Source organism: Mesorhizobium sp. M0045 (genome assembly GCF_040323385.1).
Lineage (GTDB): Bacteria > Pseudomonadota > Alphaproteobacteria > Rhizobiales > Rhizobiaceae > Mesorhizobium.
The window spans coordinates 218,232-273,129 of record NZ_JAMYUY010000003.1; the positions used below are offsets into that span (position 1 = coordinate 218,232).

General features: G+C 63.2%; 56 protein-coding genes and 1 tRNA gene (1 of these 57 running past the window's edge). 23 read left to right on the forward strand and 34 right to left on the reverse strand.

Annotated features, from left to right (window positions below; all coding sequences use genetic code 11):
* A protein-coding gene (locus tag NKJ72_RS06075; protein ID WP_352476264.1) for a gamma-glutamylcyclotransferase crosses the window boundary here: on the forward strand, window positions 1-443 show its 3' portion. The gene continues 91 nt to the left of window position 1, outside the view; the window shows 443 of its 534 coding nt (coding positions 92-534); the start codon falls outside the window, past its left edge; it ends in the stop codon at window positions 441-443.
* Window positions 444-489: 46 nt separating this feature from the next.
* Here the strand turns inward: NKJ72_RS06075 and NKJ72_RS06080 are convergent, their stop codons facing one another.
* Window positions 490-864 (reverse strand): MDR/zinc-dependent alcohol dehydrogenase-like family protein, encoded by a 375-nt coding sequence (locus NKJ72_RS06080; RefSeq protein ID WP_352476265.1) that lies wholly within the window; start codon window positions 862-864, stop codon window positions 490-492.
* Between the two features lie 23 nt (window positions 865-887).
* Window positions 888-1,418: a quinone oxidoreductase family protein gene (locus tag NKJ72_RS06085; RefSeq protein WP_352476266.1), complete on the reverse strand. Its 531-nt coding sequence runs from the start codon at window positions 1,416-1,418 to the stop codon at window positions 888-890.
* A gap of 383 nt (window positions 1,419-1,801) precedes the next feature.
* On the opposite strand from NKJ72_RS06085, the gene NKJ72_RS06090 reads away from it, so the two are divergent.
* A complete protein-coding gene (locus NKJ72_RS06090) occupies window positions 1,802-2,749 on the forward strand; it encodes an aldo/keto reductase (RefSeq protein ID WP_352476267.1) in 948 nt (315 codons plus the stop codon).
* A 78-nt stretch (window positions 2,750-2,827) separates the two neighbouring features.
* Window positions 2,828-3,448, forward strand: a complete 621-nt coding sequence (locus tag NKJ72_RS06095; RefSeq protein WP_352476268.1) for a LysE family translocator — start codon at window positions 2,828-2,830, stop codon at window positions 3,446-3,448.
* 28 nt (window positions 3,449-3,476) lie between these two features.
* On the opposite strand, the gene NKJ72_RS06100 is transcribed toward NKJ72_RS06095, so the two are convergent.
* Both NKJ72_RS06100 and NKJ72_RS06105 read right to left on the reverse strand, forming a co-directional pair.
* Complete coding sequence (locus tag NKJ72_RS06100; protein WP_254816648.1) at window positions 3,477-4,277, reverse strand: lysophospholipid acyltransferase family protein; 801 nt, start codon at window positions 4,275-4,277, stop codon at window positions 3,477-3,479.
* A 108-nt stretch (window positions 4,278-4,385) separates the two neighbouring features.
* The gene (locus NKJ72_RS06105) at window positions 4,386-5,288 is read right to left on the reverse strand and encodes a LysR family transcriptional regulator (RefSeq protein ID WP_352476269.1); all 903 of its coding nucleotides are present in this window, start codon (window positions 5,286-5,288) and stop codon (window positions 4,386-4,388) included.
* Between the two features lie 132 nt (window positions 5,289-5,420).
* On the opposite strand from NKJ72_RS06105, the gene NKJ72_RS06110 reads away from it, so the two are divergent.
* A complete protein-coding gene (locus NKJ72_RS06110) occupies window positions 5,421-6,041 on the forward strand; it encodes a pyridoxamine 5'-phosphate oxidase family protein (RefSeq protein WP_352476270.1) in 621 nt (206 codons plus the stop codon).
* Between the two features lie 30 nt (window positions 6,042-6,071).
* Here the strand turns inward: NKJ72_RS06110 and NKJ72_RS06115 are convergent, their stop codons facing one another.
* From NKJ72_RS06115 to ftsE, 3 genes are all read right to left on the reverse strand, one after another.
* Window positions 6,072-6,833 carry a YdcF family protein gene (locus tag NKJ72_RS06115; RefSeq protein WP_352476271.1) on the reverse strand — a complete coding sequence of 254 codons (762 nt, stop codon included), beginning with the start codon at window positions 6,831-6,833 and terminating at the stop codon, window positions 6,072-6,074.
* Between the two features lie 88 nt (window positions 6,834-6,921).
* On the reverse strand, window positions 6,922-7,905 hold the full coding sequence (locus NKJ72_RS06120) for a cell division protein FtsX (RefSeq protein ID WP_254816652.1): 984 nt from the start codon (window positions 7,903-7,905) through the stop codon (window positions 6,922-6,924).
* Window positions 7,898-8,557 carry a cell division ATP-binding protein FtsE gene (ftsE, locus tag NKJ72_RS06125; RefSeq protein ID WP_023677923.1) on the reverse strand — a complete coding sequence of 220 codons (660 nt, stop codon included), beginning with the start codon at window positions 8,555-8,557 and terminating at the stop codon, window positions 7,898-7,900. Before ftsE ends, NKJ72_RS06120 begins: the two co-directional genes overlap by 8 nt.
* A gap of 236 nt (window positions 8,558-8,793) precedes the next feature.
* Between ftsE and NKJ72_RS06130 the strand changes: the two genes are divergently transcribed.
* From NKJ72_RS06130 to NKJ72_RS06140, 3 genes are all read left to right on the forward strand, one after another.
* Window positions 8,794-9,084 (forward strand): hypothetical protein, encoded by a 291-nt coding sequence (locus NKJ72_RS06130; protein WP_352476272.1) that lies wholly within the window; start codon window positions 8,794-8,796, stop codon window positions 9,082-9,084.
* 187 nt (window positions 9,085-9,271) lie between these two features.
* The gene (gene hpt, locus NKJ72_RS06135) at window positions 9,272-9,814 is read left to right on the forward strand and encodes a hypoxanthine phosphoribosyltransferase (protein ID WP_254816654.1); all 543 of its coding nucleotides are present in this window, start codon (window positions 9,272-9,274) and stop codon (window positions 9,812-9,814) included.
* 61 nt (window positions 9,815-9,875) lie between these two features.
* Window positions 9,876-10,247, forward strand: coding sequence for a response regulator (locus NKJ72_RS06140; protein WP_352476273.1), 372 nt, complete (start codon window positions 9,876-9,878; stop codon window positions 10,245-10,247).
* 19 nt (window positions 10,248-10,266) lie between these two features.
* On the opposite strand, the gene NKJ72_RS06145 is transcribed toward NKJ72_RS06140, so the two are convergent.
* Window positions 10,267-11,217, reverse strand: a complete 951-nt coding sequence (locus NKJ72_RS06145; protein WP_352476274.1) for a DMT family transporter — start codon at window positions 11,215-11,217, stop codon at window positions 10,267-10,269.
* Window positions 11,218-11,440: 223 nt separating this feature from the next.
* Here NKJ72_RS06145 and NKJ72_RS06150 point away from each other — a divergent pair, with 223 nt between their 5' ends.
* Complete coding sequence (locus NKJ72_RS06150) at window positions 11,441-12,298, forward strand: LysR family transcriptional regulator (protein ID WP_352476275.1); 858 nt, start codon at window positions 11,441-11,443, stop codon at window positions 12,296-12,298.
* Window positions 12,299-12,369: 71 nt separating this feature from the next.
* On the opposite strand, the gene NKJ72_RS06155 is transcribed toward NKJ72_RS06150, so the two are convergent.
* Both NKJ72_RS06155 and NKJ72_RS06160 read right to left on the reverse strand, forming a co-directional pair.
* A complete protein-coding gene (locus NKJ72_RS06155) occupies window positions 12,370-14,985 on the reverse strand; it encodes a TIGR02302 family protein (RefSeq protein ID WP_352476276.1) in 2,616 nt (871 codons plus the stop codon).
* 212 nt (window positions 14,986-15,197) lie between these two features.
* Window positions 15,198-16,139 (reverse strand): threonine/serine dehydratase, encoded by a 942-nt coding sequence (locus NKJ72_RS06160; protein WP_352476277.1) that lies wholly within the window; start codon window positions 16,137-16,139, stop codon window positions 15,198-15,200.
* Between the two features lie 63 nt (window positions 16,140-16,202).
* On the opposite strand from NKJ72_RS06160, the gene NKJ72_RS06165 reads away from it, so the two are divergent.
* On the forward strand, window positions 16,203-16,505 hold the full coding sequence (locus NKJ72_RS06165; protein ID WP_254816660.1) for an ArsR/SmtB family transcription factor: 303 nt from the start codon (window positions 16,203-16,205) through the stop codon (window positions 16,503-16,505).
* Window positions 16,506-16,515: 10 nt separating this feature from the next.
* On the opposite strand, the gene lysA is transcribed toward NKJ72_RS06165, so the two are convergent.
* The 3 genes from lysA to argH all read right to left on the reverse strand — a co-directional run bounded on the left by lysA (window position 16,516) and on the right by argH (window position 19,480).
* Window positions 16,516-17,784 carry a diaminopimelate decarboxylase gene (gene lysA, locus NKJ72_RS06170; protein ID WP_352476278.1) on the reverse strand — a complete coding sequence of 423 codons (1,269 nt, stop codon included), beginning with the start codon at window positions 17,782-17,784 and terminating at the stop codon, window positions 16,516-16,518.
* A gap of 17 nt (window positions 17,785-17,801) precedes the next feature.
* Complete coding sequence (locus NKJ72_RS06175; RefSeq protein WP_352476279.1) at window positions 17,802-18,008, reverse strand: hypothetical protein; 207 nt, start codon at window positions 18,006-18,008, stop codon at window positions 17,802-17,804.
* 71 nt (window positions 18,009-18,079) lie between these two features.
* On the reverse strand, window positions 18,080-19,480 hold the full coding sequence (gene argH, locus NKJ72_RS06180; RefSeq protein WP_254816662.1) for an argininosuccinate lyase: 1,401 nt from the start codon (window positions 19,478-19,480) through the stop codon (window positions 18,080-18,082).
* 35 nt (window positions 19,481-19,515) lie between these two features.
* On the opposite strand from argH, the gene tlpA reads away from it, so the two are divergent.
* Window positions 19,516-20,199: a thiol:disulfide interchange protein TlpA gene (gene tlpA, locus NKJ72_RS06185; protein ID WP_352476280.1), complete on the forward strand. Its 684-nt coding sequence runs from the start codon at window positions 19,516-19,518 to the stop codon at window positions 20,197-20,199.
* A gap of 2 nt (window positions 20,200-20,201) precedes the next feature.
* Here the strand turns inward: tlpA and NKJ72_RS06190 are convergent, their stop codons facing one another.
* A complete protein-coding gene (locus NKJ72_RS06190; RefSeq protein WP_352476281.1) occupies window positions 20,202-22,634 on the reverse strand; it encodes a bifunctional diguanylate cyclase/phosphodiesterase in 2,433 nt (810 codons plus the stop codon).
* Between the two features lie 287 nt (window positions 22,635-22,921).
* Between NKJ72_RS06190 and ugpB the strand changes: the two genes are divergently transcribed.
* The 4 genes from ugpB (at window position 22,922) to ugpC (ending at window position 27,130) form a co-directional block, all read left to right on the forward strand.
* Window positions 22,922-24,232, forward strand: a complete 1,311-nt coding sequence (gene ugpB / locus NKJ72_RS06195; RefSeq protein WP_352476282.1) for a sn-glycerol-3-phosphate ABC transporter substrate-binding protein UgpB — start codon at window positions 22,922-22,924, stop codon at window positions 24,230-24,232.
* Window positions 24,233-24,313: 81 nt separating this feature from the next.
* A complete protein-coding gene (gene ugpA / locus NKJ72_RS06200; RefSeq protein ID WP_352476439.1) occupies window positions 24,314-25,198 on the forward strand; it encodes a sn-glycerol-3-phosphate ABC transporter permease UgpA in 885 nt (294 codons plus the stop codon).
* 8 nt (window positions 25,199-25,206) lie between these two features.
* The gene (ugpE, locus tag NKJ72_RS06205) at window positions 25,207-26,055 is read left to right on the forward strand and encodes a sn-glycerol-3-phosphate ABC transporter permease UgpE (RefSeq protein ID WP_352476283.1); all 849 of its coding nucleotides are present in this window, start codon (window positions 25,207-25,209) and stop codon (window positions 26,053-26,055) included.
* Between the two features lie 7 nt (window positions 26,056-26,062).
* Window positions 26,063-27,130 carry a sn-glycerol-3-phosphate ABC transporter ATP-binding protein UgpC gene (gene ugpC / locus NKJ72_RS06210; RefSeq protein ID WP_352476284.1) on the forward strand — a complete coding sequence of 356 codons (1,068 nt, stop codon included), beginning with the start codon at window positions 26,063-26,065 and terminating at the stop codon, window positions 27,128-27,130.
* A 22-nt stretch (window positions 27,131-27,152) separates the two neighbouring features.
* On the opposite strand, the gene NKJ72_RS06215 is transcribed toward ugpC, so the two are convergent.
* From NKJ72_RS06215 to NKJ72_RS06225, 3 genes are all read right to left on the reverse strand, one after another.
* Window positions 27,153-28,235: an ABC transporter ATP-binding protein gene (locus NKJ72_RS06215; protein WP_352476285.1), complete on the reverse strand. Its 1,083-nt coding sequence runs from the start codon at window positions 28,233-28,235 to the stop codon at window positions 27,153-27,155.
* Window positions 28,232-29,815 (reverse strand): ABC transporter permease, encoded by a 1,584-nt coding sequence (locus NKJ72_RS06220; RefSeq protein ID WP_352476286.1) that lies wholly within the window; start codon window positions 29,813-29,815, stop codon window positions 28,232-28,234. Before NKJ72_RS06220 ends, NKJ72_RS06215 begins: the two co-directional genes overlap by 4 nt.
* A gap of 166 nt (window positions 29,816-29,981) precedes the next feature.
* Window positions 29,982-30,989: an iron ABC transporter substrate-binding protein gene (locus tag NKJ72_RS06225; RefSeq protein ID WP_352476288.1), complete on the reverse strand. Its 1,008-nt coding sequence runs from the start codon at window positions 30,987-30,989 to the stop codon at window positions 29,982-29,984.
* Window positions 30,990-31,190: 201 nt separating this feature from the next.
* On the opposite strand from NKJ72_RS06225, the gene NKJ72_RS06230 reads away from it, so the two are divergent.
* Entirely contained in the window at window positions 31,191-31,733 is a 543-nt protein-coding gene (locus NKJ72_RS06230) for a sigma-70 family RNA polymerase sigma factor (RefSeq protein WP_352476289.1), read from the forward strand.
* 1 nt (window position 31,734) lies between these two features.
* A complete protein-coding gene (locus NKJ72_RS06235) occupies window positions 31,735-32,373 on the forward strand; it encodes an NrsF family protein (protein ID WP_352476290.1) in 639 nt (212 codons plus the stop codon).
* A 9-nt stretch (window positions 32,374-32,382) separates the two neighbouring features.
* On the opposite strand, the gene NKJ72_RS06240 is transcribed toward NKJ72_RS06235, so the two are convergent.
* From NKJ72_RS06240 to NKJ72_RS06270, 7 genes are all read right to left on the reverse strand, one after another.
* Entirely contained in the window at window positions 32,383-33,261 is an 879-nt protein-coding gene (locus tag NKJ72_RS06240; RefSeq protein WP_352476291.1) for a 3-hydroxybutyryl-CoA dehydrogenase, read from the reverse strand.
* Window positions 33,262-33,375: 114 nt separating this feature from the next.
* Window positions 33,376-34,305 carry an electron transfer flavoprotein subunit alpha/FixB family protein gene (locus tag NKJ72_RS06245; protein ID WP_352476293.1) on the reverse strand — a complete coding sequence of 310 codons (930 nt, stop codon included), beginning with the start codon at window positions 34,303-34,305 and terminating at the stop codon, window positions 33,376-33,378.
* Between the two features lie 155 nt (window positions 34,306-34,460).
* Entirely contained in the window at window positions 34,461-35,210 is a 750-nt protein-coding gene (locus NKJ72_RS06250) for an electron transfer flavoprotein subunit beta/FixA family protein (RefSeq protein WP_352476294.1), read from the reverse strand.
* A gap of 206 nt (window positions 35,211-35,416) precedes the next feature.
* The gene (locus tag NKJ72_RS06255; protein WP_254816674.1) at window positions 35,417-36,220 is read right to left on the reverse strand and encodes a rhomboid family intramembrane serine protease; all 804 of its coding nucleotides are present in this window, start codon (window positions 36,218-36,220) and stop codon (window positions 35,417-35,419) included.
* Window positions 36,221-36,242: 22 nt separating this feature from the next.
* Window positions 36,243-36,824 (reverse strand): cob(I)yrinic acid a,c-diamide adenosyltransferase, encoded by a 582-nt coding sequence (locus tag NKJ72_RS06260; RefSeq protein ID WP_254816675.1) that lies wholly within the window; start codon window positions 36,822-36,824, stop codon window positions 36,243-36,245.
* A 25-nt stretch (window positions 36,825-36,849) separates the two neighbouring features.
* Window positions 36,850-37,041, reverse strand: coding sequence for a twin transmembrane helix small protein (locus NKJ72_RS06265; protein ID WP_023677950.1), 192 nt, complete (start codon window positions 37,039-37,041; stop codon window positions 36,850-36,852).
* Window positions 37,042-37,064: 23 nt separating this feature from the next.
* Window positions 37,065-37,931: an SDR family oxidoreductase gene (locus NKJ72_RS06270; protein WP_352476295.1), complete on the reverse strand. Its 867-nt coding sequence runs from the start codon at window positions 37,929-37,931 to the stop codon at window positions 37,065-37,067.
* A 57-nt stretch (window positions 37,932-37,988) separates the two neighbouring features.
* On the opposite strand from NKJ72_RS06270, the gene NKJ72_RS06275 reads away from it, so the two are divergent.
* Entirely contained in the window at window positions 37,989-38,840 is an 852-nt protein-coding gene (locus NKJ72_RS06275) for a YihY/virulence factor BrkB family protein (RefSeq protein ID WP_254816677.1), read from the forward strand.
* Window positions 38,841-38,885: 45 nt separating this feature from the next.
* Here NKJ72_RS06275 and NKJ72_RS06280 read toward each other — a convergent pair whose 3' ends face one another.
* Together NKJ72_RS06280 and gluQRS are read right to left on the reverse strand one after the other, a co-directional pair.
* A complete protein-coding gene (locus NKJ72_RS06280; protein ID WP_352476296.1) occupies window positions 38,886-39,761 on the reverse strand; it encodes a DMT family transporter in 876 nt (291 codons plus the stop codon).
* A gap of 149 nt (window positions 39,762-39,910) precedes the next feature.
* Entirely contained in the window at window positions 39,911-40,786 is an 876-nt protein-coding gene (gluQRS, locus tag NKJ72_RS06285; protein ID WP_352476297.1) for a tRNA glutamyl-Q(34) synthetase GluQRS, read from the reverse strand.
* Between the two features lie 123 nt (window positions 40,787-40,909).
* Between gluQRS and NKJ72_RS06290 the strand changes: the two genes are divergently transcribed.
* Window positions 40,910-41,551 carry a DNA-3-methyladenine glycosylase family protein gene (locus NKJ72_RS06290; RefSeq protein WP_254816680.1) on the forward strand — a complete coding sequence of 214 codons (642 nt, stop codon included), beginning with the start codon at window positions 40,910-40,912 and terminating at the stop codon, window positions 41,549-41,551.
* A gap of 129 nt (window positions 41,552-41,680) precedes the next feature.
* Window positions 41,681-42,238: an HNH endonuclease gene (locus tag NKJ72_RS06295; protein WP_254816681.1), complete on the forward strand. Its 558-nt coding sequence runs from the start codon at window positions 41,681-41,683 to the stop codon at window positions 42,236-42,238.
* Window positions 42,239-42,458: 220 nt separating this feature from the next.
* Here the strand turns inward: NKJ72_RS06295 and NKJ72_RS06300 are convergent, their stop codons facing one another.
* Both NKJ72_RS06300 and NKJ72_RS06305 read right to left on the reverse strand, forming a co-directional pair.
* Complete coding sequence (locus tag NKJ72_RS06300; RefSeq protein ID WP_352476298.1) at window positions 42,459-42,977, reverse strand: disulfide bond formation protein B; 519 nt, start codon at window positions 42,975-42,977, stop codon at window positions 42,459-42,461.
* A 29-nt stretch (window positions 42,978-43,006) separates the two neighbouring features.
* Entirely contained in the window at window positions 43,007-43,594 is a 588-nt protein-coding gene (locus NKJ72_RS06305; RefSeq protein ID WP_023721063.1) for a YqaA family protein, read from the reverse strand.
* A gap of 274 nt (window positions 43,595-43,868) precedes the next feature.
* Between NKJ72_RS06305 and NKJ72_RS06310 the strand changes: the two genes are divergently transcribed.
* A tRNA-Leu gene (locus tag NKJ72_RS06310) sits at window positions 43,869-43,953 on the forward strand.
* Between the two features lie 114 nt (window positions 43,954-44,067).
* On the opposite strand, the gene NKJ72_RS06315 is transcribed toward NKJ72_RS06310, so the two are convergent.
* The 3 genes from NKJ72_RS06315 to NKJ72_RS06325 form a co-directional block, all read right to left on the reverse strand.
* On the reverse strand, window positions 44,068-44,676 hold the full coding sequence (locus tag NKJ72_RS06315; protein ID WP_352476299.1) for a hypothetical protein: 609 nt from the start codon (window positions 44,674-44,676) through the stop codon (window positions 44,068-44,070).
* Between the two features lie 558 nt (window positions 44,677-45,234).
* Entirely contained in the window at window positions 45,235-46,515 is a 1,281-nt protein-coding gene (locus NKJ72_RS06320) for a GNAT family N-acetyltransferase (RefSeq protein WP_352476300.1), read from the reverse strand.
* Window positions 46,515-47,915 carry a lipopolysaccharide biosynthesis protein gene (locus NKJ72_RS06325; protein WP_352476301.1) on the reverse strand — a complete coding sequence of 467 codons (1,401 nt, stop codon included), beginning with the start codon at window positions 47,913-47,915 and terminating at the stop codon, window positions 46,515-46,517. The genes NKJ72_RS06320 and NKJ72_RS06325 overlap by 1 nt, the downstream gene beginning before the upstream one ends.
* Before the next feature lie 276 nt (window positions 47,916-48,191).
* Here NKJ72_RS06325 and NKJ72_RS06330 point away from each other — a divergent pair, with 276 nt between their 5' ends.
* Window positions 48,192-48,377, forward strand: a complete 186-nt coding sequence (locus NKJ72_RS06330) for a hypothetical protein (protein WP_031194557.1) — start codon at window positions 48,192-48,194, stop codon at window positions 48,375-48,377.
* Between the two features lie 341 nt (window positions 48,378-48,718).
* On the opposite strand, the gene secA is transcribed toward NKJ72_RS06330, so the two are convergent.
* Window positions 48,719-51,451 carry a preprotein translocase subunit SecA gene (gene secA / locus NKJ72_RS06335; protein WP_352476302.1) on the reverse strand — a complete coding sequence of 911 codons (2,733 nt, stop codon included), beginning with the start codon at window positions 51,449-51,451 and terminating at the stop codon, window positions 48,719-48,721.
* 252 nt (window positions 51,452-51,703) lie between these two features.
* Here secA and NKJ72_RS06340 point away from each other — a divergent pair, with 252 nt between their 5' ends.
* Window positions 51,704-52,621 (forward strand): peptidylprolyl isomerase, encoded by a 918-nt coding sequence (locus tag NKJ72_RS06340; RefSeq protein WP_352476303.1) that lies wholly within the window; start codon window positions 51,704-51,706, stop codon window positions 52,619-52,621.
* 43 nt (window positions 52,622-52,664) lie between these two features.
* Here the strand turns inward: NKJ72_RS06340 and NKJ72_RS06345 are convergent, their stop codons facing one another.
* The gene (locus NKJ72_RS06345) at window positions 52,665-53,321 is read right to left on the reverse strand and encodes a TetR/AcrR family transcriptional regulator (RefSeq protein ID WP_352476440.1); all 657 of its coding nucleotides are present in this window, start codon (window positions 53,319-53,321) and stop codon (window positions 52,665-52,667) included.
* A 110-nt stretch (window positions 53,322-53,431) separates the two neighbouring features.
* Here NKJ72_RS06345 and NKJ72_RS06350 point away from each other — a divergent pair, with 110 nt between their 5' ends.
* Entirely contained in the window at window positions 53,432-53,668 is a 237-nt protein-coding gene (locus NKJ72_RS06350) for a putative antibiotic biosynthesis monooxygenase (protein ID WP_352476304.1), read from the forward strand.
* A 3-nt stretch (window positions 53,669-53,671) separates the two neighbouring features.
* On the opposite strand, the gene NKJ72_RS06355 is transcribed toward NKJ72_RS06350, so the two are convergent.
* On the reverse strand, window positions 53,672-54,898 hold the full coding sequence (locus NKJ72_RS06355; protein WP_352476305.1) for a caspase family protein: 1,227 nt from the start codon (window positions 54,896-54,898) through the stop codon (window positions 53,672-53,674).

Genomic DNA, 54,898 nt, shown 5'->3' on the forward strand with positions numbered 1-54,898 from the left:
ACCGCCGTTCGCTCTGTGTCTATTCTTTCGTGCATCGCGGCACGCGCGAACGGCCGGGCCTGGTGCTCGGACTCGACCGCGGCGGCTCCTGCATCGGGCTGGCGTTCCGGGTCCCAGGCGAGCTGCGCAACGAGGCCATCACCTATCTGCGCGAACGCGAGCTGGTCACCAACGTCTATCTCGAACGTGTGCTCAGCGTTCGCCTCGACAAGAGTGAAACGGATGGGAGCGGGACGGTCGAAGCCATCGCCTATGTCGTGGACCGCAGCCACGAGCAATATGCCGGTGCGCTCGACCCGGCCGAGGCGGCGGCCGTCGTTCGCGGCGCCGTTGGCCAGTCGGGGAGGAATGAGGATTACGTGCTCAGCACGCTGGAGCACCTCGAAGCACTGGGTATAAGCGATCATTGGCTGGAAGACGTGACGAGACGGATCACGACATAGCGCCTTTTATCGCGTTACCATGATGTTTTCGGTGTCGTGACGCGGGCTACATCCTGAAAATCTGTTTACCAAGATCGGCGCGATCCAGGCTGTTTGCCACCGCAAGCTTGAACTCGGTCAGCGCGTGGAGACCGCCGACAGGAACGTGGAAGCCCGGCTGGCCAAAGATGTCGATGATCTCGCGTAGGACAGGCCGGTCGGCTTCGGCCGGTGGTGAAAAGAAATAGCGATAAATATTCGCCCTGATCTCGACACCGCTCAGCAAGACATCGAAATTGTGCAGTTCGAAGCGCTCGGCACTCATGCCGCCATTGATCACGATCTGTCCGCCAAGCGCCAGGGTGCGGATCAATTCGCCGCTGACAGGTCCGCCGACATTGTCGATAATCCCGTTCAATCCGGCGCCGCCGGTGATATCCATCAGCGCTTCCCGGATGCTTGCCTTCAAGTCCGAAAAGTCAAGAATGGCGGCGGCGCCAAGCGTCTCAGATCGAAGCTTTGGTGCGAGCGCCGCACCAGCGCGATGACGTTGATGCCGCGTCGCTGGGCGAACTGCATCACCATTGTCGAAATCGACGAATAGCCGGCCGTGACAGCCAGCCACTGCCCAGGCCGCACGCGGGAATCCACCACCAAATCCCACGCGGTAATGGGGTTCACCATCTGCCCGGCGCGTTCGACCGGATAGCCGGCAGGCAACGGGATCAGCCATTCGGCGGGAATGGCCGCGTACTCGGCCCAACTGCCATAATAGCTGAACGCGACAAGCGTGCCCGGTTCCAGCAAGACGTTCGCGCCAACGGCTTCGACGATGCCGGCACCGTGGTTTCCCGCGATCTGCCGGGGAAAATGCGGCTTCTTCGGTTCGGGATAGAGGTTCTGGATAAACAGGAAGTCGCCCGGATTGATCGAAGCCGAGACCATCCTGACCAGCACCTCGCCGTCGCCGATGCGCGGCATCGGCAGGTCGTCCATGTAGAGCACGTCGCGCGGCGAACCGATGGCGTCAAATACGATTGCTTTCATGCCGTTCTCCATAACAAATGATCCCAGGCCAACAGTCTGGGCCCGGCCCGACCGCGTCGGCGCGGCGGAACCTACGGTCGGCCGGCAAAAGTCAGAATTGGCAGATTTGACAATCTATGTGCCAGATTTGCCAGATCGTTTCTTCAGAGGCTGCTGGTTTGGATATCCGGGACCAGCGCCTTGAGCCGGACACGGCGCGACGGGTCGCGGCTTTGTGAAGCGCCGGCGGGTTGGCAAGGAGGCTATGCGTTTGACGTTGCCACGGCGCGACATAGGTTAGCCCAGTCGGCGGCTCCCATCCGCCCCAGCATGAATCACCATGGAGATCAGTCTTGCAGAAACGTCGTCTCGGTCGCACCGACCTATCCATCGCGCCATTGGTTCTGGGCGGCAATGTGTTTGGCTGGACCGCCGATGAGAAAACCTCGTTCGACCTGCTCGATGCCTTCATTGAGGCCGGTTTCAACGCCATCGACACGGCGGACTCCTATTCGCGCTGGATTGCCGGCCACCAGGGCGGCGAATCGGAAACCATCATCGGCAGATGGATGAAGAGCCGTGGCAACCGCGACAAGGTCGTCGTCATCACCAAGGTCGGCTCGGATATGGGACAGGGCAAGAGGGACCTTTCGGCCGCCTATATCGAAAAGGCCATCGATGCTTCGCTGACGCGGCTGCAGGTCGACAGCGTCGATCTCTATCTGTCGCACTGGCCCGACCCGGCGACCCCTTATGAGGAAACGCTCGGCGCTTACCAGAAACTGCTCGACAAGGGCAAAATCCGTTATGCCGGCGCTTCCAACCTCGACGCCGCCCAGTTACGCGCCGCACTCGACGTGGCAAGCCTGCGCGGCCTGCCGCGCTACGAGGTGCTGCAGCCGGAATACAACCTCTACGACCGCTCGTCCTTCGATGGTCCGCTGCGCGATCTGTGCGTGGCCGAGGACATCGGCGTCATCACCTATTTCAGCCTCGCCAAGGGATTTTTGAGCGGCAAGTACCGCAGCGAGTCCGACCTCGGCAAAAGCCCGCGCGGTGGCGGTGTGAAAGGCTATCTCAACACGCGCGGCATGCGCATCCTCTCAGCGCTCGATGCCGTGTCGGCCAGACATTCGGCCACGCCGGCGGAAGTGGCGCTTGCCTGGGTGATGGCGCGGCCCGGCGTCACCGCTCCGATCGCCAGCGCGACGACGCTCGACCAGCTCGACAGCCTGGTGCGGGCCGCGTCGTTGCAGCTCAGCCCGGACGATATCGCCGAGCTCGACAAGGGCAGCGCATAGCCGCGCACCATCGTTCAAGACCCGCTCCGCTGCCTTGCCCTACCGTCCCTGCATCGTCACAGGATGCCGGGACGCCGCATGGCCGGACAGGGTCTTCTCGATCAGCAGCTATGGCAGCAATTGCTGGCGCTTGTGCTGGCATCGGCCATCGTTATGGGCAGTCCGGGGCCGGCGACGATAAGTGTCACCGCGATCGGCGCCGCGTTCGGCCTGCGCGATTCGCTCCGTTATGCCTCGGGAATCGTTGTCGGCACGGTCCTCGTGCTTTTGGTGGTGGCGACGGGCATCATGGCCGTTCTCACCGCGCTGCCGAAGCTCGCAGCTCTGTTGGCGGTCGCCTCGGCAGCCTACATCCTCTATCTGGCGTTCAAGATAGCGACGGCGCCGCCACTGGCGGCACGCGTCGGTAGGGCAGCGCTTCCCACTTTCCTTGGCGGGTTCCTTCTGGCCGTTGCCAATCCGAAAGCCTATGTGGCGATTGCCGCCGTGTTTGCTGGCGCGTCGTCCGGCACCGGCGGTCTTGCTATTTCAGCCAAGCTGGCGGTCCTCGCCTTGATGATCGTTGCCATTCATCTCTTGTGGCTTCTCGCCGGCGCGGCGTTTGCACGTTTGCTGCGCAAACCGCTGGCGTCGCGGATCATCAATCTGGTGTTTGCCGTGACGCTGATTGCAACAGCCGCCCTGGCTGTCTTGCCGTGAGCCCTTCTGGCATTCGCGGCGGGGTGTCTCAGCCTTTCAACTCACGTTTCGCGTCCAGCTCACCAAGCCTTTTCACCGCCGTCGGCGGCATCGGCGGCGGGTTCGGCGTCTGCGACGCCTCGACGAGGAGCTGGTCGCAGGCGGCTTCCGTCTCGCCGATCAGCCGGTGCATGAATTCTTCCTTGCCGAGGCCCGGCGGGATCGGCGGCAGGAAGCGCGCCTTGATCGTACCGGGATAGCGCAGGAATTTGCGGCGCGGCCAATAGAGGCCGGCGACGTGAGCGACGGGCACCACTGGAATGCCAAGTTGCGCATAAAGTTCGACGATGCCGTATTTGTAGACCGGTTCGTCACCCGGCGCACGGCGCGTGCCCTCGGGATAGATGATGAGCTGGCGCGGATTGCGCGCCAATTCCTGTTTGGTCGCGGCGATCACCATCTTCAATGCCTTCGAGCGGCTGCCGCGATCGACCGGAATCATCCGCATCTTCAAGATGTACCAACCGAAGAACGGGATCCAGGTCAGCTCCCGCTTCAATATGTAAACGGGATCGTCGAGATACGGCAGGAAAGCGATCGTGTCCCAGAAGGACTGGTGCTTCGGCGCCAGGATGAAGGAGCCTTCAGGCAGGTTTTCCAGGCCGGTGATCTCACTTCTGGTGCCGGCGATCTTGTCGTAGAGCCACATGCTGGTGCGCGACCAGAATTTCGGCACAAACCAGGCGCGATGGCGCGGCGACAGGAAATAATACGGAGTCCAGAGGATCATCTGGACGATCAAGTTGAGATAGAAGGCGAGATTGAACGCCAGCGAGCGGAAATAGAGCATACAGCAAGTGCCCGGTGAGGAGGTGTGCGTTGGTTACACCAAGCGCCGGCAAAAAGGAAACGCTGCAGTGGCCGGCAATGAGCCGGTGTCCGCTCCTTTGCTCTGGATTTACCACGTCGACTGTGCCAGCCGCTGCTTCAGGCGCGGGGCGGCGAAATCGAGAAACGCACGCAGTTTCACTGGCAGCAGACCCTGGCCGGCATGCACGAGACTCACCGGCCATGGGTCCGGCTCAAACTCCTGCAACACCGGGCGCAACGTACCAGACCGGACGGCGGGGGCGATCTGGTAGGAAAGCAGCCTCGTCACGCCGACGCCGGCAATCGCCGCATCGATTGCTGCCTCAGCCGTGTTGACCCGTAACCTGGAGCGGACCGGCACGCTGAATTCAGCCTTGCCGGTGGCGAAGCTCCAACTGGCGGCGGTGAGCCCTTCGAAGGTGATTGCACTGTGTCCTGCAAGTTCTTGCGGCGTTTTCGGTGTGCCGTGGTCGGCTAGATAGGCCGGGCTCGCGCAAACGACGCGACGGATTGAACCCAGGCGGGTGGCGATCAGGCTCGAATCGGCAAGCTCGCCGATGCGGATGGCGAGGTCGATGTGCTCTTCGATCAGCTGGGTTATCCGGTCGGCGAGTGTCAGCCGCACACTTACCTCGGGATAGACGGAGAGGAAGCCGGTGACGACCGGCAGCACATGCAGGCGGCCGAAGACGATCGGCGCAGTGACGATCAGTTCGCCGGTCGGGGCGCTGTATTCGCCGGCGGCCATTCGCTCGGCCTCGCCGATCTCATCGAGAATGCGACGACAGGCGGCGAGATAGGCGTGGCCCGCATCGGTCAGCGACAGCTGCCGTGCCGAGCGGTTCAACAGCCGTGTCTTCAGGTGCTTTTCCAGGTCCGAAACCTTGCGGCTGACCGTCGTCAGCGGAATGCCGAAGCGACGCCCGGCAGCCGAGAGGCTGCCTGTCTCCGCCGCGGCAACGAAAAGCGACATGGACTGGAGGCGATCCATAGCTCTACCGAAAATTTGCCCTTCCGAAAAACGGAAGGATAGGTTGCAGATATGGCATCTGCATCTCGAAGACGGAAGGCCCTATTCTCGTAAGCGAACAATGCAGCGCAGTCGGCGCCTAAGGAGATCTTCATGAACGCTCACACCAGCGATGTCGCCTTCACCCCGACGGTGAAGGCGATCCAGGCCCGCAAGGGCTCGCGCCAGGCCTATGCCCGTGTCGAGGAGCGTGGCGGCTGGCAGGCGGCAATCACGCCCGATCTCGCCGCCTTCATCGAGGCGCAGACCAGCGTCTTTCTGTCGACCGCCAATGCGGACGGGCAGCCTTACATCCAGCATCGCGGCGGGCCTGCCGGTTTCCTCAAGGTGCTCGACGAATGGACGATCGGCTTTGCCGATTTTTCCGGCAACAGGCAGTTCATCACCCAGGGCAACCTCAGCGACAACCCACAGGCTTTCCTGTTTCTGATCGATTATGCGCACCGGCAGCGCATCAAGATCTGGGGCAAAGCGCAAGTCGTCGAGGGCGATGCCGAGCTGACGGCAAAGCTGATGCCGCAAGACTATAGGGCGCGACCCGAGCAGGTTATCCTGTTTACGGTTTCGGCTTGGGATTCAAATTGTTCGCAGCACATCCCGCAGCGTTTCGAAGCGGCCGACGTGGCGGCGGCGCTGGGCGAACGCGACAAGCGCATCGAACGGCTCGAACAGGAGATCGCACGCTTGCGATCGGATGCAGCAGCCAGGGGATAAGAGCCAGGGGATAAAAAGTGCCGGTGCCGTTCAGCTTCCGCCTGCGGCGTCGGCCAGCGCGACGCTCTCGGTTTGCTTCACCGGCATGATGCCGCGCGCCAGCGCCAGCAGGTATTTGTTATATTCGGTGAACAGCACACGCAGCGCTTCCGGCTTGGTCAGCCAGCCGCCATTCTCGAGGTTGGTGTTGACCACCGGATAGGGCTCGAGCCTTGCGCCGTGCAGCAGCCGGCCCATTTCCAGCAGGCTGCGCGGCATGTGATAATTGTTGGTGACGAGAATGACCGTGCCGTAGGCATGGTCCTCGACCCATTTGGCGCTTTCCTCGGCATTGCCGATCGTGTCGAGCGCAGCGCGGTCGATGTCGACGCAGCATGAAAACAGCCTCTTGTCGCCGCCGGTCGCGGCTTGAAGCTGGCGGCGGCTGGCGGAAGGATGGACGCCGCTGATCAGCAGCCGCTCGCCCTTGCCTGACGCAAGCAGGCCCATAGCAGCGTCGAGTCGCGACTGGCCGCCGGTCAGCACGATGATAGCGTCTGCCCTTGCCGGATTGGCGGGCGTCGTCAGACGGCTGACGGTATTGGCGAACCAGCCGAAGCCGGCAACAAACAACGCCACAAGGGCGAGCAGAAGGAGAGCCGAGAGGCGCAAGGAGCGGGCTGCCAGCAGCCGCCCATGTTTGGCGGATTGATCCGGCTTGGCATATTCATCAGGCCCGGCGAATTCATGCGGACGCGCAACCAGCACTGGCATGCACCCAGCGGTATCGGTCGAGTCCCGAACGTCCATCATGAAATGGTTAATCCCGAAATACGGCCTTTGGTAGGAAAAAAATGCAATTTTCGTGACGAGGCGTTTTCATCCGTGATCGATCTTTACTTTAGCCGGCGTCCGGCTGGCGAATATCGATGTCGCTGAGATAGGTAACCACGGTGAAATGGGAGGTTGCCGCCGTCAGCGCGCCGATCACCAGCACCATGACAGCGACCCCGAGATAACCCGCCGAGCCGATGGCGAAATTACCGAACAGGGCGGTCGCCTGGTCGGCCTGCGGTGTCGCCATATTGCGTGACGACCACCAGGAGAAGGCGATGAAGACGAGGATCGCCGCGGCGCCGCCCGCCGCGGCGCCCTTCATGCCGGTGACCAGAAAATGCCGGCGGAATTCGCGCGCGATGAAGCGCGCCTCGGCGCCGACGAAATGCAGCACCTCGATGATGTGACCATTGCCGGCCATGGCGCCGCGCGTCGCGAATACAACGGTCAGCACCGTCGCAGACAGCATCAGCGCCAGCACTGCGATACCGATCGTTACGGTGGTGCGGGCCATGGCAACCAGCCGGTCGACCCAGGTGCGATGATCGTCGAGCGAGGCGCTCGGCAGCTTCGGCGTGATTGCCGCACGCAGTGCGGCGAAATCGGGCGGACTGTTCTCGTCAATAGTGATGATGATCAGGCGCGGTACCGGCAGCTCATCGATGTTCAGGCCCGAGCCTAGCCAAGGCTCGAGCAGTCGGGCCGTTGCTTCGCGATCGACGATCCTGGCGCTTTTCACGCCAGGGAACTCGCCGGCGATCTGCGAGGCAAGCGCAAGTGCGGCCTCCATGTCGAGGCCGTCGACGGGCTTGATCTGGATGGTCGCTTCGCGCGAGATCTGATTCTCCCAGACGGAGGCGGTGTCACGCACCAGCGTGACTGCGCCAAACGTCAGGCAGGACAGAAACGTCATGATGGCGATGACCAGCACCAGCGCCCGGCCGGCGATGTTCTGCGCCGGCACGATCGGCGCCATCTTGCGCTGGACGCGGGGCTTTGCCGCCGCGGCGTCCTGACCCTCGAAATGTTCTACGGAGAGCTCAGTCATAGATGTCCAGCCTTCCGCCGGCCAGGATCATTCGCCGTGCGTCGACCTGTTCCATCAGGCCGAGGTCGTGGGTGGCGATCACCACGGCTGTCCCCAGCCGGTTGAGCTCGATGAACAACCGCAGCAAGCGTCGCGCCAGCGGCGGGTCGACATTGCCGGTCGGCTCGTCGGCGAGCAGGATCTCGGGCTGCTCGATCAACGCCCGGGCGATGGCGGCGCGCTGCTTCTCGCCGCCAGACAGCACCGGCGGCAGCACATGCATGCGCTCGCCGAGGCCGACCCATTTCAGCAACTCGGTGACGTCGGTGCGGTAGGTCGCCTCCTCGCGGCCGCGCACGCGTAGCGGCAAGGCCACGTTCTCATAGGTGGTCATATGGTCGAGCAGGCGAAAATCCTGGAACACCACGCCGATGCGCCGTCTCAGATGCGGCAATTCGGTGCGCGAGATGCGCGAACGGTCCTTGCCGAAAATGGTGATCAGGCCGCGCGTCGGCTTCAGCGACATGAACAAAAGCCGCAGCAACGTCGTCTTGCCGGCGCCTGAAGGTCCGCTCAGGAACTGAAAGGAGCGCTCCGGAATGTGCAAGGAGATGTCGCGGAGAATCTCCGGACCCATGCCATAGCGGAGGCCGACATTTTCGAAGCGGATCACTTTCGACGACCTGAAATTCTTGGCGGCGAGATGCCAGCCCTTTCTGTGGTAAGACCATCGGCCGGCATGGTTAACCGACGGTTAATTTGGCGGCTTTTCGAGCGAGTCACAGGGGTCCCGGTGGGGAAGCGTTAACCATTTCCGTTTACCCAAAAGAAACGAACAGCGAACAGGTGCTGTAGTGTCAGGCCATGATGGCTGAGGATCGAACCGCGCGCCCGGTTTCCGGCGAAATCATGACCGATCCGGCCGCCGGGCCGGAACGCATCATGCACGAGGTGACCGCCGACGTCATCGATGCCGACTATGAGGTGCTGCCCCGCCATTTTACACGTCCAGACTTTGCGCCGCCGCCTTCGCGCATGATTTCCACGCCTCCGATCGAAGGCATGGATATGTTGCGCAAGCCCGAAACCGCCGTCGAACGGCCGTTGTGGGTGCACGGTGGGCCGATCTTCTGGATTATCGGCGTCGGTGCCGCCTTTGCCGCCTTCTGGATGTCGGGCGGCCATGCGCTGGTTCGTTAGAACGGCGCCAGAAAATCAACAGGTCACCAGGTAAACGATTCGCGACGCGCTGGGGGCATCCGACGGTTCGCGGGCGTCCTGCGAAAGATTTGGCCTTGCCAGCCGGCTCGACATGCCTAGAAACGGGGTTGAAGACCGTTTTCGGTCGGCTTCGCCTACACGGCGATCATTTCTGGAAGGGCAGCCAATGCCAGTTGTGCGCGGCAAGGACATCGAAGTCCTGTTTTCAGCGTCCGCCATTGCGCGGCGGAACCTGGAACTTGCCAAGGAGATCGCCGGGCACGACTACCACGACCTTCTGGTAATCTCGGTGCTGAAGGGATCATTCATCTTCGCCGCCGATCTTATCCGTGCCATGCACGATGTCGGCCTGTCGCCGGAGGTCGAGTTCATCTTCATCTCCAGCTATGGCGCCGGCACGACCAGCGGTGAGGTGAGGGTGCTGCGCGACATCGACAACGAGGTCGCCGGTCGCGACGTGCTTCTCATCGACGACATTCTGGAATCCGGCAAAACGCTGAGTTTCACCCGCGACCTCATGCTTTCGCGCGGCGCCAGGAGCTGTGCCATCGCCGTGCTGCTCGACAAGCGCATGCGCCGCCAGACCACGCTCAACGCCGACTATGTCGGCTTCGACTGCCCCGATTATTTCGTCGTCGGCTATGGCATGGACGTCGCCCACGCGTTTCGCGAATTGCCGTTCGTCGGCATCGTCAAGGGCGACGCCTAGTTGGGTTGTCGCCGCTCGCGGTTCAGGAAACATCAACTTTTCCTCGCCAAATATCCTGCCCATGGCAAAGCTCCTGATCGTCGAGGACGATGAATCCGTCCGCAGCCTCGCCGCCCGTGCGCTCGAACGCGCCGGGCATAATGTCACTGTTGCCGCCGATGGCGCGCACGGTCTTTCTCTGATCGGGGCGGCGCAGGGGGGCTACGACCTTGTGCTGTCCGACATCCGCATGCCCGAGATGGACGGCATCGAGATGGCCAAGGCGGCAGTGGCGCTGTTCCCGGCGGTGAAGATCGTGCTGATGACCGGCTATGCCGACCAACGCGAGCGCGCCGAGGAATTGGACGGCATTATTCTCGACGTCGTGCAAAAACCGTTCGCGCTGGCTGAAATCCGCGCCCGCGTCGAACAGGCGCTCGCCTGCTTCGCCTAAAGCCTAAGGTCGACCGCCTTCAGGCAGGGTCGCCGGTCGCCGCAATGGCTGGCTCGCCGCTCCGGCGCCGGCCGGCATTGAGCGCAAAAAGCCCGGCGCCGATGATGAGGGCTGCGCCGGCCGCCGTCGCTGGTCGCGGCATTTCGGCAAAGAACAGAAAACCCCATAGCGGCGACCAGATGATACCGGTGTATTCGAAGGTGGCGACGCTGTTGGCGGGCGCCAGCCGGTAGGCCTGCGACAACAGGATCATTCCGGCCGACGCAACGAAGCCGCATGCCCCCATCTTGAGGAGATCCGGCGTCGCCGGCCAGACCCATGGCCGGACGAGGAATTCGAGGCTCGGATGCACGGCGTGGTCAATGCCTGCCAGCCAAAACAATGCCGCCACCACGGCCGCGCCGACCAGATAGGCGCCGTTCTGATAGAACGCCATGACGGTCGAGGATTCGGTGTCGCCGATCTTGCGCGCCATCAGCTGCGAGAAACCGTAGAGCAGAGCCGAACCTAGCGACAGCAGCGCCGCCCAGTCGAACAAGCCGGCGCCTGGGCGCACCATCACCAGCACGCCGAGCATGCCGACCAGGACGGTGGCGAGCGCCTGCCAGGACACGCGTTCGCCGAGATAGGGGCCGGCCAGCGCCATGATGAACAGCGGCGCCATGAAATAGAGCGCCACCGCGTCAGCCAGCGGCAGGGCGGCGATTGCCAGATAGTAGGCCGTGTAGGAGGTGAACTGGATGAAGGCGCGCATCGTCAGCATGCCGAACCGCTTCGACAGGATTGCCTGCAATCCGACATCGGCGTGGACGAGGAAAACCAGGATCGGCAAGGCGACGATCGAGCGGATCGCCATCACCTCGGTGACCGGATAGTGGCTCGACACCGCCTTGACCAGCGGGTCCTGCAGCGAAAAGACCAGTACGCCGAGACAGAGGCTGAGGATGCCGAGCACAAGCCGATTCTGCATAGGCGCTCCTGTCCCCGCGTGCGCGGCCGAACGCAGGCCTGCATCCGGGTAAAAAGAACCCGCCGCCATTTCGGGCAGCGGGTACGAGTGAGGACTTTTGATTGGTCCGCGGCCGATTTCGCGGCCGCATATCCAATGGGTAAGGCGAACTATCGTCCGCCGTTTGACATGTTGCAAACGAATTGGAATGATGCCAGCAATCAGATTTTCTTATGGTGGGCACATGCGACCCAATCTCGACAGCGACCTGTTGCGAACCTTCGTGGCGGTCGCCGACAGTGGCAATTTCACCAAGGCGGCGGAGCGGGCCGGCCGCACCCAGTCGGCGGTCTCGATGCAGATGAAGAAGCTTGAAGGAATGATCGGCGACAGCCTGTTCGAGCGCGGCTCTCGTGGTGTGGCGCTGACACGGCGCGGCGCCGAGCTCATCGCCAACGCCAGGCGCATCGTTTCACTGCTCGACGAGACGGCGGCATCGATGGTCGCGGCGCCGCTTGGCGGGCCGGTGCGCATCGGTATCCCGGAGGAATATGGCCACGCGATCCTGTCGCGCGCGCTCGGCGCCTTTGCCAAGCGCCATCCTCAGGTCGACATCACCGTCCGCTACGCGCATTCCGGTGCGCAGATCGCGGCGCTCGCCGCTGGCGAGCTCGATCTGGCGGTGGTGTTCGAATGGCAGGATCTGTCGGGCGGTGAGGTGCTGATGCATGACCCGACCGTATGGGTGACGTCAGAGCTGCATCACATGCATGAGGAGCGGCCGGTGCCGATCGCGCTCTACAACCGTGCCGGTTGGTGCAAGGATTTCGCGATAAAGTCGCTGGAACAGCGCGATCTCGCTTATCGTGTCGCCTACACCAGCGATACCAATGGCGGCCTGCGGCTCGCCGTCACCTCCGGGCTGGCGATTGCGCCGATCTCGCGCAGCAACATCCCGGCCGGCTGCCGCGAGCTTACGACCGCCGACGGGTTCGGCGACATCGATTCCTCGAACGTGGTGCTGCGGCGCAACCCGAACGCTTCCGGCGAGGCCATCGACGGCATGGAAGAGGCGATCCGCGAGGCTTTCACCAACCGTTAAAGAATGCCGCTCAGTCCGGCGGTGGCGGCCAGCACGGACCGCGCGCGGCGATCTTCCGAATACAGGCAGCCTTACTTCAGCTCCAGGAGCCGCTCCAGATAGCTGCGCTCGATATCGGGGCTGAGTGCATTGCCGAGCCGCTTGCGGATCGCTTCGAGGATTTGGCGGGCACGCTGCACGTCGATCTCGTCAGGCACTCTCACCGAACTCCCGTCATCGGGACCCTCGCTGGTGCGGGGCCGCCCGAGCGGGTCACGGTCGGCATTCTGCTGTCGTCCGCCCTGGCCGTTGCCGCCCTGGTCGCCTTGCATCGCCTGCAATTGCTTCATCATGTCCTTGGCGCCCCTGCGCAAGGCTTCCAATGCGCGGCCCTGGTGACCGACGGCCTGGTCGCCTTCGCCCTCGCCGAGCGCCTGTTCGGCATTGCCCATGGATTTGCCGGCCTCGCCAAACCCCTCATTGGGGTCGAGGCCCATGCCTTCGAGGCTCTTCCTCAATTGATCGAGCTCGCTCTGCAGCTTGCCCTGGCCTTCCTGCAACTGCTTCATCGCATCGGCGAATTCCTGCGGCGTCATCTGCCCCGGCCGGCCGAGCGGATCGCGGTCGTCGCCCAGGCCGGGCTTGCCCTGTTCGCCCATCGGGCCCGGCTCACCGTTCTCGCCGAGCTGCTCGTCGCGGTTCTGCCCGCGCTGTTGCTGGCCACGCTGCATCTGGTCCATGCGGAAGGTGTCGTTCATCATCTCCTGCTGGCGCCGCATGATCTCGCCCAGCTTATCCATCTGCTGACGCATCTCGCTGTCCTGTTGACCGCCTTGTTGCTGGCGGCCTGCCTGCAGATTGTTCATCATGTCCTGCAGCTCAGACAGCAATTGCTGCGCCTGGTCGCGATTGCCGGATTTCGCCAGGTTCTCGATCTGGTCCATCATGCGGTCGATGTCGCTCTGGCGCAGTTCCCGGCCGTTCTGCTGCATCTGTGGCGCATTCGGATTCTGCTGCGCCCGCGCCGTGAATTCCTGCAGGAACTGGTTCATCGCCTCGCGCAGTTCCTTCATCGCCTTCTCGATCTCCTGGTCGCTGGCGCCGTTCTTGATCGCATCCTGCAGCGCCTGCTGCGCCTGGCGCAGCCGCTTCTCGGCCGCCGACAGATTGCCTTCCTCGATGCCGAGCGCGATCTCCCAGAGGTAAGCGACCTCGTCGCGCAATTGATCGTCGCTGCCGGCCATCTTCAGCCGGGTGCGGGCGCTCATGATGGCGAGGTAGTGCGTCATGTTGTCGAACGTGTCTTCGGGCCTGAGCGTGATCGCATCCATCAGGTCGAGCACGCGGTCCTTGGCATAGGCGTCGAGCGCCAGCATGCGGCGCTGCTCGACCACGGCCCGCGCCAACGGGTTGGAGAATGGCCGCTCCGGCATCACCAGCGTCTTGGTTTCGCTGGTCGCCGTATGTCCGGCACCGTCGGTGGCGACAAGCGACAGCTTGACGTTGCCACCGGCCCAGGCATGGTCGGTCAGGTCCTTCGTCGTCTTAGCGGCATTGGCCTTGCCGCCGCGGCGCGGCAACGTCAGCGGCATTTCCGGCGGGCCATAGAGCGGATGCGCGTTGGGCGCCTGCGGATCGGCCAATGCGAAAACCGCCTTGGCGGAGGCCGCGCCATAGTCGTCGTCGATCTGGTAGTTGAGTTCGAAGGCGCCGTTGACGGCGCGCTTCGGCTCGCCGACAAAGCGGATCTGCGGCGGCTTGTCGGGAATTATGGCGAAGGCCCAGCGGCCGAGCTCGCCGTCGCCGGACTGCAGCGTCAGCGTGCCGTCGGCCGTCAACTTGCCGCTGAACTGGCGCACGGTGGAAGGCGTTGCCGGAGCTGTCTCAGTCTTGGCGGCTTGCGGCCCGGTCGGATCGATGGCGCGGGTGTTGCCGCCGGTGTCGGCGTAGCTCAGCGTTTCCTCGCCCGAACCGCCGGTGACGCGCAGCGACACATCGCTGCCCTCCGGAACGGTGAAGGTCGGCGCCGCTTGAGTGGCGTTGTTGGCAAGGACTGGGGCGTTCAGGAATATCGGCGGCCTGCCGGTATAGGCCGGCGGCGTCACCCAGGCATCAATGCGCGGCGGCACGACGTCGCGGGCGGTACGGGCAACAAAGCCGTCGCCCAGCCTGCCGCCCGACGGCCCGAAGGAGAAGGCAAAGGCAGTGACCAACAAAAGCGCCGCAACGGCGCGCAACGCCCACGGGTCGCGTTCCGGCACGCGTGTGCGCGGCACGTCGCCGCCAAGCTCGCCCAGCCGGTCAGCCATGCGCCGCTGATGCTCGCGCCACAGGGCTTGCGAAAAAATGCTTTCCTTGCCGCTCGGACGATCGGTCTGGACCTGCACCGGGCTGTGCAGGAGCCGGTTGGCCGCCTCGATGCGGCGGTCGACCTCGGCACTGGATGGCGTGCGGAAGAAACGCAGCGGATAGAGTGCGGCAAGCGCTGCGACGCCGAATGCCGTGATAAGACCGATCCGCGCCAGATCGGGCAAAAATGGGAACAGGCCGAGCCACGAAATGCTGAGGAACAGGCTGGCGACGATGATCAGCGGCAGCAGCAATGGCCAGCCGCGTTCGACGATTATCGAGACCTGCGTCCCCAGCCGGCTCAAGGCAAGGCGCCTGGCCAGACTGCGATCGCTGGTGAAAATGGGTCGTTGCGTCATCGGCCCTTCCTGGCCGGGCGGGATAGCCCAGGCCTCACGAGTCTATCGCATGGGCCCGAAAAGTCGATTTCCGGGAAGCACGATGCGAAGACCTAAAATCTTAGCGCGTACTTCGTGCGTCCAAGCGGATGCACATCGCCCTAAGGATACCAACAAACACGGCGAAGGCGAGGCGGTTCCCCAAAACGTGAACAATAATGCCCCGGATATTGTCAGAATTTCGCCGGATTGGCGTTTGCGCCGCAGACCAGTACGGCAACGCGCTCGCCTCTAGCCGGTGCGTAGCGGCCGGACAGGAGCGCCGCGAAGGCGGCCGCACCGCCCGGCTCGGAGATGATTCGCACGCGGTCCCACAGCGCCGCCTGGGCGGCGACAATGTCGTCGTCGCCGACCAGGATCGAGCGCTCGACGAATGCCTCGGCGATAGGAAACATCATTTCGCCGACACGCTTTGGCGCGAGCGAATCGGCGGCGACGCCCTCAGCCGGCGCGTCGACGGGTCGGCCCGCCGCGAACGCGCGATGAAGCGTCGGCGCACCCTCCGGCTCGACCGCGATGATCCTGATGCGGCCGGAAAACCAGGCGGCGATGCCGCCGATCAGGCCGCCGCCGCCGACAGCGACCAGCAGGGTGTCGAGCTCCGGCAGGTCGGCCTCGATTTCGAGGCCGAGCGTGCCCTGCCCGACCAGCGTCTCCTCCTGGTTGAAGGCGTGGATCTGCAGGGCGCCGGATTTTTCGGCGAAGCTCTCGCTGGCGGCCAGCGCCTCGGCATAACGGGCGCCGCCGACGATCAGCTCGGCGCCGTAGCCGCGGATGCGGTCCAGCTTGGCCTGCGGGCTCACTTCGGGAACAAAGATGGTCGCCTTGTGGCCGAGTCGCATGGCGGCATAGGCGACGGCGGCGCCGTGATTGCCGCCCGATGCGGCGACGACGCCGGCCGCAGGAACCGGCCGTTCGAGGAGATTGGTGAACGCACCACGCGCCTTGAACGAGCCGGAATGCTGCAAGCACTCAAGCTTCAGGTCGACCGGCAGAGGCGGACGGCCGAAATCGGCCATGTCGACGCGCAGCACCGGCGTGTGGCGCACGAAGGGCCGGATGCGTGGTTCCATCGCCGCAATGCGCTCGCGTGTGATCGTGTGGCCGTGCAGCATGCATTCACTCCCAGGGCTGACATTCAGAGTTGACATTACTTAGTAACTTGGCAAAGTAGCTAAATGCAAGAGGTCGATGTCTTCAAAGCGATTGCCAACGAGCGCAGGCTGCAGATCCTCGATTGGCTCAAGGACCCGCGCGCGCATTTTCCGCCGCAGGCGGACGGCGATCTGGTCGACGACGGAGTCTGCGCGCTGCTGATCGCGGAAAAGCTGGGGATCACCCAGGCGACGCTCAGCGAACATATGCGTGTGCTGACCCAGGCAGGGCTTTTGCGCAGCAAGCGCATCAAGCAGTGGACATTCTATCGCCGGAACGAGAACAGGATCGCCGAAACCAGGGCGCTCATTCAGCACCGCCTGTAGCTGCAGAGTTCTACTCCAACCAGTCCGGCACCGAATCCAGTCCGATCAGCTCGTCATAGGTCTGGCGCGGGCGCACAACGTGGAAGCGGTCGCCGTCGACCAGCACTTCCGGTACCAGCAGCCTGGTATTGTAGGTGCCGGCCTGGACGGCGCCATAGGCGCCGGCGGTGGCGACAGCGATCAGGTCGCCGGATTTCAGCCGGGGCAGGTCACGGTCGAGCCCGAGATAGTCGCCGGTCTCGCAAACCGGGCCGACGACATCGACCTTCATGCGCGGTGCTGCGGCCGGCTGCTGCGCCACCGGCTTGATGTCGTGGAAAGCGTCGTAAAGCGTCGGCCGGATCAGGTCGTTCATCGCGGCGTCGACGACGAGGAAGTTCTTGGCGTCGCCCTCCTTCACGAAGATCACCGCCGAGACCAGGATGCCGGCATTGCCGACGATCAGCCGGCCTGGCTCGAACATCACTTTCAGCCCGAGCTCGGCGACATGCTTTCTGACGATCCGGGCATAGGCATCGGGCAAAGGCGGCGGGTTGTTGTCGACGCGGTAGGGAATGCCAAGGCCGCCGCCGACATCGATGTGCTCGATGGCATGACCGTCGGAGCGCAGGGCGCCGACCAGCTCCACCAGCAGCGCAAAGGCCTCGTCGAAGGGCTGCAATTCGGTGATCTGGCTGCCGATATGGGTGTCTATGCCGGTGACCTTGATGCCCGGCAGCTCAGCCGCGCGGGCATAAACCTTTCGTGCCTGCTGCCAGGGAATGCCGAACTTGTTCTCGGCCTTCCCAGTCGAAATTTTGTTGTGCGTCCTGGCGTCGACATCCGGATTGATGCGCAGCGAGATCGGCGCGATCTTGCCCAGCGCGGTCGCGCGGGCCGACAGCAGCTCCAGCTCCGGTTCGGATTCGACGTTGAAACAGAGAATGCCGGCCGAGAGCGCAAAATCCATTTCGCGCCCGGTCTTGCCGACGCCCGAAAACAGGATCTTGCTTGCCGGAATGCCGGCCGCCAAAGCGCGGCGCAATTCGCCCTCCGAGACCACGTCGGCGCCGGCGCCGAGTCTTGCCAACACCTTCAGCACGGCCTGGTTCGAATTCGCCTTCATGGCATAGCAGACGAGGGCGTCGAGCCCGGCAAAGGCCTCTGTGAAGACGCGAAAATGCCTGGTCAGCGTCGCCGTCGAATAACAATAGAACGGCGTGCCGACGCTGGCGGCGATGTCTGATATCGCCACGTCCTCGGCATGCAGCGCGCCGTCGCGGTAGTCGAAATGGTTCACGAGATTGGTCCGAAAAATCAGAGCAGCGGGTCGAGGATGAATTTCTTGTCCTCAACAGGTTTTTCCGGCTCCGGCGGCAAAGGTTGCTTGGCCTTCTCGGCGTCCTTGCGGGCCTGCACGGCGGCCGCGTAGGGCGTATCGAGCGCAGCCTTCCTGCCGCAGGCCGCAACGGTGGCCATTGCTGCCAACAGCGTCAGCGTCACCAAAATCCTGCTTTCGGTCATCGTGCCATCCGTCCGAAACTGTTGCCCGCAGCCGCTTCTAGCCGAGTTTTGCGGCCATTGCACCCCGCGTCTTACGCTTTGGCGAGTCGCTTTTTCCAGTAGCGGATCTGCTTGCGCACCTCGGACGGCGCGGTGCCGCCGAAGCTCGTGCGGCTCTTTACAGAATTCTGCACGGCAAGAACCGAAAACACGTCGGCGCTGATACCGGGGTGAATGGACTGCAGATCCTCCAGCGAAAGCCTGTCGAGCCCGATCTTCCTGTCGTCGGCCAGCGCCACCGCCCGGCCAGTGATATGGTGCGCCTCGCGGAACGGCAGGCCGAGCGTGCGCACCAGCCAGTCGGCGAGGTCGGTCGCAGTCGAATAGCCGGCGCCGGCAGCCTTTTTCATCGCCGCAGTGTTCACCGTCATGTCGCGCACCATGCCGGTCATTGCCGCCAGCATCAGGTCGAGCGTCTCGGCCGCGTCGAAGACGGATTCCTTGTCTTCCTGCATGTCCTTGCCATAGGTCAGCGGCATGCCCTTCATTACTGTCAGCAAGCCGACGAGGTGCCCGGTGACGCGGCCGGTCTTGCCGCGCACCAGTTCGGCAGCGTCGGGATTCTTCTTCTGCGGCATGATCGACGAACCCGTCGAGAAACTATCCGACAGCCTGACGAAGCCGAATTGCGGCGTCGACCAGATGATGATCTCTTCAGCCAGTCGCGACAGATGCGTCGCGCAGATCGCTGCTACGCCCAGGAACTCGAGCGCGAAATCGCGATCCGAAACGCTGTCGAGCGAATTGCGCATCGGCTCGCGGAAGCCAAGCGCCTTCGCTGTCTCGTGCCTGTCAATCGGAAAGCTGGTGCCGGCAAGGGCGGCAGCGCCGAGCGGGCTTTCATCCATACGCTCAATCGCATCGCGGACGCGAGACAGGTCGCGCGCAAACATCTCGACATAGGCCATGCAGTGATGGCCGAAGGTCACCGGCTGCGCCGCCTGCATGTGGGTGAAGCCCGGCATCACCGTTGCCGCATGCTCCTCGGCGCGATCCAGGAACGCCGTGATCAGGCCCTTCAGCGCCTCGGCGACGCGAAAGCACTCGTCCTTGACCCACAGCCTGAGGTCGACCGCCACCTGGTCATTGCGCGAGCGGGCGGTATGCAGGCGGCCAGCTGCGGGCCCGATCAAATCGGCCAGACGGGCCTCGATATTCATGTGGATGTCTTCCAGCCTGGTGGAGAACTCGAATGTGCCGGTCTCGATCTCTGCCAGGATCGTGTTCAGCCCGTGAGTGATTTTTTCTTGATCGGCCGCCGAAATAATGCCCGTTTGCGCCAGCATCTGGCAATGGGCGATCGAGCCGCGAATATCCTGCGCATAGAGTTTGCGGTCGAACGAGATCGACGCGTTGATCGCTTCCATGATTGCGGCCGGACCCGAGGCAAAACGTCCGCCCCACATCTGGTTGCTGGCCTTCTTGTCGTTCATCGCTATAACCCGTGCTCCGGAGCAGTTTTTCAAAAATGGCAGACGGCAATAGATTTTTCCCGGCTTTGCGTCTCATCCTCGCCGCTTTGGTTGCGGGCGTGCTGGCCGGCGCGGTCGCGGTATATGTCAGGGAAAGCAGTTCTGGCAACAAGGCGCCCGCGCCAGTGGCCGCCGGCGGCGGCAAGGACGACGCCGCCTGCGTCGCCAAGACCGACCGTGCCAAGAAGATCGCCGCCGCTGCTACCGGCCAGGTTGCCGCGCTTTTGCCGGCGGATCCGCCGCAATCGCTGAAAAGCCTTACCTTCAACGGCCCCAACGGCAAGCCGACGACGATCGCCGATCATGCAGGCAAGACGGTGCTGCTCAATCTGTGGGCGACATGGTGTGCACCTTGCCGCGCCGAAATGCCGGCGCTCGATGCGCTGCAGAAGGAGATGGGCAGCGATGCGTTTCAGGTTATTGCCGTCAACGTCGATGCCGGCGACGATGCCAAACCGAAGAAATTCCTGGAGGACACCGGCGTCAAGTCGCTCGGCTACTATCGCGATGCCACGATGGCGCTGTTCAACGACGTCAAGACGCGCGGCCTGGCGCTAGGTCTGCCCGTCACCATGCTGATCGATGGGCAAGGCTGCCTCATCGCCCATATGAACGGCCCGGCCGAATGGTCGGGGCCGGATGCCAAGCGTCTGGTCGAGGCGGCGCTTCAGCCGGGATAGGCTCAGACCGTGCGCAGGCGCGGCTTGAGCACGGCAATGCTTGCGCCGCGTCGGCTGGCTGTGCGGATTGCCGGAGCAGCCACGCCCGTCAGTTCGCCGAACGTCTCGATCGGAGCCGGTTTGCCGAGGTAATAGCCTTGCCCGATCTCGCAAGCCTCGGCGTCCAAGAACCTCAATTCACCCGGCGTCTCGATGCCCTCCGCAAGGACCGGTAGGCCGAGACCGCGTCCAAGCCCCAGCACGGCGCGGACGATCGCCGCGAACTGGGCGTTCTTGTCGACCGATTTGATGAACGAGCCGTCGATCTTGATCTTGTCGAAGGGAAAGGCGCTAAGGTTGGACAGCGAAGAGTAGCCGGTGCCAAAATCGTCCATCGCTACATGCACGCCAAGCGCCTTGACCTGCCTCAACGCCGCCAGTGCGCGGGGCATATCCTTCACCAGGGCTGTTTCGGTAATCTCCAGTTCCAGCCTGCCGGGTGCGAGGCCCGACCTCGCCAGTGCGTCATGCACCTTGCGGCTGAAGTTCGGATTGTGAAGCTGCACGGCGGAGACGTTGACGGCGACCATCAGCGGATTTGTCCAGCGAGCAGCATCGTTACAAGCCGTCGTCAGCACCCAGTCGCCGATCTGGGCGATCGCGCCACTGTCTTCGGCTACGGGGATGAAAACAGCCGGAGAAATGTCACCCCGCTCAGGGTGCTGCCACCGGACCAGGGCTTCGAAGCCGATCATCCTGCCGCCGCGGATTTCCTTCTGAGGCTGGTAGACGAGGTGGAACTCCTTGCGGGCGATGGCCTGGCGCAATTCATGCTCCATCACGCGCTTGTCGCGGGCCGCGGTGCCCATGGCTATCTCGAAAAACCGGTAAGTGTCCCTGCCTTCGGTTTTGGCGCGATGGAGTGCCGTGTCGGCGTGGCTGATCAGGCCGGCCTGGTCTTCGGCATCCAGCGGAAAGAAGGCGATGCCGATGCTGGCCGAGACGAGGCCGGAGCCGACCGAAACCCTGTTTTCCTCGCGGATCGCCGCCAGCAAGTCCTCGGCTATCCGGCCTGCGGCCAGGGGGTCGGGGAGGTTCGGAGCTATGATGGCAAATTCGTCGCCGCCGAGACGCGCGAGCATCTGTCCGTGGCGCGGAATGCCGGAAATGCAGTGCGCGAGCTTCTGCAGCATCGCGTCACCGGCGCTGTGGCCGTAGAGGTCGTTGACTTGCTTGAACCGGTCGAGGTCAAGCAGCAGGAGCGCCAGATATCCATCCTTGCCGCCACGATCCATCGAGGCGAATTCTGCTTCCAGCCGGGAAGAAAAGCTCCGCCGATTGGCAAGCCCGGTAAGCGGATCGAAATGCGCGAGGCGGAGAATCTCTTCTTCTGCCTTCTTGCGCTCACGGATGTCGCGAACGGCAAGCACCGTATGAGGCCTGCCGCAGTAGGTGATCTTCCTGGCGATCAGCTCGACAGGAACTCTCGCGCCGTCGCTGCCCCTTAATGTTGCTTCCTGCGCCTGTTCGCCGAAGCCGGACATATCGGCTGCGCTCTGTCCCTCGAAAAGCTCGCCGAGTTGCATCGTGTTCAGGGTGGCTGTCGCTGTTCCGGTCAGCTTCGCCATACTGTCATTGGCACTGACGATGCGGGTGCCATCGCAAACGATCAGACCTTCCACCGCCGCGTTGGCGAGATCGTGCATGCGATCGGCCTCGAGCTTCTGGCGGCGAAAGCGCAGGTCGATCCACAGCGCCGCACCTGACAGCACAAGGATTACAAGGCTGGCGACCGCTGCGGCAAAGGCCTGGGAAATGGGCTCGACGGAATGTTCGGATATTTCAATCGAGGAATCCGGAATGATCGACACCGCGGTCATCGCGATGAAATGCAAGCTGCAAATGGCCAGCGTCAAAAGCGCGGCGCCGCCGAGAGTCGCGAGTGCTGACGGGCGGCGCAAGACGACCAGGAGCGCCAGTGCCGCAAGGGTCACTCCGGCCAGAAGCGATATCGCGACAAGGAGCAGGTTCCATACGACCCGGCCTTCGACCTCGAAAGCGGCCATGCCGATGTAGTGCATCGTCGCGATGGCGCCGCCGAGAATGGCGCCACCGACGAGGAAATGGTCGATGCCGCGCCGCAAGGTGGCGACCCACATCCCAAGCGCGGTCAGGATGACGGCGGCGGCAAGCGAAAAGGCGGATAATCCCGGATTGTATGCGTTCGGTATTCCCGGCGTAAACGCGGTCATGGCGATGAAATGCGTCGCCCATATGCCGAACCCGGTCGAGGCCGCGGCGATCATCAGCCAGACAAGCCGGTTTCGCTCGGTCGATCGGCCGACATGCTTAAGGAGATTAACCGCAGAGAAACAAGAAATTCCACAGACGAGTGCGGCGAGCGCAACCAGTCTCAGGTCGTGCTGATTTACGATACAATTATAGACCGTCAGCATCCTGGTCACTCGGTCAAAACTAACAGGGGAGGTGTGACGGATTAGCTCTTGGAGATTTTAACGAATAGTTAACCCGTAGGCCATGAGGCGGGTCTTTTCGGGGGAAAACCGATGCCGCTGCGCCGAAAAAGGCGGTGATGTCGTTTCTGACGCCCGGTTTCGGTAGCGAGTGCACTTTAGGAAGGAATGGTGTTCATTGATCGGCAACAAAACCGTTGTCCGATTGTCATCAGCGCCACATATTGGCTTTGCGGAGGTGCCCCTTTCGCCAATGCGGGAGATGAAACATGAAGTTCTTCGGCTTTGCGGCCGGTATCGCCGCCACCGTGACCCTGCTTTCCACCACCTCCGCCTTCGCCGTCACGCAGATCAGCTGGTGGCACGCCATGACCGGCGCCAACGCCGAGGTCGTCGCCAAGATCTCCAAGGATTTCAACGCCAGCCAGAGCGAATATGAGCTCGTTCCGGTGTTCAAGGGCACCTATCCGGAGACGCTGAATGCCGGCATCGCTGCCTTTCGTGCCGGGCAAGCGCCCGATATCCTCCAGGTGTTCGACGTCGGCACCGGCGTGATGATGGCGGCCGAGGGTGCGATAAAGCCGGTGGCCGATGTGATGACCGGCGCCGGGATGACTTTCGACAAGAGCCAGTATCTGCCCGGCATCGTCGGCTATTATTCGAAGCCGGACGGCACCATGCTGTCCTTCCCCTACAACTCCTCCTCGCCGATCCTCTACTACAACAAGGACATCTTCCAGAAGGCAGGCCTCGACGTGAACAATCCGCCCAAGACCTGGAACGAGGTTTGGGAAGCCGCCAAGAAGATCAAAACGAGCGGCGCCGCTTCTTGCGGCTATACCTCGACCTGGCTGACCTGGATCCATCTGGAGAATTTCGCGGCGTGGAATGACGTGCCTTGGGCCACCCAGCAGAACGGCCTGGCCGGCGGCGATGTCGAACTCAAGATCAATGCGCCGATTTTCGTCAACCACTTCCAGGCGCTCGCCGACCTGGCCAAGGACGGCACGTTCAAATATGGCGGCCGCACCTCCGAAGCCAAGCAGATATTCCTCGCCGGCGAATGCGGCATCTTCACTGAATCGTCGGGCGGCCTCGGCGATATCGTCAAGTCCGGCATGAATTATGGCATCGGCCAGCTTCCCTACGACAGTGACGCCAAGGGTGCCCCGCAGAACACGACGCCGGGCGGTGCCAGCCTATGGGTGTTCGGCAACAAGTCGGACGAGGAGTACAAGGGCGTTGCCGCCTTCTTTGCCTATCTGTCCAAGACCGATGTACAGGAATACCTGCACCAGAAGTCGGGATACCTGCCTGTGACGCTCGCCGCGTACGAGGCGACCAAGAAATCAGGCTTCTATGACAAGAACCCCGGCCGCGAGACACCCATCCTGCAGATGATCGGCAAGTCGCCGACCGACAATTCGAAGGGCGTGCGCCTGCCGAATCTGCCGCAGGTGCGCGATATCCAGAACGAGGAGCTGGAGAAGATGCTGGCCGGCCAGCAAACCGCCCAGCAGGCGCTCGACAATGCGGTCGCGCGCGGCAACGCCGCGATCAAGGAAGCCCTGGACAACTAACGAGATCGTCTCGGTCAGTCGGTTGGAATATCGCCCACGCGAGCGCGCGTGGGCGATGCCTGGATAGCGAGGGAAATCAGCCTGTCTCCACGCGTCGTCTTTCCCAACAAGATCCTGCCCTACCTGCTGGTGGCGCCACAGCTCGCCATCACCCTGGTTTTCTTCTACTGGCCGGCCGGTCAGGCGCTTTACCAGTCGATGCTCAGGCAAGACCCGTTCGGGCTGAAGAGCAGGTTCGTCTGGTTTGCCAATTTCCGGAAGGTGCTGGCCGATCCGGCCTACCTCAACTCGATCAAGGTCACGGTGGTGTTCTCGCTTGCGACCGCGATCGTTGCCATGGTTGTGGCCCTGCTGCTCGCGGTTATGGCCGAGAAGGCCGTGCGCGGCAAAGGCCTCTACCGCACACTGTTGATATGGCCTTATGCCGTGGCGCCGGCGATCGCCGGCATGCTGTGGCTGTTTCTGTTCAACCCTTCGATAGGCTCGTTGGCCTATTTGCTGAGAAGCCTCGGCATCGCCTGGGACCCACTGCTCAACGGCACCCACGCCATGATCCTGCTGGTGTCGGCGGCTGCCTGGAAGCAGATCAGCTACAATTTCCTGTTCTTCGTCGCCGGCCTGCAGGCGGTGCCGAAAACGCTGATCGAAGCGGCGGCCATGGACGGCGCCGGCGAAACCAAGCGCTTCTGGACCATCATCTTCCCGCTGCTTGCGCCGACAACCTTTTTCCTGCTGGTCGTCAACACTGTCTATGCCCTGTTCGACACGTTCGGCATCGTTCATGCCGTCACCGGCGGCGGGCCGGGCAAGACGACCGAGACGCTGGTCTACAAGGTCTACAATGACGGCTTCGTCAATCTGATCCTGGGCGACTCGGCGGCGCAGTCGGTCATCCTGATGGCCATCGTCATCGCGCTCACAGCGATCCAGTTCCGCTATGTGGAACGCAAAGTCCACTACGGCTGAGGGCAGCGATGATCGGCCAGTCCCCGCTCCGCACCTTCATCGCCCATGCCGTGCTCATCCTCGGCATATTGATCGTGGCTTTTCCGATCTACTATACCTTCGTGGCCTCGACGCACACGCTGCAAACGATCCTCAGGCCGCCGCTGCCGCTCTTGCCGGGCAGCCAGCTATGGAACAACTACAGTGAGGCGCTGTTCGGCGGCATCGGCCGTATCGGCGGGGTCAGCGTCGGCAGGCTGCTCCTCAACACCACGATCATGGCGCTCGGCGTTGCGGTCGGAAAGATCTTCATCTCGATCCTGTCGGCCTACGCGATCGTGTTCTTTCGCTTTCCGCTGCGCATGACCTTCTTCTGGCTGATCTTCATCACCTTGATGCTTCCAGTCGAGGTGCGCATCCTGCCGACCTACAAGGTGATGGTCGATCTCGGCATGATCGACACCTATGCCGGCCTGATCGTCCCGCTGATCGCCTCAGCCACCGCAACGCTGCTGTTTCGCCAGTTCTTCATGACCATACCGGGCGAATTGGTCGAGGCGGCGCGTGTCGACGGTGCCGGGCCATGGCGCTTCTTCTTTGATATCCTCCTGCCGCTGTCGCGGACAAACATCGCCGCGCTGTTCGTGATCCTCTTCATCTATGGCTGGACGCAGTATCTTTGGCCGCTGCTCGTCACCAACAGTAACGACATGAACACCATCGTCATCGCGCTGAGAAAGATGGTTTCCTTCGCCGATGCCGACACCCAATGGCACCTCGTGATGGTCACGGCAATGCTGGCCATCGTGCCGCCGATTCTCGTCGTGGTGATGATGCAACGCTGGTTCGTGCGTGGCCTGGTCGAATCCGAAAAGTGAGACTCTGATGGCGACCGTCGATCTGAAGGACGTGAAGAAGGTCTATCCCAGCGGCGTCGAAGCCGTGAAGGGCGTCTCAATCGCCATTCCTGACAAGGAGCTTTGCGTGCTGGTCGGCCCGTCAGGTTGCGGCAAGTCCACGCTGCTGAGGATGATCGCCGGGTTGGAGACCATTTCGGCCGGTACAGTCGCCATCGACGGCAAGGTGGTCAACGCCATCGGCCCGACCGAGCGCGACATCGCCATGGTGTTCCAGAATTACGCGCTCTACCCACATATGAAGGTCTATGACAACATGGCCTATGGCCTGCGCAACCGCGGCACGCCGAAGGACGAGATCGACAGCAGGGTACGCTCGACGGCCAAGGTGCTGGAGCTTTCGGCGCTGCTCGACCGGCGCCCGCGCGAGCTTTCAGGCGGTCAGCGCCAGCGCGTCGCCATGGGTCGCGCCATCGTGCGCAACCCGAAGGTCTTCCTGTTCGACGAACCACTGTCCAACCTCGATGCGAAATTGCGCGGGCAGATGCGCATCGAGATCAAGAATCTGCAGCGCTCGCTTGGCGTCACCTCGGTTTATGTCACGCACGACCAGCTTGAGGCGATGACGCTGGCCGACATCCTCGTCGTCATGAACGCCGGACTGGTCGAGCAGACCGGCGCTCCGCTTGATGTGTACGAGAAACCGGCTTCGACCTTCGTCGCTTCGTTCATAGGCGCACCGCCGATGAATCTGCTGGCGCTCACAGGGGCCTCCCCAAGCTCGGTATTGGCCGACGGTACGGTGATTGGCTTGGCGCCTCGACAGGGCAAGGTGGTGACACTAGGCTTTCGTCCAGAGGACGCCGATATCACCTTCGCGGCAGAGGCGCCGGCCGGCGCGCTCGCGCTGCCGGCGACAGTGGAAGCGGTCGAACCGGTCGGTGCCGAAAGCTTCCTCCATTGCGTGGCAGCCGGCAGCCGTATCGTGGTGCGCGTCTCAGGCCGCGCCAGCGCCAAGCCAGGCGACCGATTGCGCGTCGTGGCCAGGTCCGAAAAGCTGCATTGGTTCGATCAAGCGGGCAAACGGGTCGATTGAAATCGGCCTTGCGCAAAACCGTTCAGGCAAACACATGCGCCTTGCCCGACACGGTCAGCCGCACGATCTCGCCGACCGCCGGCGCGTCCATGCCCGGCTTGCGCAGGATCAATGGCGTGTTGCCGATGGCGGCCGCGTCGGGCGGATCGGGACTGTTCAAGAGACGCACGGCGATGGTGCAAATCGAGCCGGCGAATTCGGATTCCGTGACCTCCCCGAACAGCATGTCCGGCGTGCCCGACATGCCTTCACGCGAGGTTCGTTTCAGCAGCACCTGCTCGGGCCGCAGCATGATGCGGGCGATGTCGCGCCGCTCGGTGCTGTCGACGGCGATCCGGCCGAGCGGCGAGGTAGCGAAGCCATCGGCGATCCTGGCCGGCAAGACGATGGCGTCGCCGAGGAACTCGGCAATCATCCTGTCCTTCGGCCTGAAATAGAGCTCGCGCGGCGTGCCGATCTGCGAGAATTTGCCGTCGCGCATCACTGCGACCTGGCTGGCGAATGACAGCGCCTCGGCCTGATCATGGGTGACCAGGATGGTGGTGATGCCGGCGGTTTCAAGGAGCTCGGCCACGGCCTTGCGCATCGAGGCGCGCAGGCCGGTGTCGAGCGCCGAGAACGGCTCGTCGAGCAGCATCAGCCGCGGCTTCATGGCCATGGCGCGGGCGAGCGCGACGCGCTGCTGCTGGCCGCCGGAGAGTTCGTGCGGACGGCGCTTCAGGATACCTTTGTCCAGCCCGACGACATAGGCGAGCTCGGCGATGCGCTCGCCCCGCTTTTCCTCGTGACGCCCCATGCCGAAGCCGATATTGGCGGCGATGCTCAGATGCGGGAACAGAGCGCCGTCCTGCGCCACCAGCCCGATGCCGCGGCGATGCGCCGGCACGGCCGTGTCGCCATTGGCCAACACCTCGCCATCGAGCACGATGCGGCCCTGGTCCGGCGCCTCGAAGCCGGCGATCAGCCGCAGCAAGGTGGTCTTGCCGCAACCGGACGGCCCGACGATTGCCGTACGGCTGCCGCTGGCCACGCTGAGGTCGACGCCGGCAAGTGCTGCGACGGGCCCGTAGTGCTTGTGGATGCCGCTCAGCTCGAGAAAGCTCATCGCCCGGCCATCCGCTTCGACTGGACGTAGAGCAGCCAGGTCAAAGGCAGCGACATCGCCACCATGATCAGGGCATAAGGCGCTGCCGACGCATAGTCGATCTCGCCGCTATAGGACCAAAACGCCATGGCCAGAGTGCGGGTACCGTTGGGCGCCAGCATCTGGGTTGCGGTCAATTCGTTCATGATGCCCAGCGCGACCAACGCCATGCCGGCTGCGGCGCCCGGCGCCGACAGGCGGATGGTCGTCGACCACAGCGCCTTGAGCGGCGACCGGCCGAGGCTGGAGGCGGCGCGTTCGAGCTCGACCGGCGCCTGTGCGATCGACGCCCTGAGGCTAATCAGGGCGCGCGGCAGGAACATCAGCGCATAGGCGACCAGGATGGTGAACAGGGTCTGGTAGAGCGGCATGGCGATACGCACGGCGATGGTGACCAGCGCCAGGGCGATGACAACGCCGGGCAACGCGCCGACGATGTAGTTGCAGGCCTCCAGGACGCGTTGCAGCCGCCCCGGCGCGCGGATCGAGATCCACGCCATCGGCATTGCCGCGACGGTGGCGAGCAGCGCCCCGGCAATTGCCAGGAACAGCGTCTGGCCAAGCGCCAGGCCGATCTCGTCGAGCCGCCAGACATCGGCGCCGCCGGCCATGAGCCAGCGGGCGATGGTGACGAACGGCACGCCGAGCGCCAGCAGCGTGGTAATGGCAGGCAGCAGCAGGCAAGGAATGGTGGCGCGCCCAAGGCTCGTGCGCTGCTGCTGGCGCGCAGCACCCGAACCGACGCGGGCATAGCGCTCCTCGCCGCGCACCAGCACCTCCAGACCGAGCAGCACAAGGCAGCAGGTCACCAGCACGCCGGCCAGCATGTTGGCGGCGGGACCGTTGAAGGTCGACTGAAACTGGTCGACGATCGCGGTGGTGAAGGTGTCGAAGCGGATGAAAACGTAAAGGCCGTATTCGGCCAGGAGGTGCAGGCCGACCAGCAGCGAGCCGCCGCAAATGGCGAGTCGGAGCTGCGGCAGCACGACACGCCGAAACACGCGCCATGGGCCAAGCCCGAGGGCCGCTGCTGCATCTTCGAGAGCGGGATCGAGCCGGCGCAAAGCTGCCGCTATCGGCAGATAGAGGAACGGGAAATAAGCGATGACGGATACAAGCACGCCGGCCCACAGGCCGTGCAGTCTGGGCGCCATGGTGATCCAGGCGTAACTGTGGACGAAGGCGGGAATGGCGAGCGGCGCCACCGACAACCAGGCCCAAAGGCGGGCCCCCGGCAGATCGCTGCGCTCGGTGAGCCAGGCCAGCGCCACCGACAGCACGATCGAGATCGGCACGGTCAGCACCACCAGCAGACTGGTGTTGACCAGAAGTTCGCCGACGCGCGGCCTGAACACCAGCGCCTCCACGGTTTCCCACCCAGTCTGCACCGCCACCCAGGCGATGAAGGCAAGTGGCAGCAGCGCGAAAAGCGAGACAAAGACGGCAGCCAGCGCAATCCATGAGACCGACCAACGACGTGCCCGCACGGCCGTGGTATCGGCTGGCAAGCCTGAAGGTGCGAGATCGATCGCCGACTGCATCAGATCAGACGTTGTGCCGTTTCCGCCCGAAGGCGGAAACAATCGTCGGCGAATGCGGCGAGCAGCTTGTGGTCATGGACAAATGCCATCTTGAAAACAGAGCGCTCCCGCGGAAAGCGAATTCCCACCGGAGCGCAGTCGGTTGCCCTTTTAGGACGAACGCCGGCTAAAGCAAGCCGGCCGCCGTCATCAGGTCGGTCACCTTCTTCGAGTTCAGCGTCGTCGGGTCGACTTTCGGCGCCTGCAGATCGGCCAGCGGCACCAGCTTCGGATTGGACTCGGCGCCCTTGCCGACTGCGTATTCGAACGAATCGCCTGTCTTCAGCACGTCCTGGCCACCCTTGCCAGTGACCCATTTCAGGAAAGCCTGCGCTTCCTTCGGGTGCTTGCTCGAGGCCAGCACGCCACCGCCGGAAACCGAGACGAAAGCACCGGGATCCTGATGCTTGAAATAGTGCAGCTCGACATTCTTGCTGTTCTCGCCGGTCTTGGCCTGATCGCCGTAATAGTAATAGTGATAGATCACGCCGCCTTCGACCTCGCCGGCATTGACCGCCTTCATCACCGTGCTGTTGCCCTTATAGCCGGTAAAATTCTCCTTCATCGCCTTTAGCCATTCGGCCGTCGCTGCCTCACCCTTGAGCTGCAAAAGCGCGCTGACGATCGCCTGGAAATCGGCGCCGGAGGGCGATGCGGCCCAACGGCCCTTCCAGCTCGGATCGGCGAGATCGAGAAGCGATTTGGGCAGCTGGTCGGCGGCCAGCTTGGTCTTGTTGTAGGCAAAGACCGTGCTGCGCGCCGCGACGCCGACCCATTTGCCGCTCGCCGGCTGGTACTCCTGCGGAACCTGGGCCAGCGTCTCGGTGTCGACCGGTGCGAACAGGCCGGCCGCCTCGACTAATGCCATGGCCGGCGAATTCTCCGTCAGGAATACATCGGCGGGCGAAGCGGTGCCTTCCGCAACGATCTGATTGGAAAAATCGCTGTCGCCGCCATTGCGGACGGTAACCTTGATGCCGGTTTCCTTGGTGAATCCCTCCGCCCAGGCCTTGGTCAGGTTTTCGTGCTGGGCGTTGTAGACGACGATGCCCTCGTCCTCTGCTATTGCCGGGCCGGCGATCAGGCTGATTGCAAGTGCTGTCGCACCGGCAAGGGCGGAAAGAGCATATTTCATGGCGTCGTCCTCGATTTCGATGGTCGTTGGCTTGGCACGCTGCACCTACCAATACATGACTAGCGCAGTCAACATTGCTGGCCCACTCAATTGCTCAAAAGGGCAAACTTTCGTGATGCTCAGCTAATTTGCCTTGGACATTATTTCGCCCGCCCCGTAACAAATCAGCGCCGAGACGCGAATATCGGGGAGTGAACTCTTGTGAGCGGCAAGGACGAAGCCGAGCTTTCACGGCTGCTGCGGGCCGCGATCGCTGGAGACGAAAGGGCCTATGCCGACTTTCTGCACCGGATCGCCGCGCTCGTTCGTGGCTTTGCCCGGCGCAAGATCGTGCAGGGTGGGGTGGATCCCGAGGATGTCGTGCAGGAAACCTTGCTGGCCATTCATGTGAAACGACACACCTGGCGCCATAATGCGCCGGTGCTGCCTTGGGTCTATGCAATAGCCCGCTTCAAGCTGATCGACGCGTTCCGGCGGCGCGGCCGGCGGATCGAGGTCGAGATCGACGAAATCGCCGAGACCTTTGCCGAGCCGGAATCGGAGACGGTGAGCGAGCGCGACGTCAACCGGGCGCTCGACAGCCTGTCGCCGGCACAGCGTTCCGTCGTCTCGGCCGTATCGGTCGAAGGCCGTTCGATCGGCGAGACGGCGGCCAAATTCGGCATCAGCGAGACGGCTGTGCGGGTGTCACTGCACCGCGGGCTTGCCGCCATTGCCAAACGGTTCGGGGCGGGGCGGGAATAAAATGAGGACCGAAGATCTCATCAAGGCGCTCGACGCCGATGCCCGCAGCAAGGCGCTGCCGCTGGGCGCCGCCTGGTGGCTTGCCGCCGGTGCGGCCATGGTGATCGCGGCCGCGGTTTTCTGGCTGATGATCGGCCCGCGCCCCGACATCGCGATCGCCATGCAGACGATGCGGTTCCTGTCCAAATTCGTCTTCACGATCGCTCTTTCGGCCAGCGCCTTTGCCCTGGTGCATGCGCTGTCGACGCCCGGTGCATCGACCCGCCGGGCGGCAAGCTGGATGATCGCCGCCCCGCTGCTGGTGATTGTGGCCGTGATTCTCGAACTCTTCGCCGTGCCTGCGTCCGACTGGGGCACACGCCTGGTCGGGACGAACATGGTCATCTGCCTGACCTTCATTCCGTTGATCGGGATCGGCCCGCTTGCCGTCTTTCTCGCGGTCCTACGCCATGGCGCGCCGACAAGGCCGGTGCTTGCCGGTGCGGCCGCGGGCCTGCTTGCCGGCGGGCTGGCGGCGACCTTCTATGCGGCGCATTGCTTCGACGATTCGCCGCTTTTCGTCGGCACCTGGTACACAATCGCGGTCGCCATCCTTGCCGTGCTCGGGGCGCTCGGCGGACGACTTTTTGTGCGCTGGTAGCGATAAGGATCAGCGTGTCGGAACGGGATGCTCGCCGCGATAGTCGTAGAAGCCGCGCCCGGTCTTGCGGCCGAGCCAGCCGGCCTCGACATATTTGACCAGCAGCGGGCAGGGGCGGTATTTCGAATCCGACAGTCCGTCATGCAGCACCTGCATGATCGACAGGCAGGTATCGAGCCCGATGAAATCGGCAAGCTGCAGCGGCCCCATCGGATGGTTGGCGCCGAGCTTCATGGCGGTATCGATGGCATCGACCGAGCCGACACCTTCATAGAGCGTGTAGATCGCCTCGTTGATCATCGGCAGCAGGATGCGGTTGACGATAAAGGCCGGGAAATCCTCCGAGACGGTGATCGTCTTGTCGAGCTGCTTCACATAGGTTTTTGCCGCCTCGAAGGTCTGGTCCTCGGTGGCGATGCCGCGCACCAGTTCGACCAGCTTCATCACCGGAACCGGATTCATGAAATGTATGCCGATGAAGCGTTCCGGCCGGTCGGTCTGCGAAGCCAGCCGTGTGATCGAGATCGATGACGTGTTCGTCGCCAGGATGGCCTCGGGGTTGAGCTGCGGGCAGAGCTGGGCATAAATCTTGCGCTTGACCGTCTCGTCCTCGGTCGCTGCTTCGATCACCAGATCGGCGCCCGCAAGGTCGGCCATGGCCGGCGCCGCCGAAATGCGCGCCATCGCCTCATTGCGCAGCGTTTCCTCGAGTTTGCCGGAGCCGACCTGACGGGCCATGTTGCCGCTGATCGTAGCGATGCCCTTTTCGATGCGGTCGGGCGAAATATCGTAAACCAGCACCTTATAGCCCGCCAGCGCCGACACATGGGCGATGCCGCCACCCATCTGGCCCGCGCCGATGATGCCGATCGTCTCGATCTTGCTCATTACCCGATCCCGTCGAGGCCTTTGCGGCCCGTTTTTTGTGCAGTGCAAACTAAAAGGGCGGGGCGACTTCGTCTACCCCACCCGTCAGAATTTAATACGCTTTGGCAGAAGGCGTCAAAGCGCCTTTTGCAGTTCCGGCAGAATGACGAAGAGATCGCCGACGAGACCGTAGTCGGCGACCTGGAAGATCGGCGCCTCCTCGTCCTTGTTGATGGCAACGATCACCTTCGAATCCTTCATGCCAGCAAGGTGCTGGATGGCACCGGAGATGCCGACGGCAATATAAAGGTCGGGCGCTACTACCTTGCCGGTCTGGCCGACCTGCCAGTCGTTCGGCGCATAGCCGGCATCGACGGCGGCGCGAGATGCGCCAACCGCCGCACCGAGCTTGTCGGCGACCGGCAGGATGACCTCCTGGAACTTCTCGGAGGAGCCCAGCGCACGGCCGCCCGAGATGATAATCTTGGCCGAGGTCAGCTCTGGACGGTCGGTCTCGGAGAGCTTGTTCTCAACAAAGCTCGACAGGCCGGGATTGGCCGCCGCCTGAACCGTCTCGACCGGCGCGGAACCGCCCTCGGGTGCTGCCTGGAAGGAGGCGGTGCGCACCGTGATGACCTTCTTAGCGTCACTCGACTGCACCGTCTGGATGGCGTTGCCGGCATAGATCGGCCGCTTGAAGGTGTCGGGCGACACGACTTCGATGATTTCCGATATCTGGGCGACATCGAGCAGCGCCGCGACGCGGGGCGCGACGTTCTTGCCCGACGAGGTCGCCGGCGCGATGATCGTCTCATATGGCTCAGCAAGCGAAACGACGAGTGCCGCCAGCGGTTCGGCGAGACGCTCGGTCAGTTCGTCAGCGTCGGCGAGCAGCACCTTGGTAACGCCCTTGAGCTTGGCGGCTGCGTCCGCTGCCGGCTTGGCATCTTTGCCGGCAACCAGCACATGCACGTCCGAACCGATCTGCAGCGCCGCCGAAAGCGCCTTGGCGGTCTGGTCGGAAAGCGCAGCGTTGTCGTGTTCGGCAATCAGAAGAATAGCCATGATGTTTTCCTGACTTTCGTCTTCGAGGCTCCTGAAATCCGGTCAGGCCGAGTCGAAAACGGTTGGTTTCGAGAACCGGAGCGGAGCGTACTTCAGTACGTGGGCACCGGAAGCGGAGACACCGGCCGTTTGCCGGCCGGCCTCATCGGATTTCCTTAGAGCACGCCGGCTTCGTTCTTCAGCTTGTCGACCAGTTCGGCGACGCTCTTGACCTTGACGCCCGCCTTGCGGCCGCCCGGCTCCTCGGTTTTGATCACCTTCAGCCGCGGCTTGACGTCGGCGCCGTAGTCGGCAGGGCTCTTCTCGTCGAGCGGCTTCTTCTTGGCCTTCATGATATTGGGCAGCGACGCGTAGCGTGGCTGGTTCAGGCGCAAATCGGCGGTGACGATTGCCGGCATCTTCAGTTCCAGCGTCTGCAGGCCGCCATCGACCTCGCGCGTCACCGTGGCCTTTTCACCGTCGAGCACGATCTTGGAGGCGAAGGTGCCCTGCGCCCAGCCGAGAAGTGCGGCCAGCATCTGGCCGGTCTGGTTGGAATCGTCGTCGATCGCCTGCTTGCCGAGAATGACAAGGCCGGGCTGTTCTGCCTCGACGACGCCCTTCAGCACCTTGGCGACGCCCAGCGGCTCAGTCTGCTCGTCGGTCTTGACCAGGATGGCGCGGTCGGCGCCCATGGCGAGCGCCGTGCGCAAGGTCTCCTGTGCCTGCTGCGGCCCGATCGACACGACGATGATCTCTTCGGCCTTACCAGCTTCCTTCAGCCGGATCGCCTCTTCCACCGCGATCTCGTCGAACGGGTTCATCGCCATCTTGACGTTGGCGAGTTCCACCGCCGAACCGTCCGCTTTCACCCGGACCTTGACGTTCGCATCCACAACCCGCTTCACGGGCACAAGGATCTTCATTTGCCTGTCACCTCTTTCACGATAGTCTCTCACGCTCGTCGGACGCGCTATAGCAGCGTGCACCTCTTCAGAGTTGTCGAAAGCCGACATTCCGGACGGAATTCTGGTCTTCGGCACGCCAGTAGGGTGGCGCTTGCGTAGTTGCGGCGACCCCGCGCGTCAATATCCGGGCGCACTCGGATCCTCGGCGAAGCACTCAAATCAGTTCAGTCCGGACCGGAAACGCTTCCCCGGCCCCAGCGCGGCGCCTGCTGCGCAGGTTGTGGTTCGCTTGGCGCCGGCTCTACGGCAACGGGCACATGGCCGGCGACCACCACAGTCTCTTCATCCGCAGCGGCGAGCAGCGGCACGCCGCGGCTGCGCAAGACAAGCACCAGCACGGCTCCGGCGATGATGCCGCCGATATGGCAGGCCCAGGAGACCTGATCCTCGCCTCCCTGGGCAAACATGAAGATCTGGAACAGGATCCACAGGATGAGCGGGATGAAAGCCGGGATACGCAACGGGATGCGGGCGAAGGCCAGCACCCACACCTTCACGCGCGGATAAAGGATCAGATAGGCAGCGACGACACCGGCGATGGCGCCCGACGCGCCGATCAGCGGCACTTGCGAATCCCAGGCCACCAGACCCTGGAAGAAAGCGCCGGCAATGGCGCAAAGCAGGTAGAAGATGAGGTAGCGGATGTGGCCGAGTGCATCCTCGACATTGTCGCCGAATACCCACAGGAAAAGCATGTTGCCGCCGAGGTGGAAGATATCCGCGTGCAGGAAGGAATAAGTCAGGTAGCTCAGGCTCTCGGGAATGACGACGAATTGCGGAGCGAGCTCGACGCTGTCATGCACGACCGACGGGATGAAGCCGAGGCCCAGCACCGCGGCGTTGGAGAAGTCCTCACCGCCAAGCGTGGTGACAAGGTAGATCAACACATTGAGCGCGATCAGGCCGATGGTCACATATTGCAGCTTGATGTGCCGCAGCCTGTTGGTGTCGTAAAGCGGGATGAACATCGGGTCCCCAGCTCGGCGGATTTCAGCGGTTCTTGCCAGGAACCCATAGCACGTCGGCGTTTCCGTTGTCATTGACCGCGCGCGCGGCAACGAACAGGAAGTCCGAGACGCGGTTGATGTACCTTATTGCCTCGCGGTTGACGGGCTCGTTTGGGTCTTGCGACAGCGCCACCATGATGCGCTCGGCGCGGCGCGCGACCGTGCGGGCGAGGTGAAGGGCGGCAGCGGCCGGCGTGCCGCCATTGAGCACGAAGGATTTGAGCGGCTGCAGATTTTTGTTGAGGAGGTCGATGTCCTGTTCGACGCGGTCGGTCTGCGAGGCTACGATGCGCAGCGGCTCGTAGTCCAGCGGCTTGCCATTATCGGGAACTGCCAGATCGGCGCCGAGATCGAAAAGATCGTTCTGGATGCGGCCGAGCATCGCATCGATCGCCGGATTTACTGCCGCTGTATGGATGCGGGCCATGCCGATGCAGGCATTGGCCTCGTCGACCGTGCCGTAGGCGTCGATGCGAAGGTCGGATTTCAGCCGCCGCTCGCCGGAGCCGAGACCGGTGGTGCCGTCGTCGCCAGTGCGGGTGTAGATCTTGTTGAGCTTGACCACGGGGTACCTCCCGGCTGGTGCTGCGTCACTTACGGGTGAAATACACCGCCAGCATGATCAGCACCAAGGCCACGAACTGCAAGAGCACGCGCGTCTGCATCAGCTTGTTGGAGGTCATGCTGGAGCCGCCGCGCATCATGTTGATGAGGCCGCGGATCAGCACGATCACCACTGCGACCATGACAAGAACGGCGAGGATGTTGAAGACGGTTGCCATGATGTGTTCCAGATGAATTGCGTTCAGGCGCGTTTGGCGAGCAGACGGTAGAGTGCAGATGCCGGCAGGATGCGTTTAAGGATCGCGCCGATCCTGGCCGGCACTGTTACCACATAATGCGGGCGCGGGCGCCGCGACAGAAGCGCATGGTGCAAGGCGGCATAAACCACCTCCGGCCCGGGCTTCAGCCGCGATGTGCTGCCGCCGGCCCGCAGCCGTTTGAGTTGCGCCGCATAGGCGAGGCGATGAACGGAATTCTCGTGATCGATATTCGCCAGGAACCATGCGAGGCTGTTGCTGGCGATCTTCGATTTCACCGGCCCCGGCTCGATCAGCGAAACATGGATGCCGCTACCCCGGAGTTCTTGATAGAGGGACAGCATCAGCCCTTCGATAGCGTGCTTCGATGCCGAGTAGGCGCCGCGAAAAGGCACCGGCGCGAGGCCGAGGATCGACGAGCAATGAACGAGACGACCATGGCCCTGGCGGCGCATCACCGGTACGACGCGGCGAGTGAGATCATGCCAGCCAAAGACATTGGCCTCGAACTGCTGCCGCAAAGCCTCGACCGGCAGGTCCTCGACGGCGCCGGGCTGTCCGTAGGCGCCGTTGTTGAAGAGCGCATCGAGCCGGCCGCCGGTCCGTTCCAGCACCGACGTCACCAACGCCTCGATCGATCCGGGTTCGGTGTAGTCCAGATAGAAGGCCTCAATGCTGTCGGCCTCGAGCGCGGCGATATCCTCGGGCTTTCGGGCCGTTGCGAACACCCGCCAGCCTTCCTTCTTAAGAGCATGGGCGCAATAGGCGCCTATACCGGAAGAGGCACCTGTGACAATGATGGTGCGCAACTCTTTTCCGGGAGGAATGGTGGTTTGACCTAGGGTTGTCATTTACTGCAAACCCTTCCCATATTCGCGGCGTCCGGACAATCGAAGGGAACGCGGTTCTTGTTGCGGAAGATCGTAGCCCTTAAACGCGTCCTCTACGACGCGCTCGGCCATTTCAACACCGACGACGGCTGGGCAATGGCCAGCCATCTGGCGATCACCGCGCTGATGGCGCTTTTTCCTTTCCTGATCTTCGCTACGACGCTGGCGAGTTTTTTCGGCGCGCAGGCCTTCGCCGACACCGCCGTGCACCTTGTGTTCGACACGTGGCCCGAGCAGATCGCCAAACCGATCGCGCGCGAAGTGCTCAACGTGCTTACCGTTAGGCGCAGCGACCTGTTGACGTACGGTATCGTGCTTGCCGGATACTTCGCCTCGAACGGCATCGAGGCGCTGCGCACCTCGCTCAACCGCGCCTATCGTGTCTCGGAAACGCGGGGCATCATCTACCGGCGGGTGCAGAGCATCATCTTCGTGCTGATCGCGACGGCCGGGTTTTTGGCGATCAGCGTGCTGCTGGTCTTCGCGCCGTTGCTGGCACGGCTGGCCGAGTCGCATTTCGAATGGATAAAGCCCTACATGGGCACGATCACGCTGTGGCGTTACGTCATCGCCTCGGTCGTCATCATCGGCGGCCTGTTCGCCGTGCATTTCTGGTTGCCGGCCGGCAAGCGCCGCTTCGTTTCGATCGTGCCTGGCATCATCTTCACGCTGATCGGCTGGCTTATCGGGTCGACCATCTTCGCCGCCTATCTCGATCATTTCTCGTCCTATGTGACGACCTATGCCGGCCTCGCCTCGATCATGATCGCCGTCGTATTCCTCTATATCGTCTCGGCGATCTTCATCCTCGGTGGCGAGCTCAACGCCGCGATCAGCCGCTATTTAGAGGCGCGTGCGAGAGTCGGCTGAGTTAAGCATGATCTTTTCCGAAAACCGGTTCCCACTTTTTTGGGATCATGCTTTTGGCGGCTGAGCGGTCGCCAGCCCGACGCCGAGCGTCGCGATTGCCATGCCGGCGATCTGGAGCGGGCTCAACTGCTCACCGAACAATGCCCAGGCGATGACCGCGGTGACGGCCGGCACGAGGTAAAACAGCGAGGCGACCTTCGACATCTCGCCGTCGCGGATCATCACCATCAACAGGAAGATGGCGCCGATCGACAGCACCAGCACAAGCCAGGCCATGGCAAACATCAGTTCGCCGTTGACGATGACCGTTCGGGTCTCGAAGGCGAGCGAGGCCAGAGCCATCACCGATGCGCCGCCGACATATTGCCAGAACGTGGCAGCCACCAGATCGCCGCCGGAGGCGAAACGCTTCTGCCAGATCGTGCCCGCACTCATGCCGAGTACGGAGACCAGCGAGGCGCCCAGTGTTTCGGCCGTCACCCCGCCGCCGAGCGCGCCGAGCTTCGGCCAGAGCACGATTACCACGCCGATCAACCCGAGGCCGAGACCGGCCCAGTGGCGCGGCAGGATGGCCTCGCCCAGAAGCCGGCCGGCGAGCACTGCCGTGATCAGCGGCTGCAGGCCGACGATCAAGGCTGAAAGCCCAGCGGGCATGCCCCGGTGGATGGCCCAGAACACGCCGCCGAGATAGACCCCATGCATCAGGATGCCGGCGCCGGTCGCGTGCAGCGCCTCGTCGCGGGTGGCGCGGCTCGAACCAAGTGCGGCCATCAAAGCGACAAGCAGGATTGCGGCTAGGACAAAGCGCGCGGCCAGGAAAGTAAAGGGCTCCGCCCACGGCATGGCATAGCGCGCGCCGATGAAGCCGGTCGCCCACAGGAGGACGAAAGAGGCGGGGATGAACCGCTTGAGGCTGTGCATTTTCAGGAGGCCGCGGTGAATTCGGGTGAGGGATCGACTGCGGCGACTGCTTAATGCCGTTCGGGCCGGCAAGCAAAACCAAACGGTTGATCCATAGAGTCATTTGAATTGAAGGAGCGCCGTTGATGGCCGTCAGCTCGCCGGTCCAGCTAGAGACCGACCAGCCGCCTTACATCGTCGGGCGAGGCGCCCGCCGCACGCTGGGCGGCAAGGCTGGTATCGCCAAGACTCTTCGACAGTTTTCGTCCGTCCGGGCCGAGGATCAGGCGATGGTGAAAATAGGCCGGCTGCGGCAGGCCAAGCAACTGCTGAAGCAGCCGCTGCACACTGGTCGCGGAATAAAGGTCCTGGCCGCGCACGACATGGCTGACGCCCTGCAGTGCGTCATCCACGGTGACGGCGAGATGATAGCTGGTCGGGATTTCGCGGCGCGCCACGACCACGTCGCCCCAATCCTGCGGATGGGCTTCGACACGACGCGTCGCGGAGAGCGTCTCGTCCGTGTATTCGGCCCATGACAGGTCCTTGCCGGCGCGCCCTATTGCCGCATCGACGTTCAACCGCCAGGCAAATGGCACATTTTCGGCGATGCGCCGTTTGCGTTCGCTCGCCGGCAGCGCCTTGTCGGCGGCGGGATAGAGCGGCACGCCGTCCGGGTCGCGCGGCCAGTCGCGGCCGCGCTTTTGGCTGTCGGCGATGAAGGCGCGGATCTCACTTCTGCTCATGAAGGCCGGATAGACAAGCTCCGCCTCGATCAGCCGTTCGAGCATAGCCCGATATTCGGCAAAATGCTCGGACTGGCGGCGCACCGGTTCCTCCCAGCCAAGCCCCAGCCATTTCAGGTCGCGAAAAATGCCTGCTTCGAATTCCGGCGTGCAGCGCGTCGTGTCGATGTCCTCGATGCGCAGCAGCAGGCGTCCGCCCGCCGCCTTTGCCAATTTCTGATTGAGCAGCGCCGAATAGGCATGGCCGAGATGCAGTTCGCCGTTCGGGCTCGGCGCGAAGCGGAATGTCAGCAGTGTCATTGTCCGGCGGGCAATCGGGTTGTGCGGCGCTTTCGCCAATTGCTACTTTGCGCCGGCGGCGTCGTGCGTCCAGAGGGACACGTGACGAAACGTGCGGCACTTTTGATTTTGGAACAAGCAGACATGCAACGCATCGCCAGCCTCGACGACATTGCGCAAGGGCTGGATAGGCTATGCTTGCTCGACCCACGCCTGGAAAAAGTGCGCGGCATGGCTGGCGAGGTGCCGCTCAGGCTGTCGGAGCCGGGGTTCAGGAGCCTTGCTTCCATCGTCGTTTCGCAACAAGTGTCCCGCGCGAGCGCCGATGCCATCTTCGGCCGCCTGACGGAACTGCTCGATCCGCTGACGCCGCAGGCGATCCTTGCCGCCGATGAGGCGATCTTTCGCAACGCGGGGCTGTCGCGGCCAAAGCAGCGCGGCCTGATTGCCGTCGCCCAGGCGGTGGCCGACGGGCTCGACCTCGATCACCTCTGCCGGCTCGATGCAAGCGAGGCTATCGCGGCCATGACCAGAGTGCCGGGCATCGGCCCGTGGACGGCTGAAGTCTACCTTTTGTTTGCCGCCGGACACCCGGATATCTTTCCGGCGCGCGACGTTGCTTTGCAGAGCGCGGTCGGCCATGCGCTCGGCATCGACCCGCGTCCGCCGGAGAAAATGCTAATCCGGCTTGCCGAATCATGGAGCCCGTGGCGCGGTGTCGCATCGCGGCTTTTCTGGGCTTATTATCGCGAATTGAAGGGCAGGGATGCCGCGCCTCCGGCCTGAATCCGCAAAAAAGCATTGAAATCATGCGTTTTTGAGACCCGGCATGATCGACAATCCGCTTCACATCCCTGTCATGTCGGGCTTACAGTATCCGCGTCGACCGGTTCTAGGGTGAAGGAGGTCAACGACGTGACGGTTGCCGTATCTCCGGATGGGCTTCCAGCGCTGGTGCTGAATGCGGATTACCGTCCGCTCAGCTATTACCCCCTGTCGCTCTGGTCCTGGCAGGATGCCATCAAGGCGGTGTTCCTCGAGAGGGTGAACATCGTCGCCGAATACGAACACGCCGTCTCTTCGCCGACCTTTTCGATGAAGCTGCCGAGCGTCGTCAGCCTGAAGGCTTACGTGAAGCCGTCGAGGCATCCGGCATTTACCCGTTTCAACGTCTTTCTGCGCGACCGTTTCCAGTGCCAATATTGCGGCACACCGGACGATCTGACGTTCGACCATGTCATTCCTCGCCATCGCGGCGGCGCCACGACCTGGGAGAATGTCGTCGCTGCCTGCTCGCCCTGCAATCTGAGGAAGGGCGGCATGATGCCGGCCCACGCCAAGATGTGGCCGCTGCAGAAGCCCTACCAGCCGACGGTGCATGATTTGCATAATAACGGCCGGCTGTTCCCGCCCAACCATCTGCACCAAAGCTGGATGGATTATCTGTACTGGGATGTCGAACTCGAACCATAGAGTTCGGCAGAAATCCGCCATGCCGGTCGGCTGACGCAGCTTTCTACGCTTCCGGCCTTCGCCGGCCGAAGCATTCATGAGCGGTCGTGGCGTGGTAGTTAAGGCTACGGCCGGCGTAGGCCGGTGCTCACGTAGTTTAGCACGCTCCGCTCCGGTTCTCGAAAACTACGTCATGCACTCCGGCCTGACGAATTTCTGAACGAATTCTGCGTTGTGCCACTCAGTCGCGGGCAAAGGCGCCGCGGAACGCGACTGCGGCGAGGACAAAGCTGGCGATGGCATTCCAGCCCGCCAGCGACAGGCCGAGGATGCGAACCGCCGCCTTGTCGCAGGAAGGCGGGACGAATTTGTCGAGCGCGTCGAGCACGCCCTTGCCGCCGGTGTCCACCGGCCCTGCGGCTGCCGTGCAATCGGTCGGGCCCGGCCACCACGCCCATTCGACGCCGGAGTGATAAACGCCGAGATAGACGCCGTAGAGCATCAGCAGGCCGCCAATGGCCAGCAGGCCACGGCTTACCCAGGCTGGTGCCCGAAGCGCCGACGCAAGCACCGCCAGCAGCATCAAGGGCACGCCGACGTAGTAAGGCGTGCGCTGCTCGAGGCAGAGCTTGCAGGGGATGTAGCCGCCAACATACTGGAAGGCCAGCGCCGAGCCGACGGTCGCGGCCATGGCGACGGCGAGAAACAGGGCGGTGCGCAGCCGCTGGCGTCCGGTATCGGCATTCACGGTCGCTGTCATCGGGCTCAGTCCGTTCGGTTCGATGCCGTTCAGACGGCGTATTTGACGACGATATAGAGCAAAATCAGGGCAGCGGCGCCGGCGCCCGCAATCTGGCCAAGGCGCTTTTCGATGAAGTGGCGGATCGGCTCGCCATAGCGGCGCAACAGCCACGCGAGAAACAGGAAGCGAGCACCGCGCGCCACGATTGCCAGCACGATGAACAGCAGCAAAGGAACACCGATGACGCCCGACAGGATCGTCACTACCTTGATCGGCGGCAGATGGGCGAGGCCGGAGGTGACCAGCATCAGGATGATGAAGCCGACACCCGATGAGACGCGCATCGCTTCGAACTCGTCATATTTGCCATAAAATTCGAGGATCGGCCGCGCCACCGCATCATAGGCATAATGGCCGATGAACCAGCCGGCGATGCCGCCGAGCACCGAGGCGACGGTGGCGACCAGCGCGTAACGATAGGCGCGATCCGGCCGCGACAGCGCCATCGGCAGATAGAGGACGTCGGCCGGCACCAGGAACACCGAACTCTCGACGAAGGCGATGAAGGCCAGCCACCATTCGGCGGATTTGCTCGCCGCCAGCGACAAGGTCCAGTCGTAAAGTCCGCGAAGCATCGGCACTCCTAATGCACGCCCAAACCAGACGCGGTCTTGAGATCACGACATGTACAAACAAGACCTGGAAGCGCCCCGCATCAACCTCGTCGGACAAGGCGCGCTTCAATGACATGCGCCGCCTGTCTAGAAAGATTTTCCGCGCTGCACAATGGCAGCTGCTTCACGAAATCGAAAGGCTGAGGCTTGAGCGAGCCCAGATGTCGGGATTTGGCCAGTTGACGAACAGGCCTCCAACCGTATAGTCCGCGCCCATCCAGGCCGCCCGGCCTGAGCCCCTATGGCGGAATTGGTAGACGCGCTCGACTCAAAATCGAGTTCCGCAAGGAGTGCTGGTTCGATCCCGGCTAGGGGCACCATTTCCCACCTGAGAAACCGCGAGCTCGGCTGGCGTTATCCCAGGAGCCCTCCTGGGATAACCGCTATTGAGGCCGCGGCCGGCCCTCCGATAGCCTCAGCGGTAACGAGGTCGCTTACATCGGCCCCGGCACCATCTTGGTCGGCTGCTCCGGCATCGGAAATGCATAATTGTCGCATTTCACGTCCGGGTTCGTCGGGCTGAACATTCCGAGCGGGTTCTCCTTGAACAGCCAGGCGTGAAGGTCGTAGTGGTGGAACTCCTTGGGGATGAGCGGGTAATGCCCCTCCATCGGCCCCATGAATGTCTGGCCGAAAAGCTTCGGCGGCTCCTTGGTGTCCGGCGTCAACGGCACGAGCCATTCCACGCCGACCAGGCGCAACTCGTTACCGACCGGCTCATAGATCAGCACATTGGGGCGCGTCGGATCTGCGGTCGGGCCGACAGTCGTGACATTGACGAAATGGATGCCCATTGCGCCCTTCGGGTAGTCCATCGCCCCTTCCACCTTTTCGCCGCTGTAGAAGACGCATCCAACCGTCGACAGATAAAGTTCGCGAACGGCAACCTTGTAATCTTCATATCTGGACAGCGATTTACGCAGGGCATCTATCTCGGCCTTGTCGGGTTCGGCGGCCCGAGGCGCGGCGGCGCTCAGACACGCGCCAACGAGACCTGCCAATGTGAGGATACCGAGATGCCTGAGGTGAGTTGGTTTCGTCATGCATTCCTCCCAGTTTTTTCTTCTGGCCGTGCAGGACCGAGGCGGCAATGATGCTGGACGCGCGGCCGAAATTGATCGCCTCATCCCTGTTGGGACTGCGTTGATGCTAGTCCCTTCCGGTGATTGGGAGAATTAACCCTGACGACCTAGGTCGTCGGCACAGAGGATTTGGTTCTGCGACTGAGTCTGAAAGGGACTGTCGACGGTTGCTGCCGACCGGCTTCCTTCGTCATCCAGGGGTCTGCGCCGGAGCGAAGCGACGTCGCGTAGACTCTGGGTTCGAGCTCTTTCGCGGGAACGGCGTGGTAGCGTTTGGTTCTCGTCCGCCGGAGCACTGCCGCCAGGTAACGGCATGGATCCCAGGGTCTGCGCCGCGTCGCTTCGCTCCTTGCTCCGCCCCGGGATGATGAAGGGAGGGAGGATTCGGCCAATCTCCAACGCTGGCGATTTGCCGCCGACAGGAATTATCGACGTTAATTATCGACGTTCGCTGCTGATTGGCCCGACCTGTCAAAATCACTGTGTCGAGGAACTAGGCCCCCAGCAGGAACACCAAGTCTACCGCCGCCGCAGCAAGCTCTTCATCCGGTTGCGCAGCAGGCGCGCCATGTTGCGGGTCTCGCGGTAGAGGTGAAGCTGCGATGCCGCCTGGCGGGCAGGGCGGTCGGCATCCGGCGTCAGCCCGATCACCAGCGTGCCTATCGGCTTGCGCTCCGTCCACAGCCGGCTCATCACCGGATGGTCGGGCACGGCGCAGGAATCGGTCATCATGATGTTGGGGTCGTCGAGATGCTGCCTGGTCACCTCGATCATCAGCAGCGTACCCGGCGAATAGGCGGCGAGCGTCTCGTCATAGGCGGTCTTCCAGGTGTAGCCGACGCCGGCCTCGACGAAGACGACCAGGCAGGCGATGGTGCGGCCGTCGAGCGTCAGCGAATGGATGCGGCAAAGATCCTGCTCGGCCAGCCGGTGCACCGCCTCGCGGGCGAAGGCGGCGCGGTAGCGGTCGATGGCCATGGCGGTGCGCTCGCGGCCTTTCCAGCCAGCGGCCTCCAATGTCAGGAAATTCTCGATGGCATGGCGGATCTCGTCCGGCCCGCGCGCCACCACATGCTCCAGCCGGCCGAGGTCGGCGAGGCGGCGCTTCAGGCGGCGGAACTCGCGATAATGGTGGGCGCGCAGTGAAGCTTTCAGATATTCCTCGCCGTCGAGCGCGCTTTCGAGCACCGGGCGGTCGGCCTTGCCGGTGGTGACCAGCGTCAGGCCGCGCGTTTCGGCGACGCTGGCGAGCAGGCTGGCCACCGGGCCGTCCAGCCTTATGTCGGGCAGCACGAAGACTTTCGGCAGCTTGAGATGCGGCCGCGACAGCATCGAGAAGAAATCCTCGATCACGCCGATCGGATCGTCGCGGTCGACCAGCGGCGTGCCGATCGGGCCGAACGGGCTCGACCAGGTGCGCATGACTGGAACTCCGAGCGGCACCGCCGGCCGCTCGACCGAGAACGGCACCAGCAGGCGCAGCCGATTGCGAAACTGGTCGCCGTCGCGGATGACGGCCAGCCGCACTTCACGGTCCTCCAGCCTCGGCATGGCCGGCGCCAGGAAGCGCGGGTTGAAGAAGACGTTGGGCTCGATTGTGCGGGTGCAGAGATAGTCGAGCTCCTCGACCAGGTCGAAGCCGGCGGAGGCTGGATAGATGGCGAGCTTGCGCTCGGGCCGGTGGTTGGCGAGGATCTCGATATGGGCGGGATCGGCCTCGCGGGCGAGCCCGGCAAGACCGGACACCATGGCGCCGGCCGGGCCGCCGCTGGTTTCCTCGAGCAGGGGGACGGCAGCCATCAGGCGGCTCCTTTGGCTGATACGAAAATGACCATGACGATGCCGAGCTTGCGCCAGACCGTGAAGGACAGCGCGCCGGCCTCGAAGATCATGGCGAAGACGGTGGCCATCGCCGCGCCCCACAGGCCGAAGAGCGGGATCAGCACGACGCTCAGCGCGATGTTGAAGGCCAGCGTCAGGGCGTAGACCGCGGCGCAGACGTTCTGATTGCCGCTCATGGTGAGCAGGCTTTCGCAAGGGCCGACGGCGGCCCGCGCCACGACGCCGAACACCAGCAGGAACAGCAGCGGATAGCCGGCGGAAAATTCCGGGCCGAACAAGGTCAGCATAGGCTCGCCCAGCGCCAGCACCAGCAGCGCCATCGCCAGCGACGGCCAGAAGGTCCACGACACCGTCTCGCGGGCAAAGGCGGCGAGCTTTTGCGGCTCGCCATGGGTGAACTGGGCATAGCGCTGGGCGACGCCGGCCTTGACGGCGAAATAGACGAAATGCACCAGCGCCAGCGTCTTGACCGTGGCGAAATAGACGGCGACGTCGTTGGGATCGAGGTAGGCGCCGACCATCAGCACGTCGGCATTGGTGAGCAGGAAGAAAAAGCTCTCGACCAGGAAGATCGGCAGCGAGACGATGAACCATTGGCCGAAATGCAATTTCATCGGCCCGGCCGGGATCCTTCTGTCCATGCGCGACGTCACGCCGATGAGCTGACCGAGCGTGGTGCCATAGGTGGCGGCGATCGCGGCGAAGATCGCCGTCCTGGCGTCGGGCGCGTAGCCCGCCAGCAGCATCAGCGCCATGAAGGCCAGGATCAGCACCGGCCGCACCAGAAAGGTCGGGGATAGCGCAAACAGCGCCCAGGAATTGGCCCGCGCCAGCCCTTGCAGAAGGTCCGACATGGCGATCATCGGCAGGCAGATGATGCCGAGGATGAACGGCACGACATAATAGTCTTCGATAAAGGACGACAGCAGCCAGACGGCGAGCGCGCCGAGGCCGGCGATCGCAGTCGAGGCAACCAGCACGAACAGCCGGCTGGCCCGCACGATGCCGCGCAATTCGGCCAGCATGCCACGCGCGCGATATTCGGGGATGAAGCGGATGACCGAGGTGTGGAAGCCGAGGCAGGCGAGATTGCCGACGATGACCATGGTCACCCAGACGAGGACGAAAATGCCGTACTCGAACGAGCCCATCCAGCGCGCCATCAGCACCTGGCTGACGAAGGCGATGACGGCGCTGACGATGCGGACCGAAAAGGCGATCAGCGACATGCGGCCGGCCTCGCCGCGCTCGCCGGCGGTGAACAGCACGGCATCGATCAGGCCAAGCAGCGGCCTTATGCGCAGCGCAAGGCGCTGCGGCAGGAACCGCCCGGCTGTCGTCGCCGCGGAAAAGCGCACCCCGATTACACTCCGTTTTCCCGCCAATTTACAGGGGCTTGGTGTAGCGGAGACACATTAAGAAACGGTTGGGTGGGCTTTCCTTCGCCCTGTCGCTATACGGGGAGAAGGTGCCGGCAGGCGGATGAGGGCGGCGCGGGCTGCTTCATATTCATCATTCGCGCAACCCTTCAACCTGCTCGGGAGTGTCTCAGTTTGAAATCCGCGGAAACGCCTATCCCGTTTGCCCCATATGCGAAAACGCCTATATGCTTAGCGGAACGCACGGCAGCAACAATGGTCTACACTGTCATCTGGTATGGAAGGCAGGGCATCGTCGACAAGGTGATCTTCGACGACGAGAAGACCGCGAAAGATCATGCAACCTCCATGTTTCAAACCCGAAAGGGTGACGATGGAATCGTGTCCGTTGAAGTTCGTAAGGACAACGGCGCTGTCGTCTTTAGCCATGCCGAGAACTAGGAATGCCAACCGGACCTAAAGGCCAGAAGCGTCCTGCCGACGTGATCGGCAATGCCGCCCGCGTCATGCGTATTGCTACAGGCGAGGCATCCGATGACGTGGTTGACGACGGTAAAGACCTGCCGCGAAAGCGCTGGGCGCGAAAGGCGGCACGAAGCGGGCCGAGAATATGACGCCAGAGCGTCGCCCTAAGATCGCCAAAAAGGCTGAGCGCCCCCCTCTGGCCTGCCGGCCATCTCCCCCTCAGGTGGGGAGATTGGCTAATTGCCAACGCCTCCGCCGCCCCTCATTCGCCCTTCGGACACCTTCTCCCCGTGAACGGGGCGAAGCAAAGCAATGCCTTACGCAAACGCCCCGTGGCAATGCTTGTACTTTTTCCCTGACCCACAGGGGCAGGCTTCGTTGCGGCCGATCTTGCCCCAGGTCGCCGGGTTCTTCGGGTCGCGGTCTTCGGGGGCGACGATTGCATTGGTCTCCTGGCGGACCAGCACGGCCGTCTCGCCGCCTTCGAAGTCGTCTTCGCCGGTCGAGCCGTCGATATGGCTGCCGAACATGTCGGGCGCCTCTGGCGGCGGCGCTTCCGCCGCCTGGCGGACCAGCTCGACGCGCATCAGCTGCGCCGTTACCGCCTGGCGCAGATTGCCCAGCATCGCCTGGAACAGCTCGAACGCCTCGCTCTTGTACTCCTGCAGCGGATCGCGCTGGGCGTAGCCGCGGAAGCCGACGACCGAGCGCAGATGGTCGAGATTGACGATGTGCTCGCGCCACAGATGGTCGAGCGTCTGCAGCACCACGGAGCGCTCGACATAGGTCATCACGTCGGGGCCGAAGCGCTCGGCGCGCTCCTTGGCGGCAGCATCGGCGGCCTGGCTGATGCGCTCGCGGATGTCGTCCTCGGCAATGCCTTCTTCCTTGACCCAGTCTTCTACCGGCAGGTCGAGGTTGAGGAATTCGGCGATCTCGGCCTTGAGCCCGGCGACGTTCCACTGCTCGGCATAGGCGTTTTCGGGAATGTTCTTGGCAACGATCTCCTCGATGACGCCTTCGCGCATCTCGGTGATCGTCTCGGACAGGCCTTCGCCGTCCATCAATTCGAGGCGCTGCTCGAACACCACCTTGCGCTGGTCGTTGGAGACGTCGTCATATTTCAACAGGTTCTTGCGGATGTCGAAGTTGCGCGCCTCGACCTTCTTCTGCGCCTTTTCCAGCGCCTTGTTGATCCAGGGATGGATGATCGCCTCGTCTTCCTTGAGGCCGAGCTTCTGCAGCATGCCGTCCATGCGCTCGGAACCGAAGATGCGCATCAGATCGTCCTGCAGCGACAGGAAGAACTTTGACCGCCCGGGATCGCCCTGACGGCCTGAGCGGCCGCGCAACTGGTTGTCGATGCGGCGCGATTCATGGCGTTCGGTGGCAAGCACATAGAGGCCGCCGGCGGCGAGCGCCTTTTCCTTCAGCCGGGCGATGTCGTCGCGGATTTCTTTTTCCCGGGCCTCGCGCTCGGGGCCGGCTGGCATGTCGCCAAGCTCCTCGGCGATGCGCATGTCGGCATTGCCGCCGAGCTGGATGTCGGTGCCGCGGCCGGCCATGTTAGTGGCGATGGTGATGGCGCCGGGTTTGCCGGCCTGGGCGACGATCGCCGCCTCGCGCTCGTGGTGGCGGGCGTTCAGCACCTCGAAATCCTTGAAACCCTCCTTGCGCAGGCGCTCGGCCAGTTGCTCGGATTTCTCGATGGAAGTCGTGCCGACCAGCGTCGGCTGACCCTTGGCGCGGGCTTCCTTGATCTCCTTGACGATCGCCTTGTATTTCTCCTCGACCGTCCGGTAGACCTCGTCGTCTTCGTCAATGCGGATGACCGGCAGGTTGGTCGGGATCTCGGTGACATCGAGATTGTAGATGTTGGCGAATTCCTCGGCCTCGGTCAGCGCCGTGCCGGTCATGCCGGCGAGCTTCTTGTAGAGGCGGAAATAGTTCTGGAAGGTGACCGAGGCGAGCGTCTGGTTCTCCGGCTGGATCGCCACATGCTCCTTGGCTTCGAGCGCCTGGTGGAGGCCTTCCGAATAGCGGCGGCCGGGCATCATGCGGCCGGTGAACTCGTCGATGATGACGATCTCGCCGTTGCGCACGATATAGTCCTTGTCCCTCTGGAACAGCCGGTGCGCCTTCAGTGCGTTGTTGACGTGGTGGACGATGGCGACGTTCTCGACATCATAGAGCGACTCGCCCTTGAGCAGACCGGCATCGCGCAGCATGTTCTCCAGCTTCTCGGTGCCTTCCTCGGCGAAGATCGAGGTCTTCTGCTTCTCGTCGATCTCGTAGTCCTGCGGCTGCAGCTGGACGATGAAGGTGTCGATGGTGTTGTACATTTCCGAACGGTCCTCGAGCGGACCGGAAATGATCAGCGGCGTGCGCGCTTCGTCGACCAGGATGGAATCGACCTCGTCGACGATGGCGTAGCTGTGACCGCGCTGCACCATCTGGGCGCGCTCGTATTTCATGTTGTCGCGCAGATAGTCGAAGCCGAGCTCGTTGTTTGTGGCGTAGGTGACGTCGGCGGCGTAGGCGACCCGGCGCTCCTCGTCGGACAGGCCATGGACGATGACGCCGACCTTAAGGCCGAGGAATTTGTAGACGCGGCCCATCCATTCGGAGTCGCGCGTGGCCAGATAATCGTTGACGGTGACGACATGGACGCCATTGCCGGCGAGCGCGTTGAGATAGACCGGCAGCGTCGCCACCAGCGTCTTGCCTTCACCGGTCCGCATCTCGGCAATACCACCATTGTGCAGCACCATGCCGCCGATCAGCTGCACGTCGAACGGCCGCATGCCGAGCACGCGGCGGGCGGCCTCACGCACGGTAGCGAAGGCCGGCACCAGAAGGTCGTCGAGGCTGGCGCCGTTGGCGATGTCCTGGCGGAATTTGTCGGTGCGGGCCTGAAGCTCGGCGTCGGAGAGCGCCCGCATCTCGTTTTCCATGGCATTGATCGCCTCGACGCGGGGCCGGGTCGATTTGACCCGACGATCGTTGGAGGAGCCGAAAACCTTACGGGCGAGACCGCCGAGACTGACCATCCAATGGCCCTTTCGATAGCATTCCAAGTCGTTGCGACGGGCGCCGGCTGGCCCCATCAAATCCACGTGAACGCGGACAAACGCAAAAAGCGCCCGGAAAACGGTTCTGGACGCAAAGTCGTTGGACAGATAAGAGGGGGCTCATTCGATGTCAACGCCGCGCTCGCCCTGTCGACCGCGCCAAATTCCGCCACAATCCTGCTGGTCTGGAAGCCATTCCGCTCTAGCTACCCCGCTTTGGAGATAATCGTAATGTCCTTGTTGTTCCGCCGTGCGTCGCTCGCCAGCCTTGGTCTGGCATTCGGCCTGTCGGCCCTCTCGCTGTCGCCGCTGATGGCACAGGAAGCCGCCCCTGCCCAGCCGGCAGCACCCGCCCCGGCGGCCAAGCCGGTCGATCCGAACGCCGTGGTCGCCACCATCAACGGCCAGACACTGACCGAGGCAGACCTTGGGCTTGCCGAGGGCGAACTGTCGCAGCAGTTCGCGCAGCTTCCGCCCGAGCAGCGCCGCGCCGCGGCACTGTCGGCGGCGATTGAAATCCGCGTCATGGCGGCTCAGGCGGTGACCACCGGCCTCGACAAGGATCCCGACTTCCAGCGCCGCATGGCCTTCCTGCAGCAGCGCGCGCTGCATGGCGAAATGGTCGAGAAGGGCGTCATCGACAAGGTTACCGATGCCGAGGTCCGCGCCCGCTACGACCAGGAAATCGCCAACACGCCGCCCACCAACGAGGTGCACGCCCGTCACATCCTCGTGAAGACGAAGGAAGAGGCCGACGCCATCATCAAGCAGCTCGACGGCGGCGCCGACTTCCAGAAACTCGCCAACGAGCACACCAGCGATCCGAGCGGCAAGACCAGCGGCGGCGATCTCGGCTGGTTCGGACCTGGCCAGATGGTGCCGGAGTTCGACAAGGCGGCGTTTGCGCTGGCGGTCGGCAAATACACCGAGCAGCCGGTGCAGTCGCAGTTCGGCTGGCATGTCATCAAGGTTGAGGACAAGCGCACCAAGCAGCCGCCGGCGTTCGACCAGGTCAAGGACCAGGCGCGCCAGGCGGTCATCCGCGACAAGTATTTCGCGCTGGTCAAGTCGCTGCGTGCCAACGCCAAGGTCGACATCCCTGATGCGAACCTGAAGAAGACGGTCGACGCGTTGGAAAGCGCCAAATAAGCCAGATTGGGCTACGACAGGGCGCGCTGCCGCCCTGTCGCTTCTATTTGGTAGGGCGAGCGAGGATGCGTCGACGCCGCCGCCGGACCGCCGTGGCGTCGCCGGCATCCTCAGCGACGATGCCTTTCAAGACATAGCCGACCGCCCCGCGTAAGATCGCCTCGTCCTCGTCCAGGCGGTCTGTCAGAAGGTGCGCCCAGGCAAACGACGCGACCAGGTCGGCGACGACAGTGGCATCGACATCGGCTGCCACCTCTCCCCTTGCCTTGGCGCGTTCGACCATCTGGCCGGTGTGGATACGACGCCCTCTCGCGTATTCGGCAAGGGCGGCGGCGGCTTTTTCGTCCGACTGCGCCTCGGCGATCAGCGATCTGAACACGCTGCCCGACGATGTGTCGCGCCAGTGCGCGAACAAGCTCTTCAGGAAGCCGACGAGATCCTCCGCAAGGCTCCCGGTATCGGGATTGTCGACGCGCTTTTGCCGCTGGTAAACGTCGAGCAGCAAGGCGGCCTTGCTTGGCCACCAGCGATAGATCGTCGGTTTTCCGGCACGCGCGCGGCGCGCCACCGCCTCGATCGAGAAGCCGGAATAGCCGGCCTCGACCAGCACCGCCTCGGCGGCATCGAGAATGGCATCGGCGCTTTCGGGGCTGCGCCGTGCGCCGGCCGACTTGCGCCCGGGATCGGTGATTTCGCCCATTTCTTTGTCCTTGCCCGCGATTTCAACAGCCATCATATACAACTCTTGACGAAACGAAACGATCCGTTTCACACGTAACGGAACGTTCCGTTACGATAAGGAAGACAGCAATGACTTCGACCGTCGCCACATGTTTTACGCGCCTGCGCTTCGCCCTGCTGGTGCTGCTCGGCGTCTATCCGCTGATCACTGCCATTCTGTACGTGGTTTTTCCGCTGACGCAGGAATGGCAGATCTGGCAGCGTACACTGGTCATCGCGCCGCTGATGGTCTCGATCATGATCTGGGGACTGATTCCTGGCGTGCAGCGGATGTTTCGTGGCTTCCTCAACCCGACCGTCCGGTGACGGTCATTCCAGCGCTTGCGACGTTTCCGATGCAACGCGCCATTCGCCGTCGGCCAGAACGAGTTCCAGCGTCACCCGCGCCTTGCCGGTCAGGCGCTGCGCCGATTTGTTTTTTGGCACATAGTCGTAGTTCATGGCGAAAACTACGTCGGCACGATCCTTGCCGTGCGGCGTCACCTCGAGGCTGCCGGGCTCGAGACCGAACGACCACGACGCCCATTGCGCGAACCAGTCGGTCTTGACCTTGACGATGGCCTCGCTGTCATAACGCGTGCCGTAGATGGTGGCCGACGAACCGTAAAGCCGCCTGACGGTTTCGCGCATTCTCCTGGCATCAGGCGCCAGATAGTTTTCGCGCAAGAATTTTTCGATGGCACCCTCGTCGCCGACGGAGCGTCCGAGCGCAGCCACCTGCGACGCGGGAGCCGGCCTGACGGCCGGTTTCGGTTGCTGGGCAGTGTCTCCGCCCGGAACGAATTCGAAACGCTCGAGCAGCGACCCCTGCTCCCAGGGACGCTGCGCCTCGCGCGTTGCGGAAACGACGTCGCGACGCACCGCGATCATCATGTCGTTGATGCTCTGTCCGGGCTCCGCCATGTGCCGCAAAAGCGCCGCGGCGAAGGGCGAGTTGCGCTCCGTCCCGTCCATTGCCACAGCGCCGGGCGCCGTCGAGAAGGCGATGAAGGAGCCGCGTGTCGACTCGAACTGGGCAAGGCCGGCGAGAGCCGTCGCCGAGCGCGTCGTGGCGCTGCGGCTGAGACTTCGGGCAAACGGGTTGTTGCGGCAGGCATCGAGGAAGACCAGGCTGACCTTGGTCTGCTGCTCCATGATGTCGAGAACCTCGTCGATCGGCACCGCCTCGAGTTGCAGCTTGACCGGCATGTCCAGCCGGGCGTCGACCGGCACGATGAAGTTGCGCCCGTCGACCTGCAGGCCGTGGCCGGCATAGTAGAACAGCCCGGCACCGGCACCTTGCAGCGCATCGGAGAATTCGCCGATCTTGCGTTCGAGCTCGCGCTTGCCGAGATCGTTGCCTTCGATCACCTCGAAACCGATGGCGCGCAGCTTGTCGGCGATGTCGAGCGCATCGTTGACCGGATTGGCCAGCGTGCCGGCTTCGGCGTAGCTGCCGTTGCCGACCACAAGCGCTACGCGCCGCGCCGTCTGCGCATCGGCGCGCAGCAGCAGAAAGCCCAGAAACGCCAGTGCCAAGACCACAAGCCTGCCCAT

What these genes read in the sequence shown, in the direction of transcription:
- NKJ72_RS06265 (WP_023677950.1), bottom strand. Translation starts at nt 37,041, where the DNA reads ATGGCAACCGTCTTCAACATCCTCGCCGTTCTTGTCATGGTCGCAGTG.
- NKJ72_RS06320 (WP_352476300.1), bottom strand. Translation starts at nt 46,515, where the DNA reads ATGGCTGCCGTCCCCCTGCTCGAGGAAACCAGCGGCGGCCCGGCCGGC.
- NKJ72_RS06150 (WP_352476275.1), top strand. Translation starts at nt 11,441, where the DNA reads ATGCGACCCAATCTCGACAGCGACCTGTTGCGAACCTTCGTGGCGGTC.
- NKJ72_RS06290 (WP_254816680.1), top strand. Translation starts at nt 40,910, where the DNA reads ATGCAACGCATCGCCAGCCTCGACGACATTGCGCAAGGGCTGGATAGG.
- ugpC (WP_352476284.1), top strand. Translation starts at nt 26,063, where the DNA reads ATGGCGACCGTCGATCTGAAGGACGTGAAGAAGGTCTATCCCAGCGGC.
- NKJ72_RS06080 (WP_352476265.1), bottom strand. Translation starts at nt 864, where the DNA reads ATGGATATCACCGGCGGCGCCGGATTGAACGGGATTATCGACAATGTC.
- NKJ72_RS06165 (WP_254816660.1), top strand. Translation starts at nt 16,203, where the DNA reads ATGCAAGAGGTCGATGTCTTCAAAGCGATTGCCAACGAGCGCAGGCTG.
- NKJ72_RS06245 (WP_352476293.1), bottom strand. Translation starts at nt 34,305, where the DNA reads ATGGCTATTCTTCTGATTGCCGAACACGACAACGCTGCGCTTTCCGAC.
- NKJ72_RS06105 (WP_352476269.1), bottom strand. Translation starts at nt 5,288, where the DNA reads ATGGATCGCCTCCAGTCCATGTCGCTTTTCGTTGCCGCGGCGGAGACA.
- NKJ72_RS06255 (WP_254816674.1), bottom strand. Translation starts at nt 36,220, where the DNA reads ATGTTCATCCCGCTTTACGACACCAACAGGCTGCGGCACATCAAGCTG.
- tlpA (WP_352476280.1), top strand. Translation starts at nt 19,516, where the DNA reads ATGGCAGACGGCAATAGATTTTTCCCGGCTTTGCGTCTCATCCTCGCC.
- NKJ72_RS06095 (WP_352476268.1), top strand. Translation starts at nt 2,828, where the DNA reads ATGGCCGGACAGGGTCTTCTCGATCAGCAGCTATGGCAGCAATTGCTG.
- NKJ72_RS06305 (WP_023721063.1), bottom strand. Translation starts at nt 43,594, where the DNA reads ATGCTTCGCGGACTTTACGACTGGACCTTGTCGCTGGCGGCGAGCAAA.
- NKJ72_RS06110 (WP_352476270.1), top strand. Translation starts at nt 5,421, where the DNA reads ATGAACGCTCACACCAGCGATGTCGCCTTCACCCCGACGGTGAAGGCG.
- NKJ72_RS06130 (WP_352476272.1), top strand. Translation starts at nt 8,794, where the DNA reads ATGACCGATCCGGCCGCCGGGCCGGAACGCATCATGCACGAGGTGACC.
- gluQRS (WP_352476297.1), bottom strand. Translation starts at nt 40,786, where the DNA reads ATGACACTGCTGACATTCCGCTTCGCGCCGAGCCCGAACGGCGAACTG.
- NKJ72_RS06225 (WP_352476288.1), bottom strand. Translation starts at nt 30,989, where the DNA reads ATGAAATATGCTCTTTCCGCCCTTGCCGGTGCGACAGCACTTGCAATC.
- hpt (WP_254816654.1), top strand. Translation starts at nt 9,272, where the DNA reads ATGCCAGTTGTGCGCGGCAAGGACATCGAAGTCCTGTTTTCAGCGTCC.
- NKJ72_RS06115 (WP_352476271.1), bottom strand. Translation starts at nt 6,833, where the DNA reads ATGATGGACGTTCGGGACTCGACCGATACCGCTGGGTGCATGCCAGTG.
- NKJ72_RS06235 (WP_352476290.1), top strand. Translation starts at nt 31,735, where the DNA reads ATGAGGACCGAAGATCTCATCAAGGCGCTCGACGCCGATGCCCGCAGC.
- secA (WP_352476302.1), bottom strand. Translation starts at nt 51,451, where the DNA reads ATGGTCAGTCTCGGCGGTCTCGCCCGTAAGGTTTTCGGCTCCTCCAAC.
- NKJ72_RS06085 (WP_352476266.1), bottom strand. Translation starts at nt 1,418, where the DNA reads ATGGACGACCTGCCGATGCCGCGCATCGGCGACGGCGAGGTGCTGGTC.
- NKJ72_RS06220 (WP_352476286.1), bottom strand. Translation starts at nt 29,815, where the DNA reads ATGCAGTCGGCGATCGATCTCGCACCTTCAGGCTTGCCAGCCGATACC.
- NKJ72_RS06155 (WP_352476276.1), bottom strand. Translation starts at nt 14,985, where the DNA reads ATGACGCAACGACCCATTTTCACCAGCGATCGCAGTCTGGCCAGGCGC.
- NKJ72_RS06330 (WP_031194557.1), top strand. Translation starts at nt 48,192, where the DNA reads ATGGTCTACACTGTCATCTGGTATGGAAGGCAGGGCATCGTCGACAAG.
- NKJ72_RS06140 (WP_352476273.1), top strand. Translation starts at nt 9,876, where the DNA reads ATGGCAAAGCTCCTGATCGTCGAGGACGATGAATCCGTCCGCAGCCTC.
- NKJ72_RS06300 (WP_352476298.1), bottom strand. Translation starts at nt 42,977, where the DNA reads ATGACAGCGACCGTGAATGCCGATACCGGACGCCAGCGGCTGCGCACC.
- NKJ72_RS06350 (WP_352476304.1), top strand. Translation starts at nt 53,432, where the DNA reads ATGACTTCGACCGTCGCCACATGTTTTACGCGCCTGCGCTTCGCCCTG.
- NKJ72_RS06240 (WP_352476291.1), bottom strand. Translation starts at nt 33,261, where the DNA reads ATGAGCAAGATCGAGACGATCGGCATCATCGGCGCGGGCCAGATGGGT.
- NKJ72_RS06345 (WP_352476440.1), bottom strand. Translation starts at nt 53,321, where the DNA reads ATGGGCGAAATCACCGATCCCGGGCGCAAGTCGGCCGGCGCACGGCGC.
- NKJ72_RS06315 (WP_352476299.1), bottom strand. Translation starts at nt 44,676, where the DNA reads ATGACGAAACCAACTCACCTCAGGCATCTCGGTATCCTCACATTGGCA.
- NKJ72_RS06120 (WP_254816652.1), bottom strand. Translation starts at nt 7,905, where the DNA reads ATGACTGAGCTCTCCGTAGAACATTTCGAGGGTCAGGACGCCGCGGCG.
- NKJ72_RS06100 (WP_254816648.1), bottom strand. Translation starts at nt 4,277, where the DNA reads ATGCTCTATTTCCGCTCGCTGGCGTTCAATCTCGCCTTCTATCTCAAC.
- NKJ72_RS06190 (WP_352476281.1), bottom strand. Translation starts at nt 22,634, where the DNA reads ATGCTGACGGTCTATAATTGTATCGTAAATCAGCACGACCTGAGACTG.
- NKJ72_RS06160 (WP_352476277.1), bottom strand. Translation starts at nt 16,139, where the DNA reads ATGCTGCACGGCCACACGATCACACGCGAGCGCATTGCGGCGATGGAA.
- NKJ72_RS06280 (WP_352476296.1), bottom strand. Translation starts at nt 39,761, where the DNA reads ATGCACAGCCTCAAGCGGTTCATCCCCGCCTCTTTCGTCCTCCTGTGG.
- ugpE (WP_352476283.1), top strand. Translation starts at nt 25,207, where the DNA reads ATGATCGGCCAGTCCCCGCTCCGCACCTTCATCGCCCATGCCGTGCTC.
- NKJ72_RS06250 (WP_352476294.1), bottom strand. Translation starts at nt 35,210, where the DNA reads ATGAAGATCCTTGTGCCCGTGAAGCGGGTTGTGGATGCGAACGTCAAG.
- NKJ72_RS06175 (WP_352476279.1), bottom strand. Translation starts at nt 18,008, where the DNA reads ATGACCGAAAGCAGGATTTTGGTGACGCTGACGCTGTTGGCAGCAATG.
- NKJ72_RS06270 (WP_352476295.1), bottom strand. Translation starts at nt 37,931, where the DNA reads ATGACAACCCTAGGTCAAACCACCATTCCTCCCGGAAAAGAGTTGCGC.
- ugpB (WP_352476282.1), top strand. Translation starts at nt 22,922, where the DNA reads ATGAAGTTCTTCGGCTTTGCGGCCGGTATCGCCGCCACCGTGACCCTG.
- NKJ72_RS06145 (WP_352476274.1), bottom strand. Translation starts at nt 11,217, where the DNA reads ATGCAGAATCGGCTTGTGCTCGGCATCCTCAGCCTCTGTCTCGGCGTA.
- NKJ72_RS06355 (WP_352476305.1), bottom strand. Translation starts at nt 54,898, where the DNA reads ATGGGCAGGCTTGTGGTCTTGGCACTGGCGTTTCTGGGCTTTCTGCTG.
- NKJ72_RS06215 (WP_352476285.1), bottom strand. Translation starts at nt 28,235, where the DNA reads ATGAGCTTTCTCGAGCTGAGCGGCATCCACAAGCACTACGGGCCCGTC.
- argH (WP_254816662.1), bottom strand. Translation starts at nt 19,480, where the DNA reads ATGAACGACAAGAAGGCCAGCAACCAGATGTGGGGCGGACGTTTTGCC.
- NKJ72_RS06340 (WP_352476303.1), top strand. Translation starts at nt 51,704, where the DNA reads ATGTCCTTGTTGTTCCGCCGTGCGTCGCTCGCCAGCCTTGGTCTGGCA.